The organism is Snodgrassella sp. ESL0304, from assembly GCF_013344995.1.
Lineage (GTDB): Bacteria > Pseudomonadota > Gammaproteobacteria > Burkholderiales > Neisseriaceae > Snodgrassella > Snodgrassella alvi.
Genome location: NZ_JAAEDR010000016.1, coordinates 57,672 through 115,342, shown reverse-complemented (window position 1 = coordinate 115,342; position 57,671 = coordinate 57,672). Strand labels below are relative to the sequence as shown.

Annotated in this window: 43 protein-coding genes and 2 tRNA genes (2 of these 45 cut by a window edge); 22 read left to right on the top strand and 23 right to left on the bottom strand. The window is 41.4% G+C overall.

What is annotated here, in order from left to right; genetic code table 11:
• From GYX91_RS09585 to GYX91_RS09560, 6 genes are all read right to left on the bottom strand, one after another.
• Positions 1-293, bottom strand: partial view of an isochorismate synthase MenF gene (locus GYX91_RS09585; RefSeq protein WP_174830690.1) — the 5' end (the start) only. Its footprint begins 871 nt before the window's first position; only the first 293 of its 1,164 coding nucleotides appear in the window; it begins with the start codon at positions 291-293; its stop codon lies off the left edge, out of view.
• A gap of 158 nt (positions 294-451) precedes the next feature.
• Positions 452-1,240: a 4'-phosphopantetheinyl transferase gene (locus GYX91_RS09580; protein WP_174830689.1), complete on the bottom strand. Its 789-nt coding sequence runs from the start codon at positions 1,238-1,240 to the stop codon at positions 452-454.
• Between the two features lie 63 nt (positions 1,241-1,303).
• A complete protein-coding gene (locus GYX91_RS09575) occupies positions 1,304-2,896 on the bottom strand; it encodes an ABC transporter ATP-binding protein (protein ID WP_174830688.1) in 1,593 nt (530 codons plus the stop codon).
• Positions 2,893-4,494, bottom strand: a complete 1,602-nt coding sequence (locus tag GYX91_RS09570; protein ID WP_174830687.1) for an ABC transporter ATP-binding protein — start codon at positions 4,492-4,494, stop codon at positions 2,893-2,895. The genes GYX91_RS09575 and GYX91_RS09570 overlap by 4 nt, the downstream gene beginning before the upstream one ends.
• 54 nt (positions 4,495-4,548) lie before the next feature.
• Positions 4,549-5,424 carry an isochorismatase family protein gene (locus GYX91_RS09565; protein WP_174830686.1) on the bottom strand — a complete coding sequence of 292 codons (876 nt, stop codon included), beginning with the start codon at positions 5,422-5,424 and terminating at the stop codon, positions 4,549-4,551.
• Positions 5,425-5,456: 32 nt separating this feature from the next.
• Positions 5,457-7,070 carry a (2,3-dihydroxybenzoyl)adenylate synthase gene (locus GYX91_RS09560; RefSeq protein ID WP_174830685.1) on the bottom strand — a complete coding sequence of 538 codons (1,614 nt, stop codon included), beginning with the start codon at positions 7,068-7,070 and terminating at the stop codon, positions 5,457-5,459.
• Positions 7,071-7,291: 221 nt separating this feature from the next.
• On the opposite strand from GYX91_RS09560, the gene GYX91_RS09555 reads away from it, so the two are divergent.
• The gene (locus GYX91_RS09555) at positions 7,292-10,156 is read left to right on the top strand and encodes a condensation domain-containing protein (protein WP_174830684.1); all 2,865 of its coding nucleotides are present in this window, start codon (positions 7,292-7,294) and stop codon (positions 10,154-10,156) included.
• Between the two features lie 61 nt (positions 10,157-10,217).
• Positions 10,218-11,534 (top strand): putative histamine N-monooxygenase, encoded by a 1,317-nt coding sequence (gene basC, locus GYX91_RS09550; RefSeq protein WP_078474420.1) that lies wholly within the window; start codon positions 10,218-10,220, stop codon positions 11,532-11,534.
• Between the two features lie 57 nt (positions 11,535-11,591).
• Here basC and GYX91_RS09545 read toward each other — a convergent pair whose 3' ends face one another.
• The 5 genes from GYX91_RS09545 to GYX91_RS09525 all read right to left on the bottom strand — a co-directional run bounded on the left by GYX91_RS09545 (position 11,592) and on the right by GYX91_RS09525 (position 17,610).
• Positions 11,592-13,856: a TonB-dependent siderophore receptor gene (locus tag GYX91_RS09545; protein ID WP_174830683.1), complete on the bottom strand. Its 2,265-nt coding sequence runs from the start codon at positions 13,854-13,856 to the stop codon at positions 11,592-11,594.
• Between the two features lie 112 nt (positions 13,857-13,968).
• Positions 13,969-14,955 carry a siderophore ABC transporter substrate-binding protein gene (locus GYX91_RS09540; RefSeq protein ID WP_174830682.1) on the bottom strand — a complete coding sequence of 329 codons (987 nt, stop codon included), beginning with the start codon at positions 14,953-14,955 and terminating at the stop codon, positions 13,969-13,971.
• Entirely contained in the window at positions 14,952-15,728 is a 777-nt protein-coding gene (locus GYX91_RS09535) for an ABC transporter ATP-binding protein (protein WP_174830681.1), read from the bottom strand. The genes GYX91_RS09540 and GYX91_RS09535 overlap by 4 nt, the downstream gene beginning before the upstream one ends.
• The gene (locus GYX91_RS09530) at positions 15,725-16,672 is read right to left on the bottom strand and encodes an iron chelate uptake ABC transporter family permease subunit (RefSeq protein ID WP_202983738.1); all 948 of its coding nucleotides are present in this window, start codon (positions 16,670-16,672) and stop codon (positions 15,725-15,727) included. The genes GYX91_RS09535 and GYX91_RS09530 overlap by 4 nt, the downstream gene beginning before the upstream one ends.
• A complete protein-coding gene (locus tag GYX91_RS09525) occupies positions 16,669-17,610 on the bottom strand; it encodes an ABC transporter permease (protein WP_174830680.1) in 942 nt (313 codons plus the stop codon). The genes GYX91_RS09530 and GYX91_RS09525 overlap by 4 nt, the downstream gene beginning before the upstream one ends.
• Positions 17,611-18,041: 431 nt before the next feature.
• Here GYX91_RS09525 and GYX91_RS09520 point away from each other — a divergent pair, with 431 nt between their 5' ends.
• Positions 18,042-20,141 carry a condensation domain-containing protein gene (locus tag GYX91_RS09520; RefSeq protein WP_202983737.1) on the top strand — a complete coding sequence of 700 codons (2,100 nt, stop codon included), beginning with the start codon at positions 18,042-18,044 and terminating at the stop codon, positions 20,139-20,141.
• 63 nt (positions 20,142-20,204) lie between these two features.
• Here the strand turns inward: GYX91_RS09520 and GYX91_RS09515 are convergent, their stop codons facing one another.
• Complete coding sequence (locus GYX91_RS09515) at positions 20,205-22,082, bottom strand: AMP-binding protein (RefSeq protein ID WP_174830679.1); 1,878 nt, start codon at positions 22,080-22,082, stop codon at positions 20,205-20,207.
• A gap of 533 nt (positions 22,083-22,615) precedes the next feature.
• On the opposite strand from GYX91_RS09515, the gene GYX91_RS09510 reads away from it, so the two are divergent.
• The 3 genes from GYX91_RS09510 to GYX91_RS09500 all read left to right on the top strand — a co-directional run bounded on the left by GYX91_RS09510 (position 22,616) and on the right by GYX91_RS09500 (position 25,392).
• Positions 22,616-23,443 (top strand): hypothetical protein, encoded by an 828-nt coding sequence (locus GYX91_RS09510; RefSeq protein WP_144363181.1) that lies wholly within the window; start codon positions 22,616-22,618, stop codon positions 23,441-23,443.
• A 350-nt stretch (positions 23,444-23,793) separates the two neighbouring features.
• Entirely contained in the window at positions 23,794-24,420 is a 627-nt protein-coding gene (locus tag GYX91_RS09505; RefSeq protein ID WP_084550672.1) for a hypothetical protein, read from the top strand.
• Between the two features lie 3 nt (positions 24,421-24,423).
• Positions 24,424-25,392 carry a hypothetical protein gene (locus GYX91_RS09500; RefSeq protein WP_078474961.1) on the top strand — a complete coding sequence of 323 codons (969 nt, stop codon included), beginning with the start codon at positions 24,424-24,426 and terminating at the stop codon, positions 25,390-25,392.
• A 979-nt stretch (positions 25,393-26,371) separates the two neighbouring features.
• Here GYX91_RS09500 and GYX91_RS09495 read toward each other — a convergent pair.
• From GYX91_RS09495 to GYX91_RS09480, 4 genes are all read right to left on the bottom strand, one after another.
• Positions 26,372-27,925 carry a hypothetical protein gene (locus tag GYX91_RS09495; RefSeq protein WP_174830678.1) on the bottom strand — a complete coding sequence of 518 codons (1,554 nt, stop codon included), beginning with the start codon at positions 27,923-27,925 and terminating at the stop codon, positions 26,372-26,374.
• Between the two features lie 382 nt (positions 27,926-28,307).
• Entirely contained in the window at positions 28,308-29,780 is a 1,473-nt protein-coding gene (locus GYX91_RS09490; protein ID WP_174830677.1) for a hypothetical protein, read from the bottom strand.
• 1,116 nt (positions 29,781-30,896) lie between these two features.
• Complete coding sequence (locus GYX91_RS09485) at positions 30,897-31,478, bottom strand: hypothetical protein (protein ID WP_174830676.1); 582 nt, start codon at positions 31,476-31,478, stop codon at positions 30,897-30,899.
• Positions 31,479-31,744: 266 nt separating this feature from the next.
• Positions 31,745-31,820, bottom strand: a tRNA-Phe gene (locus tag GYX91_RS09480).
• A 285-nt stretch (positions 31,821-32,105) separates the two neighbouring features.
• Here GYX91_RS09480 and ampD point away from each other — a divergent pair.
• From ampD to galU, 4 genes are all read left to right on the top strand, one after another.
• Positions 32,106-32,690 carry a 1,6-anhydro-N-acetylmuramyl-L-alanine amidase AmpD gene (ampD, locus tag GYX91_RS09475; RefSeq protein WP_100124987.1) on the top strand — a complete coding sequence of 195 codons (585 nt, stop codon included), beginning with the start codon at positions 32,106-32,108 and terminating at the stop codon, positions 32,688-32,690.
• Between the two features lie 106 nt (positions 32,691-32,796).
• On the top strand, positions 32,797-34,047 hold the full coding sequence (locus tag GYX91_RS09470; RefSeq protein WP_174830696.1) for a cell division protein ZipA C-terminal FtsZ-binding domain-containing protein: 1,251 nt from the start codon (positions 32,797-32,799) through the stop codon (positions 34,045-34,047).
• A 91-nt stretch (positions 34,048-34,138) separates the two neighbouring features.
• On the top strand, positions 34,139-36,565 hold the full coding sequence (gene ligA, locus GYX91_RS09465) for an NAD-dependent DNA ligase LigA (RefSeq protein WP_174830675.1): 2,427 nt from the start codon (positions 34,139-34,141) through the stop codon (positions 36,563-36,565).
• A 6-nt stretch (positions 36,566-36,571) separates the two neighbouring features.
• Positions 36,572-37,444: a UTP--glucose-1-phosphate uridylyltransferase GalU gene (gene galU / locus GYX91_RS09460; RefSeq protein ID WP_174830674.1), complete on the top strand. Its 873-nt coding sequence runs from the start codon at positions 36,572-36,574 to the stop codon at positions 37,442-37,444.
• Positions 37,445-37,539: 95 nt separating this feature from the next.
• On the opposite strand, the gene GYX91_RS09455 is transcribed toward galU, so the two are convergent.
• Positions 37,540-37,944: an EthD domain-containing protein gene (locus GYX91_RS09455; protein WP_084547365.1), complete on the bottom strand. Its 405-nt coding sequence runs from the start codon at positions 37,942-37,944 to the stop codon at positions 37,540-37,542.
• Positions 37,945-38,019: 75 nt separating this feature from the next.
• On the opposite strand from GYX91_RS09455, the gene GYX91_RS09450 reads away from it, so the two are divergent.
• A complete protein-coding gene (locus GYX91_RS09450; RefSeq protein WP_174830673.1) occupies positions 38,020-38,361 on the top strand; it encodes a MerR family transcriptional regulator in 342 nt (113 codons plus the stop codon).
• A 79-nt stretch (positions 38,362-38,440) separates the two neighbouring features.
• Here GYX91_RS09450 and rtcR read toward each other — a convergent pair whose 3' ends face one another.
• Entirely contained in the window at positions 38,441-40,072 is a 1,632-nt protein-coding gene (gene rtcR, locus GYX91_RS09445) for an RNA repair transcriptional activator RtcR (protein WP_174830672.1), read from the bottom strand.
• Positions 40,073-40,391: 319 nt separating this feature from the next.
• Here rtcR and GYX91_RS09440 point away from each other — a divergent pair.
• From GYX91_RS09440 to GYX91_RS09430, 3 genes are all read left to right on the top strand, one after another.
• Positions 40,392-40,466, top strand: a tRNA-Trp gene (locus GYX91_RS09440).
• Positions 40,467-40,741: 275 nt separating this feature from the next.
• Complete coding sequence (locus GYX91_RS11105) at positions 40,742-42,316, top strand: slipin family protein (protein WP_232335738.1); 1,575 nt, start codon at positions 40,742-40,744, stop codon at positions 42,314-42,316.
• A 45-nt stretch (positions 42,317-42,361) separates the two neighbouring features.
• Positions 42,362-43,594, top strand: coding sequence for an RtcB family protein (locus tag GYX91_RS09430; protein ID WP_084549919.1), 1,233 nt, complete (start codon positions 42,362-42,364; stop codon positions 43,592-43,594).
• Between the two features lie 86 nt (positions 43,595-43,680).
• Here GYX91_RS09430 and gyrB read toward each other — a convergent pair whose 3' ends face one another.
• The 3 genes from gyrB to dnaA form a co-directional block, all read right to left on the bottom strand.
• Positions 43,681-46,071, bottom strand: coding sequence for a DNA topoisomerase (ATP-hydrolyzing) subunit B (gyrB, locus tag GYX91_RS09425; RefSeq protein ID WP_174830671.1), 2,391 nt, complete (start codon positions 46,069-46,071; stop codon positions 43,681-43,683).
• A 309-nt stretch (positions 46,072-46,380) separates the two neighbouring features.
• On the bottom strand, positions 46,381-47,484 hold the full coding sequence (gene dnaN, locus GYX91_RS09420) for a DNA polymerase III subunit beta (protein WP_025331544.1): 1,104 nt from the start codon (positions 47,482-47,484) through the stop codon (positions 46,381-46,383).
• 15 nt (positions 47,485-47,499) lie between these two features.
• Positions 47,500-49,122, bottom strand: coding sequence for a chromosomal replication initiator protein DnaA (dnaA, locus tag GYX91_RS09415; protein ID WP_078474975.1), 1,623 nt, complete (start codon positions 49,120-49,122; stop codon positions 47,500-47,502).
• 222 nt (positions 49,123-49,344) lie between these two features.
• Between dnaA and rpmH the strand changes: the two genes are divergently transcribed.
• The 4 genes from rpmH to yidC are packed head-to-tail and all read left to right on the top strand — an operon-like array spanning position 49,345 to position 51,728.
• Positions 49,345-49,479, top strand: coding sequence for a 50S ribosomal protein L34 (rpmH, locus tag GYX91_RS09410; protein WP_004283944.1), 135 nt, complete (start codon positions 49,345-49,347; stop codon positions 49,477-49,479).
• A gap of 8 nt (positions 49,480-49,487) precedes the next feature.
• Entirely contained in the window at positions 49,488-49,847 is a 360-nt protein-coding gene (gene rnpA, locus GYX91_RS09405) for a ribonuclease P protein component (RefSeq protein ID WP_174830670.1), read from the top strand.
• Positions 49,844-50,053, top strand: coding sequence for a membrane protein insertion efficiency factor YidD (gene yidD, locus GYX91_RS09400; RefSeq protein ID WP_084547360.1), 210 nt, complete (start codon positions 49,844-49,846; stop codon positions 50,051-50,053). The genes rnpA and yidD overlap by 4 nt, the downstream gene beginning before the upstream one ends.
• A 19-nt stretch (positions 50,054-50,072) precedes the next feature.
• On the top strand, positions 50,073-51,728 hold the full coding sequence (yidC, locus tag GYX91_RS09395) for a membrane protein insertase YidC (RefSeq protein ID WP_174830669.1): 1,656 nt from the start codon (positions 50,073-50,075) through the stop codon (positions 51,726-51,728).
• A 130-nt stretch (positions 51,729-51,858) separates the two neighbouring features.
• On the opposite strand, the gene GYX91_RS09390 is transcribed toward yidC, so the two are convergent.
• Positions 51,859-52,554 carry an OmpA family protein gene (locus GYX91_RS09390; RefSeq protein ID WP_078474978.1) on the bottom strand — a complete coding sequence of 232 codons (696 nt, stop codon included), beginning with the start codon at positions 52,552-52,554 and terminating at the stop codon, positions 51,859-51,861.
• A 317-nt stretch (positions 52,555-52,871) separates the two neighbouring features.
• On the opposite strand from GYX91_RS09390, the gene cysS reads away from it, so the two are divergent.
• Together cysS and rpmE are read left to right on the top strand one after the other, a co-directional pair.
• Positions 52,872-54,281 carry a cysteine--tRNA ligase gene (gene cysS / locus GYX91_RS09385; RefSeq protein WP_174830668.1) on the top strand — a complete coding sequence of 470 codons (1,410 nt, stop codon included), beginning with the start codon at positions 52,872-52,874 and terminating at the stop codon, positions 54,279-54,281.
• Positions 54,282-54,540: 259 nt separating this feature from the next.
• Positions 54,541-54,756: a 50S ribosomal protein L31 gene (gene rpmE / locus GYX91_RS09380; RefSeq protein ID WP_037394224.1), complete on the top strand. Its 216-nt coding sequence runs from the start codon at positions 54,541-54,543 to the stop codon at positions 54,754-54,756.
• Positions 54,757-55,109: 353 nt separating this feature from the next.
• On the opposite strand, the gene GYX91_RS09375 is transcribed toward rpmE, so the two are convergent.
• The gene (locus tag GYX91_RS09375; protein WP_084564859.1) at positions 55,110-56,072 is read right to left on the bottom strand and encodes an urea transporter; all 963 of its coding nucleotides are present in this window, start codon (positions 56,070-56,072) and stop codon (positions 55,110-55,112) included.
• Between the two features lie 450 nt (positions 56,073-56,522).
• Between GYX91_RS09375 and GYX91_RS09370 the strand changes: the two genes are divergently transcribed.
• Positions 56,523-57,014 carry a hypothetical protein gene (locus GYX91_RS09370; RefSeq protein ID WP_037394230.1) on the top strand — a complete coding sequence of 164 codons (492 nt, stop codon included), beginning with the start codon at positions 56,523-56,525 and terminating at the stop codon, positions 57,012-57,014.
• 498 nt (positions 57,015-57,512) lie between these two features.
• Positions 57,513-57,671 carry the start of a TerC family protein gene (locus GYX91_RS09365; protein WP_084552827.1) on the top strand. Its footprint extends 819 nt past the window's final position, so only the first 159 of its 978 coding nucleotides appear in the window; its start codon is at positions 57,513-57,515; its stop codon lies off the right edge, out of view.

Sequence of the window (57,671 nt, the reverse complement as noted above, 5' to 3'; positions counted from 1 at the left end):
AAGTGAGCTGGTGAGGTTTGATTAAATTCACTGTAAAAATTTAAGGTACCGTTTTTTCTGGTATCAAATGGAATAGCAGCAATAAGAATGGGATTGGTATATCCCTGCGCTTTGATGTGATTAAAACAGTCGGCAATCTGCTGATTGCAGGATTCGGACTGATTAACCGGCATGTGTATTTTATGGATAAGATGTCTGGCACTGATGTGATGCTGTCTGGTTGCAAAACAGGCAAACTGATCCTGAGATTGAATAGGAGAGTGGGAAACAACGCTTGACTCTGTAATCGTCATTTTATTACCTGTAGACAGATGCGGGTTATATGTAATGAAAAATCTAGATAAATCAGGCTATGTAAGTTTATATTAATGCAAATAGTAATCATTATCAATAATTATAATAAAAATACAGAAAATTTTCTGTTCTGGGCAAAATTCAGCCACAAGCTGTTTCAGATATATGCAATGGTTATTATTTTTTCTTTTGTGCAATGGAAACAAACTTCTGCTGTTTGCGGATTTGCATGGGTAAGCGGTGAATCAATCAGGAAATTCAGGTATGAATGACGATACGACTGGAAAGCTATATCAGTAAAATTAATCAGTTTCTGATATTGATGAAACCATGCTTTGATAATGCTCTCTTTTGCTGAAAAAAGCAGCAGCGCCATCAACGGCAGGTCAGTACTGTGTTCGGTTATATAGCGTAATTCGGCCGCCCGGAGAAACAGGCTCAGAGTGGATTTATGCTCATTCATAATACTCTGGTGCTGCCGGTATTCAATATCGATACCCAGATAGCGGTGTGTCGGTTGTTTTTTCTGTACGCAGGCAATAGCCAGACATTGGCGCTGATTGCTGGTGTGGCTCAGACTTCCCTGTAAGGATTCAGGAAAAAGTGGCTGTCCCTGTGAGCCTGTTTTCAGATTAAAGTTGCTGTAATCATACTGTAATAATGCATATTTTGCCGCCAGCCGGCCGGCTATAAATTCTGTCTGGCGTTTGTGCCGGCTTTGTCTGATGTTGTCCGGCAGAAAGATGTTATGTATCTGACCAATTTTATGCAAAACCGCTGTGTCGGCTAATGGCATGCATATCTGGTGAATGGTGTTATCGCCGATGCTGATTGTGTGATGACTGAATAATGCAGGCGAATCATTCACCGGCAATAGCAATTTTCTGCTGCCGGCAGAAGTGTTTTGCCGGCAGTCTGTTCTGCCCGGGTCTGATATAAATGACATGCATAGCCTGTATTTTAAGATATGGCGCTAATCAGTAGTATTTGCCTGAATCATATCTGGTGTTTATGTAATATTCGGCGATAAATCCAGAGTCAGGGTAGGCTGCCACGGAGCCGCACTGCGATGCGACACAAAAATCAGGGTGCAGGACTGGCTGAGTATAGTATCAATCAGTTGTTGTTCCGTACTTTCATCCAGTGCTGATGTGGCTTCATCCAGAATCAGTATCGGCGCATGCTTGATAAGAGCACGGGCAATGGCTACGCGCTGCTGTTCGCCGCCGGATAGGGCAGAGCCCTGCTGGCCGACATGTTGGTGAATGCCTTCATCCGTCCGGTCGATAACTGTTCCCAGCATACATTGTCTGGCAATAGCTTCGATTTCAGCGTCACTGGCGTCAAAACGGCCGATGCGGATATTGTCTGCCAGAGTGCCGGTAAAAATAATCGGGTTCTGAGCGACATAAGCCATATTGTCTGTCAGTGTCTGATAAGACAGTTGAGGCAGAGGAATGCCGTCTAATCTGATTTCACCCATAGCCGGATCATCAAAGCGCAGGCATAGTTGCAGCAAGGTACTTTTGCCACTGCCGCTAACGCCGGCGACGTGTAAGCGCGCACCTTCGGGAATATCCTGATTAATGGTTGTCGAGCCGGTGATACAGTTCAGATTATGCAGAGATAACTGTGCATGCTTCGGGGTGCGCGTTTCTTCTGTTTCAGGCAGTACCGGCGGATGGGTAAGTTGCTGAAAGTGGCGCAGTGAGCTGATTAAGTCATTGATGCTCAGACCGGCAGTAGCCAGTGCGCTTAATGGTGCGCCGGCGCGCCCCATCAGTAATAATACAGCCAGTATCAGGTATTCATCGTTCTGAGCGGACAAAATACAATAAACCGCCATACCTGCCATGGGCAGCACATTAGCTAAAGTAGCTATCAGCGTTGCACTGGCTGCACTACAGTTAATTTTGCTTAGCAGGTTTTCCTGAGTGCTCCAGCGCTGCCGGATAGTATCCAGCGCATGAGCCGATCCTGCGGCTGTACGCAGCAGAGTAAGGTGTTCAACCAGTTCAATGGTTGCCGTGGTGCTGTCCAGTTCGGTCTGATGGCGTTGTGCATCAGTTTTATTTAAAGCATATTGTGCCCATACTTGTAATAGTAAGGACAGCAATATCATCGCCAGTGCAGCTAACATGATGCCTGTACCGGCAACAAAGGCCAGCCCGATACAGATAAACAGGGGCAGACAGGGCGCATGTAAAAACGTCTGCAACTGATGCGCCGGAATGCTCATGAAATTCGGAATTTCCTGTCCGGCAGTTTTACTGATAACCGCACGGCGCTGGTCATTAAACCAGGATAATTTAGCACTGGACAGAGAACGCCCCAGTGCGGCAAATAAATCTCCGGCCAGACGTACGCCGGTAAGAAAGCCGTTACGGGTAACCAGTACCGTAATCACTATGGCAATAGCAGCACTAATCACTACCCACAGTGGCGACTGCTGATTTACTATAGCCAGAGCCAGTATGGTGTAAGCACATGCTTCCAGTACAGCAACCAGTATCCAGCCGATGCTGACAGCAATCAGGCGGGGTCTGGTGGCGGCCGGTATGGTTTCAAAAAGGGAGTGTTTGTTGCCGGCTGCTGTATTCATGCCTCGCTCCTTAATGCTTCCAGTACCAGTTTTGCATCGGCTTTATCGGCCAGAGCCGGCTGGTGAGTAACAATGATAATGGTTTTATGCGCAGTATGAGCCAGTTTCTGCAAAGCCTGAAATATTTCCCGGGCATTCTGATCATCCAGCGCACTGGTAGGCTCATCCATTAAGATAATTTCTGCCTGAGTGAGAAAAGCCCGTGCAATGCAGATACGCTGTTTTTCTCCGCCGGACAGGGTACGGGCAGGTGTTGATAAATCCAGATTCAGATTGGCTCTGGCCAGAGCCTGCTGCATGACTTCATCGCTGGCATCAGGAGCAGTTAAGGCCAGATTGGCACGAATCGTATTGTCTAAAACATCATATCCTTGCGGAATAAACAGAATCAGCCGGTGGCGGGTATCATCATGTAATGCAGACAGATCGGTCTTACCCAGTTGAACAGTTCCGGATGTCAATGGTATGTATCCGGCTAATGCATTGAGTAAAGTAGTTTTACCTGCTCCGCTGGGGCCGGTAATAGCGGTAATGGCGCCGGCGGGAAATGTGAAGCTGAGTTTGCGTAAAACCGGATGTTCTTCCTGAGAAAAAACTGCATCATGCATAGATAATACTGCCGGCTCCGGCAGATGATTTATGGTTCCGGCCGGTAATAAAGGCTGATGTAAAAATTCGGTCAGACGTTTGGCAGCAGCGCGTCCGGCTCTGATGTAATCAATACCATGCCCGAGACGTAATGCCGGTGTCACAATGGCCAGACTGAATAACAGAGTGGCAGCCAGAGTAGTGGTGTCCTGTGTATAACTGACCCAGTAGCCAATGGCAAATGTCGCTACTGCCTGTAACATAGCAGTGGCTATGGCTGCCGGCGTGGCCGCCTTGGCTACCCAGTGCACCATATTGCGGGTAAATTTTTCAGTTGCTTCTGTATAGGCAGTTAATGCGCTGGAATGCTGCCCGTAAATACGATAAACCGGAATCCCGCGTACATATTCATCGGCCTTATTAATGATATCCAGCATTACCTGCATACGTGCGGTACCGTCACGCCGGGTCATGCGCGGTATGATGATGAGATAATAAACCGAAGCAATCAGTCCGGGTAATAATACCCATATTGCCGATATGCCGATAAAATAAATAAGGATGCCGATGGATAAAAGCGGAATAACCGTAAATACGGCAATCTCACCGGGTAAATGCGCCAGCATATGATGCAAACTGGCAACATCATCGGTTAGCAGCTGTTTAAGTGTCTGCTCATTCTGTTTAGCCAGTATATTGGACGGCATACGGATTAAATGCTGTGCCACTGTCCGGCGTAAAGCCGCCGCAAAGCGGCTTTCTGCCTGATGTGCCAGCCATGAGGACAAGGCCGTAAACAAAGCGGCCAGCAGCCAGCTGACCAGTGCATAATTCAGCCAGCGCCAGCTCATGTTATCGATAAATTTAATGATAAACCACAGCCCTGCCAGCATAGCGATACCGGCAATTACGGCGGCAAGTGTACCGCTTATCAGCCCGGGCAGGGCTACCCGCCACTGATGTGCCAGACCGGACGGTATGCTCTTGCCGGATAGATTTAAGTCAGTCATGTTTTATGTTCCTAAAGCTGTATGCAGCGTCCGGCTAATTATTTGCAGCCAATTCTAGGCTGAAACAGTTTTATTTTGTTTTTCAATGAGCTGCCACCAGTTGTTTAGCGAAGGCTGCTGACCTAGTACATCATAGCCAATATTGATGTCATACTGTTTCAGTTCTGCGGCAAATTGCATAATGCGTAAAGAATCCAGGCCGTAGAGAATCAGGTTTTCTTCGGGGTTAATGGTTTCTTCCGGTATTTCCAGGAATGTCTGAACTTTATGTGTCAGCCATGCACGAGTAAGACTATTTGTTGACGGCAACAGTGCCTCTGTAGTGGTCACTTGTCCGCAACAGCCGGCAACATAATTTAACGCTTGCTGGTGTTGCTCCGCTGAGAAGTCAGCCAGTGCATCAGCTACAAAAAATACCTGAATATCCTGCATAAATGCTTCTGCAGCGGTAAGCATACAGCCGATATGCGCATAAACACCACCGATAATCAGCTGATCACGCTGCCAGTTATGCATGTGTGCCAGTAAATCTGAACGCTGAAAAGCGCTATAACGCCATTTGGTCAGTATGGTATCTTCCGGACGTGGTGTCAGGGCATTAACTATTTTCTGCTCTTCAACAGGTGCGGTAGTAATACCCGCACCCCACATATCATTCAGCAGCGCCCGTTGCTGAGGACGCTGCTGATGCGGCTGGGCGGTATACACCACGGGAATCTGTTGCTGAGCCGCCCGGCTGCGCAAACTTTGCAGATTCTTTATCATTGTCCGGATGAGTGTGCTGTCCTGCTGATAAAAATTCAGAAAATAATTCTGCATGTCATGAATTAATAATACAGAGCGCGCAGCATCAGCTTCCCAGTTGGTTTTATTTTGCGGGATTTGTGCCAGAGCAGGCATCGGATAATCAGCGATTTGTTTGATAGTCATGCTGTCTCTCGTTTCTCATTCTGATAATTATTTCAGGCAGGATTTTGCTGAAAGGTTTCACGTAAGCGTTTTTTGTCGGTTTTGCCGACGGCAGTAAGCGGCAGGCTATCAACAATGCATACCTGATCAGGCAGTTTGTAATGAGCAATACCCAGATTGAGCAGATGGCGTTTCAGGCTCAGAGCAGTTAAGTGCTGATTCTGTGACACAATAAATGCACAGCTTTTTTCACCAAAACGTTCATCCGTAATAGCCACCAGTGCGGCTTCGGTAACATCAGGATGGGTAATCATCAGTTTTTCAATTTCTTCAGCAGCAATTTTTTCGCCACCGCGGTTAATCTGATCTTTAACCCGTCCCACCACTTTCAGGTATCCGTTGCTGTTACGCTGTACCAAATCACCTGAATAATAAAAACCTTCTGTATCGAAAGCCTGGGCATTGTGTTCAGGGCTCTGGTAGTAACCGCGAAAGGTATAGGGACCGCGTGTTTTCAGCATACCTGTTTCTCCGGCAGGCACTTCGTCACCGTTTTCATCCACCACTTTTACTTCATCATCCGGGCTGATAGGACGTCCCTGAGTGGTGACAATAAGCTCTTCGCTGTCATCCAGCCGCGTATAGTTCACCAGTCCTTCCGCCATCCCGAATACTTGCTGCAACTGACAGCCGAAAACATTTAATACCTGTCGTGCCACTGATTCCGGGAAACTGGCACCGCCTACCTGAATTAATTGTAGTGAGTGCAGCTTTTCCAGTTGCTCAGGTGCCTGCTGTAACCACATAGATACGGCACTGGGTACAAGCGAAGCCATGGTCACCTGATGCTGTTCAATCAGGCTGAAACAACTCAGCGGTTCAGGGCTTGCCGCCATTACCACACAACCGCCGGCATGAAATACACCCAGAGCGCCGGGTGAGCTCAGCATATAATTATGTGCTGCCGGCATGGCACAGAGTAATCGGGTATGCTGATTCAGAGCGCAGATTTCGGCACTGGCACGCACGCTGTAATCATAATCATTGTGCGTACGCGGAATGAGTTTCGGCGTACCGGTACTGCCGCCGGAAAGCTGGAAAAAAGCCACTTCATCTGCCGGTGTGGCAGCATAATGGCTGATAGCAGAATGCGCAGTGGTATACCAGTCCGGCAGACTTTCATCATCAGCAAAGGCATTGAGCATTAGAGTTAAAGCCGGCGCCAGCTGTAAAGTAGTCAGTTCAGTCAGAAAATCATTTCCGCTGAATACTTCATGATGGCGTGAAGCCACCAGCAGCCGGGGTTTAATCTGGCTGAAAAAACTCTTTAATTCATGCTGACGATGATTAAACAGTGCATTCAAAGGCACAATACCGGCTTTCAGCAGAGCAAAAAAGACAATATAAAATTCGGCAATATTAGGTAGCTGCACCAGTGCAGTATCACCTATGCCAAAGCCCTGTGCGCTCAGTCGGGCTGCCAGATTATCAGAAAGCTGATTTAACTGCGCATAACTGAAATGCCGTTCACCACAGATAATCGCAGTTGACTGCGGAAATTGTCTGGCTGTTTGTGTCAGCACGCGGGTTAACGGCTGATCCAGCCAGTAACCTTTCTGGCGGTATTTCCGGGCTAAATCTTCAGGCCAGTGTGTATAGCTAATCATCTTATCAGCCTTTTTTCTATCTGTTAAACCAGCTGAATCAGACAAAAATATTGATTAATCAAAACAAATTGAATCATCCAACATTTTTCTGGTGGTCTGTTCAGGGTTGCTAATTACGGTTTGCTGTAGTGATAAATTTTAGTTAAATGAAACTAGTAATCATTTTCATTTAACTGTATCATCGTCAAAAATCGTAAATTTGTCAACAGAGTAAAGAAATAATGTGTGAACTTACTCCAATGCAGTCTGCATGCTGGTTTGGGCGTGTGCATGACGCCATGCTCGGTGGTGTGGCTGCGCATCTGTATACCGAATTCAATGGCACTCAGCTGGATTTAGACAAACTCAGACAGGCAATTGAATGTCTGTACCGGCGGCATGAACTGTTACGTTTGCAACTGAATGCCGAAGGTGAAGTAAGGATCAGAGATACGCTGCCGCAAAATGTATTGGAAATAGATAATTTTTTACATTTATCCGAGGCGCAGCAGCAACAGAAACTTGAAGACAAACGCCGGCAATGGACACATCAGCAACTCAGTCTGGATGAAGGACAGACAGTACGTTTTTCTGTCAGCCTTCTGGGTAATCAGGTTTTTCGCCTGCATATAGATGCCGATATGATTGCCGTTGATCCTTCCAGCTTCCGGATTCTGATGGAGGATCTGGCTCAGTTTTACGCAGACAGTACCGTCTGTCTGCCTTCACCGCCATCTTTTTATGACTGGCGCAACAGGATTCAGCAGGATCTGTACCAACGCCAGCAGCAACAGCGTGCTCGTCAGTGGTGGCTGTCACGCATGGATATTATCGCACCTGCGCCTGCTTTACCTTTAAAGCAACCAACCCCGGCCGGAGCACAAAGCACACGCTTAAGTGCAATTATCGGTGCAGAGCAGGCATTACTGTTACGCCGGTTTGCCCGTCAGCAGCGGTTAACCTTTTCTGCTCTGATACTGGGGTTGTTTGCCTATACATTGGGCAAAGTCACCCATGATCGTACTTACCGGCTTAATGTGCCGTTTTTCTGGCGGGAACCGCTTTTGCCTCATATTGACCGAACCATTGGTGATTTTGCCGATCTGGTGCTGTTAAATGTTGATATGACTGAAACGCCTGATCTGGAAACTTTTTGCCGGCGTCTGGCGACTGAATGGCGGCAATGTCTGGATCACCGGCAATTCAGTGGTGTTAATGTAATGCGGCGTTTGTCACGTCATCATGCTACGCCGCAAATCGCACCAGTAGTATTTACTGCCGCAGTCGATTTACCTGAAAAAAATCTGTTCTCATCCAGGGTACATGAATATTTTGGCAGTATGGACTGGTGTATTTCACAGGGGCCACAGGTGGCACTGGATGCACAGTTTGTGCAGCTAAATAATGATTTACTCATTAACTGGGATATTCGTCTGGATGCATTAGCCGATACATGGGTAAACGGACTGTTTGAACGTTTTCTGACTCTGCTGAATACATTGATTACGAAGCCGGAATATTTTTCACGCCCGTTAACTGAATTGAATCAGTACCTGAATATTACGGAACCTGATGAAAAAGCCACCCCTTTAAACTCTCTGCAAAAATCCTATTTGTCCGGCCGAAGTACTGCTTTTGCGCTTGGCGGTGTGGCGATGCAGGAATTTCGCGAATATGCCGGAACCCTGGATTTACCCGCATTCAGGCAGCGTCTGGCTGATATGGTACAGCATCATGCCAGCTTAAGAACCTATATTGATGTCAGGCGTTGTGTACAGTGGGTAAATCCGCAGGTAATTATTAATTTAACTGAAATCAATCTGTGTGGAGAAGAGCCGGCAGCAGCTACCGAAAAAATTGACAGTTTTCGCCGGCGTTATCAGCAGGAAATATTTGATTTACAGGAATCGCCGTGGGATATCACACTTTTTCAGTTATCCGCACAACAGTTTATTGTCTTTGCACGCTTTGATGCGCTGATTCTCGACGGACGGTCTATTGCAGCGCTGATGTGTGAGTTATTCACAGATACGGAGCTGAAAGAGGCGCCACTGCTGTCTGAAAACAGGCAGCAACCGGATAGTCAGACTTATAACACAGCACTTGCCTACTGGCAGGCACAGTTGCAGCCTGTTACGAGCATTCCGCAATTACCCTGGAAACAACCTTTAGCGACACTGGAAACTTCACCCTATCAGCGACAAAGTGCCGTATTGCCTGCACAGATATTCGATAAATTATGTCAGTCAGGTTTACGGCAGGGACTCTTTAAAAATTCCTTATTGATGGCGTTGATTCTGGCGGTATTAAATCGCTGGCAGCAGACATCCGGCCTGCTGTCGGCAGCGGTACCGGTTTTGCCGCTGTATGAGGGCGAATTATCCAATCAATCCACTTTTGTTGTGGTCTGCTGGTCATCCGCAACCGGATTTATCGAACAGGCGGCTAAATTACAAAAGAATATGCTGGACGGTTTGCAGCATCTGGCCTTTTCCGGTGTGGACTTGGCAAGATTACTATTTGAGCAGCATGGCGAGGCACCGGTTTTACCAATCGTTATTACTAATGGATTATCGTGGCCGGTGTTACCGGCAGGCAGTGCAGTTCATTATGTTAACGGGTTAACTCAGACACCACAGGTAGCGATAGATATTCGCTTCATGCTCAGTGATGACGGCGCATTGCTGTTTAATATTGATTTTGCACAGGCTGCCATTGATGCGGCCATCATTCAAGATTTTCTCGCAGTTCTGGTCAGCGTCTGTCAGCAACTGGCTGATCAGGGTCTGGAAAGTATTGATTCCGTATTAAATCAGACATTATCCGGTATCACAATCAATCCGAATAGGCAGTGTGCTGATGCAGTTATCCTTCAAAGAGAACAATTAGAACATATTTACCGCGATACGCTGAATATCGAACAAACCATAGTTATTGAACATACCCGGCCATTCAGCCAGCTCGGATTACGCCCTGCGCATGTAAAAAAAATTACCAGCCGGATAAATCACAGTTTCAGACTGACTCTGAATCCGCGCCAGTTAATCGGCTGCCGCAATATGAAGGAAGTAGAACAACTGATCCGGGCAGAAATGGATTCAGTATAAAAGCATGACATGTTGTAAATATTTAAATGTTTAACTTTTTGTACATAGGGACGGAATAAACATGGATATAAAGCAAACGGATTTGGCAGGTATTGGGATTGGTCCTTTTAATCTGGGGCTGGCGGCATTATTATCTGGTCATTCAGAAGTCAATGCTGTATTTCTGGATAAAACGCCTACTTTTCACTGGCATGCCGGCTTATTATTGCCTGGTACCACATTGCAGGTACCTTTTCTGGCTGATCTGGTTACCATGGCTGATCCGTGTCATCCCTTAAGTTATCTTAATTACCTGTGTCAGCAGGGGCGTCTGTATCAGTTTTATTACTATGACCGTTTTCTGATTCCGCGTCAGGAATATGATGATTATTGCCGCTGGGCAGTACGCCAGTTGCCATCCTGTCATTTCGATGCCTGTGTCAAGGCAGTAAGTTATGATTATCGTCAGGAAAGATTTATTCTCGAAAGTGAATCTGCAGCCGGAGACAGACAGATTTTTTCCAGTAAAGATATTGCTGTCGGTGTGGGTACCCAACCTTACCATCCTGAGTGGCTGAAAAACACCAGCCACCCGCTGATACAGCATTCAGCGCAATTTACCTATATGCAGAAACAATTGCAGGAATGTAAACAGGTTACCGTGGTCGGGGCAGGGCAAAGTGCTGCTGAATGTGTGCTGGCTCTTTATCGCGCATTGCAGCCGGAACAAATCCGGGCAGGCGCGTCAATCCGCTGGATTACCCGTTCTGCCGGTTTTCATCCGATGGAGTTTTCCAAACTGGGGCAGGAGTGCTTTACTCCGGTATATATGCGTTATTTCCAGACACTGACACCGCAGAAACGGCGTGAAGTCAGTGCCGGTCAGGGGCAGCTTTATAAAGGGATCAGCTTTGCCACCATTGGCGATATTTATGATTTATTGTACGAGCGAACCATTGCCGGTGCACCGGCAGGGCTGACACTGTTTTCTAATTGTGACGTACAGTCGGTTGAAATACTGCCTTCCGGCGTAATTAATATGACCTGTCTGCATACCCAGCTTAATCAGCAACAAACCATTCAGACAGATGCAATTGTGGCAGCCACCGGCTACCATCATCAGTGGCCGCAATGGTTTGAAGAGCTGAAAGGCAGTGTTCTGCAAACAGATGAGCACAATGACTATCTGGTTAATGAAGACTTTACCGCTGTACGCTGCGATAGCGGTAAAGGGCGGATTTTTATTCAGAATGCCGAAATCGCCAAGCAGGGAGTTGGTTCCCCCGATCTGGGTATGGGCGCAACCAGAAATGGTGTGATTATTAATCAGCTTCTGGGCAGGCAATATTACCGGGTACCGGAATACTCGGCCTTTCAGCAATATGGGTTACCGCAATAAACTGCCGCTTATAAAAAATCGCCCGAAAGGGCGATTTTTTAACAGGCCGGAAATTTTTTAAAAATCATACGAACCGGATAAAAGGAAAGTTCTCGGTGCACCTAAAGACAGATTGGACAGGCGCGGCATGCCCCAATATGCTTTGTTGGTTACGTTCTTCACTTCCGCGCGCAACGTAAACGGATGGCCGGATACTTTGGCATTATAGCGGGCACCAATATCAAATACAGTATGGCCGGGTACCGATAAACTGTTTTCCTGATTCAGATATTGTTTGGATACAGCCGTAGCATTGGCAGAAAGAGTAACAATGCCGGCTGCGGCTTTAATATCCCACTCCGCACCCAGCTTACCCTGTACTTTAGCCACACCCGTAGCGATATTTCCTTCATTGGCATGATTTGCCAGTTTAGTCAGCTCCGGTTTAATGTAGCTGGCACCGCCTATCAGACGTACTGTTTCAATCGGCGATGCTATAAACGTCCATTCAATACCGCGGTTGCGCTGCTGACCGCCGGATGTAAACTCATTGGTTCTCAGATCAGTATAACTATTGGGTTTTTTAATTTCAAATATGCTTAAAGAATTAACCAGATTGCCGTAATCCCATTTTACTCCCAGCTCAGTCTGCTTGGTTTTATACGGAGCAAACACCTTGGGATAATTAGCTGCTGTAACGGGGGCTGAATTACCCTTGGTCAAACCCTCAATATAATTGCCGTAAAGTGATACATGATCTGTGGCTTTAAACAGAATAGCCACGCCCGGAGTCAATGCGTGTTTTTTGTATTCAGTTAAAACAGGTTTACCCATCAGGCTCAGATTATCACTTTTGACTTCCTGATAGCGCAGACCTAAAGTCAGCTGCAGTTTATCATCCATGAACGACATAATATCGGCCATCCCATAGCTTCTGAGCTGCAGTGAGCTTCTGGAAATTGGCGGAACATCAAAGGGTACAGACTTACCCCATGTCGGATCATACATATTGGTTATCCATGTAGCCCATGGAATACTTCTGACACCAAAATCATGCTGATTATGCTTGTAGTAAGTAGTATTAACTACCCATTGATGATTTACCGGACCAGTATCAAACTGACCTTTAAAGCCCACATCTGCTGATTTCTTGTCCAGATCAAATGCCAGCTGCGCCATTATGGTCTGAATGGTGCCTTTGTTATCCAGTAAATTGGCTGAAGTAGCACCATTGTATTTATAATTGGTTTTACTGCGCCCGAAAGCCGCATAAGCAGTAATATTGTTTGTAATATCAAATTCACCGCGCACCATGGCTCCGCGGTCTTTATTGCTGACATAAGACCAGTCGGGGTTAATCAGCGTTTTCGGATTTGGCGGTGAGGGTACTTTCATATTTTTACCCAGATTGATACCACGTACCACTCCATCCACCTTGTCATTGGCCATATAGATATCGGCAGAAACCCGTGCACGGTCGCCGCGCCAGTCCAACCCGACTGAACCGAGCTGGGTTTTCAAGTCCTGTTTTCTTACAGGGCCGGAGCCATCCTGATAAACCCCGTTAACCCGGATCCCGAACTGTTTGTTCTGTCCGAACCGGCGGCTGGCATCAATGGTGCCGCCCCATTGTGAATCAGACATATAGGTAGGCGTTATCCGCAGCAATGGTTCATTACCTGCGCGCTTGGATACCAGATTAACTGTGCCGGCAACAGAACCGGCAGGCGGCATACCGTTTAACAGTGCGGACGGTCCTTTCAATACCTCAATGCGTGAAAACATGGCCGGCGGTGTACGGTAATAGGGGGCAATACCAAATAAACCATTCATCGACATATCGTTGGTGTCGGACTGAAAGCCGCGGATATAGTAATTTTCACTCCAGCCGCCGATAGCGCCATTGGTAAATACCGAAGGGTCAGTAGCAGCAATGACATCAGTGACATTTCTTGCCTGAGAATCCTCAACGAATTTATTGGTATAGCTAACGGTATTAAATGGCGTTTCCATCGCAGTTTTATTGCCAAGAAAACCAAGACGGCTGTCTTTAGCCACAAAACCGCCGGAGTAAGTTGTTTTTCCGCCTGCTTCCACCACCACATCAGCCAGAACAGCTTCACCAGTGGATTGAGTATTCTCGGTAGCTGTTTTTTTCACTGCAGGTTTGGCTTTATCATCAGCCGGTTTCGCATATATAACCGGAGTGTAAAGCAGCATGGCGCTGGCAATACTCAATATCAGCGCTTTGGGTGAGGAAGTGAACGGATGCAGAAAATTTTTGCTTCGGTGTCTGACCGCAGGCAAAGCCTCTTGCCTGCGGTGATGTGCGTGTTTACCCATAGATTTCTCCTTGTTAACTAAACTCACGCAATACATTTAACGGATGGATTTATTGGTAGGGTCTGGTTTTCTTATTTATACAGCTTATTATTCTGCTGTAATTAAAACAAAGTTATTGATAGCCTTTCATCACATCCTGCATAAGCAGTCGCATCGAAGTAGGGCTGGCTCCGGTGGTATACCATGCATCGGCATCCACAAAGACTACCCGGTTGTTTTTCCATGCTTTGGTAGCGCGTAATAACGGATTAGTTACCTGTGCAGCGCTAATCACCGGCTGATGCTCCATAACTGAGGTACGGTCAATAATGTACAGAATGTCCGGATCAGCCCGTTTAATAAATTCACTGGAAATCGGCTGTCCGTGCAGGCTGGTGCTGAGATCATTACTGGCCGGTTTGACACCCAGATCACTGAAAACGAAGCCGTAGCGTGAATCCACCCCATAATTACTGAAAGAGCCATTGTTATAGAGTACTACCAGCGCTTTTTCCGGCCGGTCTTTAGTCACGGCACGAACTTTACTGACTTCCGTATCCAGCTCAGCAACCTTGGTGCGGGCTAAATCTTCACGGTTAAAAATCTTACCCAGAGTCAGCAGATGATTTTTAATGGTGTCCAGATGCCCGTGTTCGCTGTTATTGAAATTGATCTCATAATAGAGCGTAGGTGCAATCTGCGTCAGTTCCTGATAATGGTCTTTCTGAATCGGAGTCATTAAAATCAAATCAGGTTTCAGAGTATGGATACGTTCCATATTCGGCTGCACAATGCCGCCTAAATCGGCAATATCATCATGATTCTGTTTGTATTTATCCAGAAAATGCGGAATAAAATCCTTGGGCATTCCGGCAACAGGCACATTTAACTGATCCAGAAAGTCCACTTCATTCATATCCATTGCGGCTACACGCTGTGGAGTGTGATCAATTGTAGTCGTACCAAGCTGATGCTTGATAATAAGCGGCTCACTACGCTTCTGTACCGCAGGCGAAGACGCAGAAACCGGCTTTTTATCACAGCCGGATATGGTCACCATTGTTGCTACTGCAATCAGCCCCAGCAGACTGACAGCACATTTTTTGAGTTTCCCGTTCATATTTTACCTTTCGACTTTTGAAAATACTGACAGACATAACCATGTTTATTGTGACTAATTTCAAAATCCAGCTCATACAGTTCACTCAGACGTTCTTCAGTAATGACTTCCTGAGCAGGACCGCTGAAACTTAACTGTCCCTGTTTTAATGCGACAATATAATCTGAATAATTTGCAGTAAAATTAATATCATGCACCACCATAATGACAGTTTTCCGCTGCTCTTCACTCAAACGCCGGATTGCTGCCATGATTTGTACTGCATGATTCATATCCAGATTGTTTAAAGGTTCATCCAGCAGCAAAATCTTGGTTTCCTGAGCAATAGTCATCGCCAGAAAAGCCATTTGCCGCAGCCCGCCGCTTAATTCATCTATATACACATCACGCAGGGCACTGAGTCCCAGAAAATCGATTGCCTCGTCCATAACCTGATGGTCTCTGGCTGAGAGTACCCCGTGCCCGTAGGGAAAACGGCCGAACGACACCAGCTCCTTAACCGTCAGCCGCAAACCGAAATAAGGAGATTGCCGTAGCGTTGCGACCAGACGGGCATAATCAGCAATGCGGATGCCGGCAATATTCTGCTTATCAAACAGAATATTGCCTTTAGTCGGCGAAAGCAGCCGTGCCAGAATCATCAGCAGAGTGGATTTCCCTGCACCATTGGGGCCAATCAATGCAATTACCTGCTGCATCGGCAGCTCCAGATTAATATTGTTCAGCACCGGCCGATGACCATATACTTTGGAAATATTCTGAATAGAAATCATGCCATTCCTCGATGACGGACAATAAGCAGCAGAAAATACACCCCGCAAATCAGATTAATTAAGATACTGACTGTCGTTTTATAATTAAACACATGCTCCACCAGAATCTGAGCAATCAGAAACACCGCAATAGCTACCGCACTGGCAAATAACAGAATCCGTTTATGCTGATAATGGCCGGCGAAGGCATAAGCCATATTGGCAATAAATACCCCCATAAAGGCAGTCGGACCAACCAGACTGGTCGACACAGCGACCAGTACAGCAATCAGACCGAATCCCCAGCGCACATAACGGGCATAATCAACACCAAGCGAAACAGACTGTTCCTCTCCCAGAGCCATCACATCCAGAGTAGTCAGATACGGATATCCCACCAGTCCTACAGCCAGAATGGCGACAAAAGCATATAAAAGCGTCTGCGTTTCGGAATGATTAAAAGATGCATAATTAATTCCCTGAAAAACAGAAAATTCGCCCGGGCTGATTTTGAGCACAATAAACTGCGTTAATGTGGTGATAACCATGGTCAGCACCATACCGAATAAAAGCAATAACCACAGACTGTGGCGTGCACGCGGTAGCAGATAATGATGAATAAGCCACGAATAAAACAGCATTAATCCGACTGAAGCAAAAAAATTCCCGTTCAGACCCAGCAGCCCCAGACTGCTTTGTCCCAGAAAGAACAGCAGCAAGACCTGCCAGAACAGATATACTGCCTCATAACCCATAATTGCCGGAGTCAGAATCCGGTTAGTTACCAGCGTCTGGAACACCACAGACGAAACCGCAATACAAATACCTGCCAGCAAAATAGTAGCCAGACGCAGTAATCGCTTAGGCAGCACATATTCAAAATCAAGACCGGAATCAAACAGCATAAAAAATACCGCCAGTCCGGCAATACAGGCGCAAAGCAGCCAGAATTTGCGATTCATCATCGTAGACCCCGTAAAATCAGCAGCAAAAAGACAATGCCGCCAACTGCACCGGCAGTAAGGCCAATAGGTATTTCAAAGGGGTAGATCAGCAAACGGCCGGTAATATCACATCCCAGCAGTAGGCATGCCCCGCCCAGCGCGACAACGGGTAAAGTTCTGGCTAAATGTTCACCGTATTTAATCGCTACCAGATTCGGAATCACCAGACCAATAAAAGGAATAGAACCAACCGTAATCACCGTAGCCGCAACAGTAACTGATACCAGCATCAATCCAATAGCCACAGTTGTTTTATAGCTTACGCCCAGACTGGCAGCCATCTGCTGCCCCATACCCACTACAGTAAACCGGTTGGCAAATACATAACTCAGAATAATTACTGGTACAAGCACATACAGCAATTCATAATGCCCCTGCACCACACGGGAGAAATCACCCAGCAGCCAGCCCTGAACATTTTGTAAAAGATTATTTTTATAGGCATAAAACTCAGCCGCAGCACTTAAAACACAGCCATACATCAGCCCGATTACCGGAATCAGCATAATCTGCTGATAGCGGATTCTGGCAATAATCCAGATGTAAATCAGTCCGGCAACAAAGCAGAACAGCAGAGCTGCCAGCATCTTACTCAGCACACCGGCAGAGGGAAGCAGTACCAGCGAAACCAGAATGCCGAGTTTGGCTGCATCCAGCCCGCCAGCTGTTTCCGGCTCCACAAATTTATTGCGGACAATATGTTGCAGAATCACACCACCGATAGAAAGTCCCATACCTGTGAGCACAATCGCAATCAGACGGGGAAAGCGGCTGGCTTTGACAGTTAACCAATCAGCATCAGAACCGGACAGCAGACCTGTCCATGAAACCGGATCAGTGCCTACCAGCAAAGACACAATACATAAAACAATAAATACACTGATCAGAATACGGTACATCAGTGGTATATCCTGCTACAGCAATGACTGATTACAGCCGTTGTCACAAAGTCATCACCATATAAAACCGTAAGCCGGTAAGTTAAATTTTGCTCCGGCATCAGCTGATACAGACTCAGCATTGATTCTCCTCAGGAAAGTGCTCTTTATGTCGATCCGCTGCTTATGCTGCTGTTTTACGGCATAAATCAAAACATTAAATAAAATTAGAAACAATTAAAGTTGATGAAAATGAAAATCAATTGTATTATCATTTTAAATGTATTGTAAAGTATTATTAATAAAAATAAAAATTCTGACTCTGATAAACAGAGCAGACAGATAGCACAAATCTCTTCCGATGTTAATTTAAGTTAACTGGTTAAATAATTATTACCAGAATGAGTACAGACAGTCATGAATAACTGATACGGCAAGAGAGGATTAATAATATGTTAACGTTAAATACAGATTCTGCTCCTTCTATCGCAAATGAGCACGAAGAATTTATCTGGATGCAGCAATTGCAGGAACCGGAGCAGGTGAAATATCAACTGGCAGTGTGGCAGGTAAACCCATATCCGGATTTAACCATACTGCATAAAAGCATTGTGCATTTGCTGGAAATCCATTCAGACTTAAATGTTCGCTATCACTTTACCGATGACGGAGATTTATATAAATATCCCGATACTGATTTCTCAGCTTGTATCCAAACAGAGCAAATACAGGAAAAACAGCTTATTACCCTTCTGGCGCAACTAATGCAGCAGTCATGGCAGCCGGAAACAACATCCCCCTTTCTGGTTACAGTAATCAGCACAGAAAACAAAGTTTTTCTGGCTTTGCGTTTACATCCAATACTGGCTCAGCAATTTACTCTGGATGATTTAATTCAGGAAATTCAAGCCACTTACACCAGCAGTACCGGAGCACCGCATCAGCTCGAATTATTGCCTTTAGATTTAACTGTACTGAATATACCGGCAACACCGGCTCAGCCTGCAAATACAGAATCGCTGCCAGACATCATACTGGCAGAATTCAGAAATACACTGGCAGAGCCCGATATGACTGCTGACGATGATTTTTTTGATTTTGGCGGACATTCACTACTGGCAACACGGGTGATTGGTAATTTACAAAAAAATCATGGTATTAAATTGAATTTTAATGATTTTTTTAAATCGCCTACGGCAGGCGCACTGGCAAAAATTGCCCGTCAGCAGCAGCCGGCAGTATCCGCAGCCGAAGTACAGCCGGATCAGAGTGCGCCATTAACACTGGCACAGGATTTTCTATGGCAGGCATACAGTTCCTTTGATTTCAGCCCTATTTACAATTTACCGTTTGCCATCGAATTTCAGCAGCCAGTCAATGAAGAAATCCTGCATCAGGCATTTAATGATTTAATCATACGCCATATCGGCTTGCGTACCCTGTTTAAAACCGATAAACAGCAAACCAGACAATATACAGTTCCCGTAGCCGAACTTAACCAATATAAATGGTTCTGGCCGGTCAGCGACAGCCATGGAGTAACACTGTCCGGTGAAGCGGCGTATAAATTTGATCTTACTCGTGAACTGCCTCTCAGAATCCGGCTGTTAACAGCAGATAACGGCAACACAGTTTTATCGTTTCTGGTACATCACATGGTAATAGATGAATGGTCTTTAAATACTATCATGACTGATCTGAGCCATGCTTATGCCGCACGGCTGCAAGGACAGGCACCGGTATGGGCAAATACCGTACCCGCTATTCATGAATTTGCACGCAGACAGCAGCAAAACGGTATTAACCGTCAGCATCTTGACTACTGGCGCAGCCGCTTACAAGGAGCAAAAAAAGGCTTAACCCTGAACACAGATACCATCACCTTGCCGGAAAATACTGCTCCGCAGGTGAAATGGCTGGAAATCAGATTTGATTCTGCTTTTCATCAGCATATTTCCGCATTTGCCAAACTTCATCATGCTTCAATATTCAGCGTGTTCTATACCGCTATTGCAACCATACTGCAAAAAGAGGGTAATTTAGACGAAATCGTCATCGGCACCTCAGCATCCGGCCGTACTGATCCCAATTATTTTGATACCGTTGGCTACTTCACAACCATGGTTGCCCATCGTACCCGTTTTACCCCACAGCAATCATTTACCGCATTGCTGGCAGACACCAGTGAACAAATCAACGAATCCATGGATTATGCTGATATTCCGATTAACTATATTCAGCAGGCTTTAGGTATTCCTGATAACGAAGGATTAATGTTTGATGTTTATATTCACATTCATTCAAACAATGCATTAAATGGTCAGCTAAGCACAGCCCGGGGTGCCATACCTTACCGGCAGATATTACCGGAGCGCAATGAATCCATGTTCGGGCTGCACTTTGAAATTATGGAGAATCAGATTAACAATCAGTACAGCCTGAGCATGATTATTACCTATCAGGCACATCGTTATCCGACTGTACTGGTCGAAAGAATAGCCACAGAAGTGCAGCAGCTGTTAAATGATCTGGCTAAACAGGCATCGGTATAAAGATTCAGATAAACAAAGTACTTAAAAAATTTAAGTACTTTGTTTAATGATTTCCGGCAGATATTATTCAGGCATTTTCCTGCTTATCTCATTCACCACATCCTGTATTGTTTTACAGCGTAGCAAAACAGCCGTATCCAGCCGAATACCAAACTGTTGTGTAAGCTTGTCTGAGAGCATAATTAACTGTTTCAGACGCATACCAGTATTCAGAATTTCAGTTTGGGCAGAAATATTCACGGCATTTTCTGCTGTCTGGGGCAGGCATTCACGAAAAATAGCCAGAATATCATCAGTTACAGCCAGTTCTTGTGTCGCTGTCACTTTGACCTGTGGCGGCGTAGCCTGATACAGGCGTTCCTGTGCCATCTGCTGTATCAGCTTACGGTCTACTTTAACATTACAGGTTAGCGGAATTTCTTCAATCATCAGCCATCTGGTCGGAATATGTGATTTCGGTAAATCAGCCATTAAGCACGTTTTCAAAGCATTAATATCCGCATCGGACTGATTAGCCGGCAACGTATACACCGCCACCAGTTCATGCATTTGTGTTACCGGGTGAGTACAGCACACCACCAGACTATCCTGAAAATAGCCGGATTTAGCCAGCGCAGCTTCAACCTCGGCCGCAGAAATCCTCACACCTTTTATTTTCAGATAACCTTCAGTACGTCCTGCAAAAATAATATTGCCATCATCTCGCATATACCCCAAATCACTCATGCGAAAAGCAATTTTTTCTTCATCACATCCCAGAGACACAAAATCCCCGGTTTGCAACTGACCATTGAGCAAATAACCGTTAGACAGATTCACGCCCGACATATACATTCGCCCCACCTCACCAATAGCACATGGTTGTAACTGCTCATCCAGAATATAATATCGGTTATGTGCCAGTGCTTTACCATAAGGAATCACATCAATATCTTCAGCGGTGATTTCATGCCATATACTCCAGATTGTTGTTTCCGTCGGACCGCCTAACGAAAACAAACGCGCCTGTGGCAGTTGCCGGCGCAAAAACTGAATCAGACCCGGCTTAATATAATCACCACCTTGTGCAATCAGGCGCAAAGACTGCAATTGTTCTTTACTGGCAACGCTGCACAGCATATCCACAATAGCCGGAACACTTACCCAGATACTAATATTATAAGCTGTCAGTAATTCAGCCCATGACATTGCATCCTTAGCCTGTGCCGCAGTAGGAATAACCAGAGAAGCACCAAGAGCCATTGCCCCAAAAACATCAAAAACCGACATATCATGATGAAAGGGCGTTACAGCCATCAATACATCATCCTGATCAGCCTGCCACCGGCTGATGGTTTGTCCGAGTACATTGGCAGTAGCCAGATTATTCAGTACCACACATTTCGGCGTTCCCGTACTGCCGGAAGTATATAAATAATAGGCTGCTTCAGTATTCAGCTGATAGCTGCATTCCGGATGATTGAAACCCTGTGCAGTCAGAGCATCATCAATAAGTACATATTGCCGGCCGGTTACCGGCGTTTTGCTAATTACCAGATCCGTCAGACTATTAGACAGTAAATAATCTCGTCTGGCTTCTGGTGCATCCATATCAACCGGTAACCAGATAATACCCGTCAGAGCACAGGCCAGAACCGCATAAACATGCTCAGCACTTTTAGGCAGACAAACTGCCACTACCGCACCGGCACGTAATTTTTTTTGTTGCAGTGCAGCCATTACCTGAGCCACATTTTTACCCAGCTGAACGTAACTGATTGCTTCACCATCATAGAACAAAGCAGTTTTATCTGGCGGATAATCAAACAGATTATGCCGGATAGAATCAAGAAAGCAGAATGCATCTGCCGCTATCTCATCGTATTTCCCGCGATACTGAAAACTATCCCGATTAGATTCAAAGTTATCCTGTTGCTGTAATTCAGAGCTGTCAGATTGCATATAAACTTTCTCCCGTTTATTGTTGTCGGCTGCTACTCAAATAAGTAATGACAAAAATAGAATTTCAAATAAATTATTTCACCGCAGAGCATTTTATACAGAGTTAACCTTTTTTAAAAGATAATAATAATTATTTTCATTTATAAGAAAAATTTTAATTTCAATTATTTATTCAGATTATCGATAGCAACTTTCAGGCAAATAATCATTCATCAAACTCAGTAGCTCAGCAATTGAACCGGGCACAGCCGGTAATGTTTATATAAAAAGTAATGCCATACGAAAAATAGCACCGGCAGGCACACATTCATCGATTAAATTAAATCATAATAAGAAAGATTTATTAATTAAATTGAATGACAAAATCTGGTTCAGGTATAATGATTTATCGTATTTTTCATAATAGGAAAATCGAAAAACATACCTAAAGTTATATAAAGAGTTATGAGAAGAAATATAAATATGTTTATCATAAAGCAAAGGATAATAAACATATAATTTATATAATGATATTGTTAAGAAAAAATTTCAATATGAAAAAATTTATTTTAAAAATTTCACTAATCATTTTATTATCTGTTAGTACTAATTATGCATATAGTTTTAATAATAGTTATTATAGGTTAATAGAAGACAGATTAACAGAACAGACAACTGAAAAGGAACGTATAGTAAGAGTTTTCAGTAATTCAAATTTAATAATGAGTGAAGAAGAAAAAATCTATTTTTTAGGATGTGATTTCGAACATTCAGAAGAAAATAAACAAGAGATCAATAATCGATTAAATAAAAGTGATTTTTTTAGGAACTATAAAAATGAATTAAAAAAATATCATTTGACAGCAAATAACTTTAGTAAACTTTATTATAGAAATAATAATGACTCATTAGAAAATAATAGTGATTCATCAGACCTATGTAACGAATACAGTAATATTAATATTATACTGCTTGATAATAATGAATTGATGATACCTTATAAAAATCAATTGGTTTTCTTGCATCGTTTATCTAATGAGGATGAAAAAAAACTCAATGATTTTTATAACAATGAGAAATGCCTAGACATGCAAGAGAAAGAAGGAATGGTATTTATTAATGTTTGCTATTATCAAAACATGTCAATTTTAGATGTATATAATGCAATGAGTACAGATCCAGCATATATTTTTAGGGAGAAAATTGGAATAGGTGAAAATCGATCGGTAACTTATGAAGATAAGGCAGTTGATGTTGAGTATAAATGGAAAGGAAAGAATAAGTTAGAAATAATACAGCATTTTGAAGGCGGAGAGGCGTCTTACATTTTTAAACACAAAAAAAATGGGACAAAATTGACAACTATTGATTGTCCTGATTAATAAATAGATCATATCCGAGTCGTAACTATCTCCTGAAATAGTACAGTATAAAAGTAGAAAATTCTCTATGATATTTTTAAGAAAAATTTCAATATAAAAAAATTATCAATATATTGAGTTTTATTAAGTTTAAAAATCAGAAACGGGAACTTAGGTTAAAAGACTTGGCTGTCGTAAAATGTATACAAATGTATATTTTTAATAAATGGCTGGACAATTATACAGAGATAGAGCTATGTGATTAAATACATAGTACGATGTTTTAGCCAAATTTCAATTGATGCTAACTATTATCCACATCGCTCATATTTTCAATACCATGCTATAAAGAAAGTTGAGAAAATTAACGCATGAAATACTTAATTTATCCAATTATTATCTGTTTTATCGTATTTGGGAATGTTAGCAATGCAATTGCAAATATTTCTAATGAAATTGCAAATACTAAAGAAATCGAACTCAAGCATTATAAAAAAATAAATTTACCTTATTCCTCTGCTGAATTAGAAAAATACTATTATTGGGGAGAAAATGGATTGCAATTGTCTCCTGATATGCCGTTTCCCCTCAGGTTCACTAACAAGGAGTTTTCATATAAACCTAAATTATTTGATTATCTCGCTAAAACGACATTCTATTTTCCTCTTTGTTATTTTTATTATAAAAATATTTTATATAAAGGCGTTATACAGATGGCGATAAGTGATAATGATGAAAAAATTTTTACTTTTCAAGTATATAGTTATAATGATCAAGGGGGGGTTATTGATGCAATATTACTTTATAAAGTTCAGAGAGGTGAAATATCATACTGGAATGACTTTATAATAAACCCAAATGGAAAAATTTTGATAACACAATATCAGCAAGTAAACCTTTTTGAAGATGATGAAGAGCCAAAAGATAATCAAATCGAGACCAAAATTGTAGAATTTCAAATGACGCCTTCTGGTATTTTTAACTCAGTAGAGAAGTAGATCATGAAAAAAACAATATATATAGCTGTAATAATAAATTTGTTTATTTATAATAGCTACGCAGAGCAATTTAATGTGGCAGAAAATTATAAAGGTAAATCTGATATTCAGTCATTAGATCTAATTCAACTAGAAAAAGATTGCACTGAACAAATTGATTTTTGGCAAATGACCAATTCTGAACGTGAAAAGATAAGAAAAAATTGTCCAATTAATCAAATTGCTTTCTACTTTCAGAATTTATATGAAACCATTAACAATAAAAAAAATATTTATAATTCTGAGAAGTTAAATCTTATTATTGAAAAAAACATTTCTACCAAAATAATTAATAATACTAAATACCCCGTAAAAGCGCTCAATTTATCCATGTTTAATAAAACAAAATTTATGGATAAAATTAATTTAGCCAAGAGTTATTATGATGTGGATGGTTATTATTGGTTAATCAATCAATATTATTACATTAGTGATGACGGAGATATTTATACATCATTATTAAAAGATATAGATGTTGATGTGAAGCCTATATTTTGGAAACATTATCAAATAGACAAAAAAAATTTTCATTTTAATCTTATAGATCTGCTGATCGATGATGGATATAAATATGAAATTATTTATCCAGATCATTTCAGAATTCTTGAGGGCTCATTAAAAGAAACACCTTATGAAATTGATAAAGTAAAAACATGCTATCAAAAAGAATATACGACAGGATGTAGTATTGATTCGTATCGGTTTTACCATAATATTTTATCTGAAAAAATTGAGATGTTGAAAGAAAAAGATACAAATAATAAAGAATCAATAGAAATAATCGATAAGCAAATTAATAAAAAGTGTTTATCAATATCAGAACCAAATGATCATTTTGAAGCAGAAAAATTTACTTACAACATAACAAAATGTTTAACCAGGCAATTAAAGAAAAAAATTAAAAAAATCGATCAAAGATTAGAGGTTTTATGATCTGAATTTTATGCATACTCAAAAGTTAATTATTAACTACAATAATTGAATAAAAAATCATTACTGGTTTTCGTACCCAAAAATAATAGAAAATATATGATGAATTTTTACAATTTAGTCATTTAATTATTGCAATTAATAAAAAATACAGAACAGGGACTATTCTTACTATTTGCGAAGGGTTAATAATTTAAATAAATAAATTATTTATATCTATTCCTATCCATGATAATTCCTCTGGATCTACATATCTATTCTGAGGATCAGAACATCATTGCGGTAGTAACCACTTATCAGCGTAATAATATAAGACAGATATAATCTGTTTTTGTATTTCTTTTAATGCTTTTTTATTTTTACAATCGTTAATTTTATAAATATCCGATCACTACAATTCAATAAAACATAATTTATACATGACTCATAAATCATTAACCCATCCTCAGAGATATCAGCATCGAACTTATTTACAGTCACTGATGGGTTTTTATGTTTGAATAAATACATTATTATCTTTTATCAAGTATTCGTTACCATTAAAATTGGCAATGATTTATAAATTCTCTTTAAGTCTAAATATTTTGTATTTATTAGATTTTCCGTTTAATGCAGAAGAGGCAATAGTATTAATTGCCATAAACCAGAAAAAATGCGTTAGTGACAATACTGCTAACTTCGTTTTCATTAATTAACGGGACAATTTCATTTTTTGGTGTCGTCATATAAGGATTTAGGTATTAAATAGTATTTTGTATTAGATACACTAACTTGCTACCAGCATCAGAAATAACCCTCATGCCTATTTATCGTAATCTGTACAGAAACCGATTTGCAGTATAAATATTTTTTAGCATAATTTAGTCACACCTAAAAATATCAGGCTTTAGTATAGTTCCGGGCAGTGAACAGAAACGATATTTGCCAGACATTAAATCGTTCATATACCTATGCGCTAAGTACAGAAAAACTGTAGCATTAGCTAGTGGAGATTAACGCCGTCAGATATGTTCAATAATTTTTTTAATGTATCGTAATCGTTGATCTTGAGGTTTTGAGGAGAAACGTTATCCAGCACTTTTGGTTTTTTTGGTTTTTGATTTTTTTCTGGGTTAATGTAAGCATAAACTTTTTTACCATCTGTAAAAAAGTAAAAGTAATCTATCTCTGCAAGGGGACCGTTGGTATCACAATCATGTATAATATCGACGATTGATCCTAGAAAAATCGGAATATCTTGAAATTTATCGGTATCGAGTTGTCGCTCGTTAATAAAAATCTGCTTCTCTTTGATTTTAATATAATCTGTTGTAGTAAGTCGGGAATAATCATGAGGGGCTATTTTTTCAAGTCTGAGAGGATCTTCTTTAAGACTGTATTGTTGCTGATTGTCAAAGAAGACTGAAAATAAAGGCCGGTGTAGTTCTCTTGGATTTTTAACATTCGATAGATCAATTGATTTATCTTTGTATAAACTATCTCCGTAGCACGGATCAGGAGGAGCTGTTTCATGGCGTATAAAATCATAAAGATCACCATTGTCAGCATAAACTTTATTATGATATACATATAAATCTTTGTACGCATTCAGGTAGGTCGCTTTGACTGGTGTAAAAGAATCTCCTATTCTAAGCCATATCAGCCCATCCTTTGTATACATAGAATCACCTGACTGACTAGGATGCATTTCTGCTTTAGTAAATCCATCATATTTATTTTGCAGATTGAATTTTTCGGTAATATCTTTGTATCTTAAACCTGGATCAAATTTAGTCAGATAAAATGTATCATCATCATATAAGTAATGCTCTCTCTCATCATAAGATGACTGAAAAAAATGTGTTTGTGAGGGTGTGAGATGCGGAATTTTTTCTAATTTATCCCTTCGATTATCAAAGATATACACAGCATTATCATCTTTTAATAATACTTCATCACGAAAGTTGGTAATGATTTCCCAATTTCCTTGATGCGAAATTTTTTCTAGTTTATTATCCCTACTATAGTATACATACACATAATTATCATTTTCTAACAAATATTTATAGCCACCAAAGTCGAAAATGATTTCCATATTTCCTTTGAGCTCAGGTATTTTTTGTTTATAAGTTTCTTCCCATACTGCATAATAAGACGCATAATACCAATTGTCAGAAACCAGGAAAAAATGGTTAGCGACTGCTTTGCTAACCTCGTTTTCACTAAATAATGGCGTAAATTTATTTTCTTCGGCGTACTTTAAGGATTTAGGTATAAAATAATAATTTCCACTGGATAATATAAGTATATTTTTATTATCATCAGAAATAACTCGCATGCCTTTATCTGTAATATCCTTCAGGCGTACTTTTGATTGGGATACATAACTAATCTCGTTGCGATCCTTAACTGTTTCTTGCAGATATATACCGTCTTCTTCAACCAATAAATTGTAATGAGAAGAGTTTGTATCTGTATAACAATAACTTGCTTTTGCAAAGTCAATGAATACCAGATAGAAAATGAGTAGTATAATCTGCTGAATAAGATGTTTCATTGTCAATAATTTTTAAAATTATTAATATTAAATTAAATCATAACAAAATAAGATAAGAATATAAAGGACTGTTTTTATCTTAGCTTTAAAATATACAAAATTGCTTTATGTTCTACCGATAATTTGCTTTTATTCAAGATAGATAGCTTTATAGTTAAACTATAGTTCTAAATGTTCTGCGCAGGGCGGAAAACTGATTTCCGGTATAATTATTTATTGATTTAACAAAACTTAGTCGTTTCTTAAAATATCAGGCTTTGGTGCAGTTCCGGCCAATGAACAGAAACGATATTTGCTATATATTAAATCGTTCATATCATGTTTGTCGAGATATAGAAAAACTGTGTCATCAGCCAGTGTGGATTGGTGCTTTCGGATCTTTTTAAAACGAATCGTTTTCCTTTGCTGGAGGTACCAATATGTTCAATAATTTTTTTAATGTATTGTAATCGTTTACCTTGAGATTTCGAGGAGAAACGTTATGCAACACTTTTGGTTTTTGATTTTCTCTAGGATTGATATAAGCATAAACTTTTTTACCATCTGTAAAAAAGTAATAATAGTCCTCTTTAGAATGGGATCGGATGCCTTCATCAATATCACCACCTACAGTAACATAACATGGAATTATAATATCGACAATTGAACCCAGAAAAATCGGAGCATCTTGAAATTTATCGGTATTGAGTTGTTGCCCGTCAATAAAAATTCGCTTCTCTCTGATTTCAATATCATCTTTTGTAGTAAGTAGTTTGAGATAGGCAGAAGGCTCTTTTTTTTCTAGTCTTCGTGAATTTTCTTCAAGACTATAGTATTGTTGATTGTCAAAGTACTCTGAAGATGAAATTTTGTGTAGTTCACCAGGATTTTTGACATTTGATATATCAATTGATCTATCTCTGTAGCTTGGATAAGAAGGATCAGCTTCATGGCGTATAAACCAATTAAGATAATCATTGTCATCAAATACTTTGTCATGATACACATATAAATCTTTGTACGCATTCAGATAGGTCGCTTTAACTGGTTTAAAAGAATTAAATATTTTAATCCATATCAGTCCATCCTTTGTATCCATAGAATCAACTGACCAATTAGTGTGCATCTCCGCTTTAGTAAACCCATTATACTTACCTTGCTGATTGAACTTTTTGGTAATGTCTGTGTATTTAAAATCCCTATCAAACAGATAAAATGTATCATCGTCATACAAGTAGTATGGCGTATTACGGGACTGAATAAGATGTGTTTGCGAAGGTGTGAGATGAGGAATTTTTTCAAGTTTATTCTTATTTATATCGTAGACATACACAGCATTACCATCTTTTAATAAAACTGCATTATTATCTAAGTAATTATTACTATCAGAATCGGCAATGATTTCTAAATTTCCTTTGAGTTCAGGTATTTTGTGTTTATCGGATTCCCCCTTAGACGTATAAGAGACATAATACCAATGGTCAGAAATTAGAAAGAATTTGTTAGAAACAATTTTACTAACTTCATTTTCATTAAATAATGGGGTAATTTCATATTTGTTGATGTCTCTTCTATATAAGGGTTTAGGTATAAAATAGTATTTTGAATCAGATAATACAAGTATCTTGTTACCATCATCAGAAATAATCCGAGCGCCTTTATCTGTAATCTCCTTTAAGCGTATTTTTGATTGTGATATGTAACTAATTTTGTTCTCAGCTTTCACTGTTTCTTGCAGATATATGCCGTCCTTTTCAACCAACAAATCATAATAAGGAGAGTCGATGCGACAAACACTTGTTTGACTTGCTTGTACAAAGTCAATGAATACCAGGTAGCAAATAAGTAATATAATCTGCTGAATAAAATGTTTCATTGTCAATAATTTTTAAAATTATTAATATTAAATTAGATCATAGCAAAATAAGATAAAAATATGAAGGATTATTCAATCTTAGCTGTAAACATATATAAAACATATTTATGCTATATTGATAATTTTTTTTGTATTCAAGATAGATGGCTTTATAGGTAAGCTATAGTTCGAATTGTCCTACGCTTGGCGGAAACCGGTTTTCGGTATAAGTATTTATTTAATATAATTTAGTCACACCTAAAAATATCAGGATTTGGTATAGTTCCGGTCAGTGAACAGAGACGGTATTTGCTATACAAAAGCCATTCATATACATGTGCGTCTAAGCATTCTGTTATTTTGCAAAGATGGATTGAAGCTCTGGCAATATCTAACTTTATCTTATAATCAATCAAATAATTATTTATTTTGAATGATGAGTTTTGATCATATTCATCTGAAGCCTGCCGATAAATATCAGTTATATATTTTTGCCAGTTTGATTAAGCCATAATAATGTTTGCTGGTAATTTGATTGTGCAATTTGAATAATAAAAAAAACTAAGTTAAATTGAACAAAAGTATTATTTTTTCTGTTATTGTTTAATGCTAATAAAACTATTTTTATAGTTTTCTAATTCTGGATCCAACTCATTATTCGTTAAGTAAAAATTACCTGATTCAACTTGGGCAGGTATATCAGTTTGTTCAGTCTTTTTTTAGAAAATATAATGTTTTTGAACAGTCTGTTTCAGTACCAATTTAAAATCAATAAATTATGCCAGAATTGTATTGAGATTTTATATAATTTTGTTTTGCTGTTTTTTCTAACTAAATAATTGATTGTTGATAGATGCTGAGGCTTCCGGTAAATAACTGATTAAGCAAATTCAGCATCTACATATCTTTGTTCTGCAGGTTGTTGATACTAATAAAACTTTATCATTATAATTTTCATTAATGTTTTCGATAAAAAACAAATTAGCTAAATGATACTGAGCAACTTTATCTCCATTTTATACTTTAATAATTAGATTATTTTGTTATTTATTTCAATCTTTGCAAAGCTTATTGCCTGAAAAATACAAGTTAATGCTTGCTGTTGAGATAAGTTTTTTATTGGGGTGTTTCGTGAAGTTACTCTAGTTTTAAGTTATCTATTAATTCAAATTTTCCGGTTCTGGGATTAATCTTATATTTATTCCAATCAAAAGCCGTTGTTGATTCTAAATCATAAATAAAAATTAATGTCCATAAATAATAGTCTTTCAGATAGTATAATTTTTCTGAAGCTGTACTATAATTCGGATCGTTTTTGGATTCATAACATATTATAGAGTCTACCTTTTTATTATTTTTGTATGAAATTAATTTAATTAACATGGAAAATTCGTTTTGATTTTTTTTTCTTTTTTCTTTTTTCAATTTTAATACAATATTATCTTTTAGTTTCGATATAATTATTTCATCATTATTCAGATTACTGAATTTACTAAAATAATCTTTTTTTATTTTCCCGACTGTACATAATTTAGATTCTGTATTATCACAAGTTCTATTTACAGATAATACAAATTCTTTATTTGATAACAATTTTTCTCCATTAAAAGAATTATTTATTAAATTTTGTTTATTACTAGTCTGTGCTTTTGCAGTTTGAGTGCTGCAGGCAGACAGTATCATTAGTAAAATAATCAGGATATACATAAAATTTTTCATATTATTATTTTCCTTATGGAAATTTCATTAAATTCTTTAGGAATACTATAAATTTATCTCATTGTGTTCTGATCTGGAAAATTATTTCCTTCAATATTATATATAACTTTTTCCAGTGTGTTTTTGTTAAAGCTGTTTGTATGATACATTAATTTAGTATAGATAATTTGGGTTAGTGTTGAGTAATGGTAAACCCAAATTTAAATTGAGTATTTATGAAATGGTTTATTGCAGGCAAAAAAATAACCGCATTCAGCGGTTATTAATGGTGGCCAGAGGCAGGATCGAACTGCCGACACACGGATTTTCAGTCCGTTGCTCTACCGACTGAGCTATCTGGCCGTCGGGGAAGAGTGCGCATTAAACCAGATATATGCCGGCTTGGCAAGTGTTTTCTGTGTTCTCTTATCTATGTCGCTGTTTATTTGTTGGAAAAATTAGTTATTTTCTAGTTGCACAAGTGTGATTTTGAAATTCTGTATGTTTAATAAGGTCGTTTTTTTCTTTTTTCAGAATACACACAGGAAACGATTGCTTATCTTGGATTTCTGTCTGATTCTTCACAAAAAGTAGACGCCGGATAAGAGCTGTATTAAGGTAAACACTTTTATTACAAGGGTGAAGAGGATGCAGGGCGAACAAAAGCCGGTATGGAAAGATGGCTGGTTACAGCAATGTATTCATGTACCGTCACCGAATTTCAGCCGGCGTCCGGCACAGACTAAGGTATCGCTGGTGGTATTGCATAATATTTCTTTACCGCCGTTTGAATACGGGCAGCAGGCAGTACAGCGTTTGTTCACTAATCAGATTGATGCTGCTGAACCGGATGATTTTATGCGTTCATTAACCGGATTGCGGGTATCCAGCCATTTTCTGCTGGATAGGGACGGAACGATAATTCAGTTTGTTTCCTGTGATGACGCGGCTTTTCATGCCGGAATATCACGTTTTAACAGCAGGGATGGCTGTAATGCGTTTTCGATCGGAATTGAGCTTGAAGGCTGTGATTTCGAACCGTTTACGTCATCTCAGTATACGCAGTTGTATGCGTTATTGCAGAAGCTGTGTGCGCATTATCCGATTCAGGCGATTACCGGCCATCAGCATGTGGCACCGGGGCGAAAGTCGGATCCGGGGCATTTTTTTGAATGGGATATGCTGCGCAGTAATGGTTTGCCGATAATGACAGAATATCAGTGGCTTTTGTAGTTTATGGCTGCCGGCAGGGGTATTTTTAGTTATAATTCCATTCAACTGTTAATTAAGTTGCGGTTTTCGCAAATTGTCTGGTAGGAATGTAATGAGTGATTCTGTAATGATTGTGCTGGTGATAGGTGCTGCGATTATTTTGTTGGTACTGGCCTATAATATTTATCAGGAAAGCCAATACCGCAAACAATTGCGCGAACAGTTCGGGCATGCTAATAAAGATGCTTTACTGGACAGTCAGGTAAATTCAGTACGGGATGGTGCGGAGGCTCAGTCTGTAATGAATACTAAAACTGTGCCGCCGGCTGAGGAAGTAAATAAAACTGATGATTCATCCGCCGAACAATCTGAGACTTCGGCCACTGATGAAAAAATTATTGATGACACAGTTTCTGAAGAAGAGAATGTGTCTGCTGCGCAAGCGGCATCTTCTGCTCCTGATAACGTTGCAGCACCGGAAAATTCAGCAGCACATATTGATATGGCGCCATTATCACGCACGGTTCCGGTAAAGGGGCGTAAAGCTTTGCTGGATGTGCGGGACATGTCTAAACAGCCGCTACCGTGGTTTGATGTACGTTTTGATTATCTGGCCTATATTGCGTTGTATCAGCCGAAAGAATTACATGCAATGCCTCGGTTGAGCAGCCGTTCCCGTTTCCGGCTGGTGGGCTGTACGATGGATGACCGTTACCAGATAGCTGAACCGATTCCCAGTGTTTATTATCAGGGTTTTGTGGTTGGTCTGCAGGCAATCAGCCGCAGTGGTCTGCTTACTCATGAAGAGCTGGCGCATTTTGGCGAACAGGCCAATCGTTTCGCCGAGCAGATGGATGGTCAGCTGCTGTTAACGGATATTAATACTTTTCTGGATGTGGCGCGTCCACTGGATGATTTGTGCGCAAGGGTTGACCAGACAATTGCGATTCATCTGGTATCACGTACAAATGTCAGCGGAACGGAGCTGCGTTCTGCGGTTGAGAAACAGGGCTTTGAGCTGGGGCATGATGGTGCATTTTTTTATGCTGATACTGATGGCGAGCCTTTGTTTAATATTGTTACGCTGGATAACACACCTTTTACCTCTACTTTGTTAGCAAATCAAAATTATCGCGGATTCAGTATGTTGTTTGATATAGTACATATACCAAACGGCGAGAAATGTTTTGATCAGTTTATGGATATGGCTGTGAAATTATCCAGTCAGCTGGGTCTGGATCTGGTTAATGATAAAGTGGAAGAGTTATCCACAGAGTGGTTGCGTGAGGTACGCCGCTATGTAGTTGACCGGCAAAAGGAAATGAAGCAGGTTGATCTGGAGCCGGGAAGTGAACTGGCCAAAAGACTGTTTTCCTGATATTGCCTGAATATTTTAATTTTATAAAGAGATGGCAAGCCGCAGAACGGGGTTTGCCATTTCTTTTTCCTTTTCCTGAAGGATAGCTGTAATGGATTCAGTAAGCGAACAGCAAATTATTGATTTAACCGCTCTGCTCAATCGTTATGCGCATGAGTATTATGATCTGGATGCACCTACTGTGCCGGATGCGGAATATGACCGGTTGTTCCGCCAGTTGCAGGCTCTGGAAGAGCAATATCCGCAATGGCGGCAGCCGGACAGCCCGAGTATCCGTGTAGGCGGGCAGGCACAGCAAAAATTTGCTGCTGTGGTGCACCAGATTCCGATGCTGTCACTGAACAATGCATTTTCACCGCTGAATGATAATAATCAGTTCGACCATAGTGAGATGTATGCTTTTGATAAACGGGTACGTGATGGTCTTGGTGCTGAGCCTGAATATATTGTTGAACCAAAGTTTGACGGTCTGGCAATCAGTTTGTTGTATCGTGACGGTCTGCTGGTACAGGCATCTACGCGCGGAGACGGATATACCGGCGAGGATGTTACTCAGAACGCGCGCACTATTGTCAATATTCCATTGCGTTTGCTGGGTGATCAGGTACCGGATGTGCTGGAGGTACGCGGTGAAGTACTGATGCTTAAAGCGGATTTTGACCGGCTTAATGCACATCAGCAGGCAGAAAATCAGAAAACTTTTGCCAATCCGCGTAATGCAGCGGCTGGCAGTTTACGCCAGCTGGATCCGAAAATAACGGCACGCCGGCGCTTGCATTTCTATGCCTACGGAATTGCCAGACTGGATGAGCGTTTTGCGGTAAACAGCCACAGCGAAGAGCTGGCATTGCTGGCTCGTTTGGGGCTGACTGTACCGCCACAGGATAATTTGTGCTATCAGGCTGATATCGGGAAGGTGCTGGCTTTTTATGAGCATATTTTTCAGATACGTGCGGATTTGCCGTTTGGCATCGATGGTGTAGTCATTAAGGTAGATAATCTGGCTCAGCAGGAGCAGCTTGGCTATGTAGCCCGTGCCCCGCGCTTTGCTATTGCTCAAAAATTTCCGGCAGAGGAAATGCTGACTACGGTAGAGGCTATTGATGTACAGGTGGGACGTACCGGTGCAGTAACACCAGTAGCGCGGCTGACACCGGTATTTGTAGGTGGTGTTACAGTTACTAATGCAACTTTGCATAATGAAGGTGAAGCACAGCGCAAGGATGTACGTGAGGGTGACACGGTTATTGTGCGCCGTGCCGGAGATGTTATTCCTGAAATTGTATCTGTGGTGCTGGCACAGCGTCCGATGGTGGAAAAACCGGCGGCAGATTTGCTTACTCCGCCTGAAGCTGTGCCCAAATATCCGCCGTTCCGTATGCCAGAAAACTGTCCGGTTTGCGGTCATGAAATTGTCCGTGAAGAGGGTGAAGCAGTGGCTCGTTGCAGTGGCGGAATGCTGTGTCATGCTCAGCGGGTGCAGTCGCTAATTCACTTTGCTTCACGTCGCGCCATGGATATCGAAAATCTCGGTGACCGGCAGATTGAACAGTTAGTAACACAGGGCAGAGTTCGTCATTTTGCTGATGTTTATCATTTGCAATTGGCCGATTTGCTGGCAATGAAACAGCAGGCTAAGCAGGAAGCAGGAGAAAGCTCAGCAGAGTCGGTGACAAATGAACTGGAATTATCTGCAACTGATAAAGCAGGCAAACAGCAGCCATCCAGATGGGCTGAAAATATTCTCGCCGGTATTCAGGACAGCCGGCAGCGTCCTCTGGCTAATTTAATTTATGCTTTGGGTATTTTTCATGTTGGTGAGCGTACAGCAAAACAGCTGGCACAGGCTTTCGGTGATTTGGCTACGCTTATTCAGGCTACTGAGCCGTTACTGGCCTGTTTGCCGGATATCGGTAAGGTGGTAGCACATTCGGTAGCCTATTTTTTCAGTCAGGAAGATCAGACCAGTCAATTGCAGGAATTACTTGATGCCGGTGTGCAACCGCAGACAGAAACACGTCGCACACCACTGGGTAAATACTTTACTCCTGAGCGGATACTGGCTCGTTTACCCAGTGCCGGTTTAACGGAAGCGCGGGCACAGAAGCTGTGGCAATTGGCGGGTAAGGACTGGTCACAACTGTTAACTGATAAAGCCTTGCCGGAAAGCTGGCAGAAATGGTGCAGCCAGCCTGAAAATCATGAATTACTGCAAAAGACGATTGAGTTATGTGAGCAGCTGCTTAGCGGAGAGACGGAGGAAATCACGTCATCGGTTAATGAAGCTGTAGCCGGCAAAACTTTTGTGTTAACCGGTACTTTACCAGACTGGTCACGTGATGTGGCACAGCAGCATATTGAAGAAGCCGGTGGTAAAGTGAGTGGCAGTGTATCGAAAAAAACTGATTTTGTGGTGGCCGGGTCAGAAGCAGGCAGTAAACTGTCCAAAGCTGAGGCACTTGGTGTTACTATACTGGATCAGGCTGCATTAATGACTATGCTGGGAATTAAAGAGTAAATTTGAATGAAAGCTGAACCAATCCGTAAGTGTGTTTTTCCGGTGGCCGGTATGGGCACACGGTTTTTACCCGCTACTAAAGCCAGCCCGAAAGAAATGTTGCCGATAGTGGATAAACCACTGATTCAGTATGCGGTAGAAGAAGCTGTTGCTGCCGGCTGTACTGAACTGGTATTTATTACCGGCAGGAATAAGCGCTGTATTGAAGATCATTTTGATAAGGCTTATGAACTGGAAACAGAGCTGGCTTACCGCAATCAGAATAAATTACTTGATTTTGTGCAGGATATTCTCCCGCCTAATGTGACTTGTCTGTATATTCGCCAGCCGGCTGCATTGGGGTTGGGGCATGCGGTTTTATGCAGCCGGGCTGCAGTGGGTAAAGAAACCTTTGCTGTGGTACTGGCAGATGATTTGATTGATGCACAACCCGGTGCATTGAGCCAGATGATGAATGCGTATTACCGTACGGGTTGTAATGTCATTGGTGTGGAAAATGTTGATCCGCTGCAGACGGGTGCTTACGGTATTGTCGAGATTAATCATCAGAATGATTTTGATTATGTAAAGAGTATTGTCGAAAAACCTCATCCGGATGAAGCACCCTCACATCTGGGAGTAGTCGGGCGCTATATTTTGTCTGCACGAATTTTTGATTTTCTGACTAATTTACCGCTGGGTGCTGGTGGAGAAATTCAGCTGACTGATGCTATTGCACGGCTGCTGACTGAACAGAAAATGATTGCGTATGCTTTTGCCGGCAGACGTTATGATTGCGGTGATAAGCTTGGTTATCTGGAAGCAACTGTGGCCTATGGTATGAAACATCCTCTGGTAGGAGAAGATTTTAAAAAATTATTGCAGCGCATGGTGTGTTAACGCAATACCGGAATTCATACGTAAATGTATCCAGTTTTGTTATTTGCCTGCCTGCTGTTTCGCCGGCAGGCAAGTTTTTTGCCTGGCGTCCTGCTTCAGCGCAATGGCATTGTCTGATAATTAGTGTTGCTAATAATCAGGCGTTCTGTTGCATACCAGACAACTGATTGTGTGTGATTAACAAAGCGCTTTTCATCTTCCATTAATGCGTTTAATGCCTTTACAGCTTCTGGTGAAGACCGGTTTTTCTGCATGCTTTCCAGATTCTGCCACCATATTTCAGCCATACCGTCAAAAACAAAATTCTGAGACTGACGCCCGTTTTGTATTATTTTATCCAGCTCGGGATAACGGTGCGGAATGGTTTGTACATAGCGGGTAATGTTTAAAACGTTTTGCACAGAAGCCACTAGCGGAGCATGATGCTCAATCCAGTATTGGTCAAATTCTTCATAAGTAATATCGGGCAGGCGTTTTACTAACATGGTTAACTTAATCATTTTCTTTCTTTCAGTTTGTGGGTTGTGCGAATAATGATAAAGTTTCACAGTAGTGTTAAAGTCAACAGAGTAAAAATGAAAATCAGTGAATTAGCCAGAAAAAGCGCAATCAGTCCCAGAATGCTGCGCTATTATGAACAGGAAAAATTGCTGACACCTGCCCGTACACAATCCGGATACCGTGAATACCAGCAGGCAGATGTAGAAAGAGTAAAATTGATTCAGCAGCTCAATAATGCCGGTTTTTCGTTAAAAATTATCCGGCAAATACTGCCTTGCTGGCATGAGCAAAACAGTAAATTTGAGCCTTGTGAAATTTACCTGAAAAATATTAATCTGACGTTAGAAAAGATTGAACAACAAATAGCTATATTAATACAAACACGAACCCGTCTGCTTAATATGATAAATAAATAATGTATTTTTGTGTATTTTATTTTGCATAATAGCTGCTGAAACTCAAATAAGAAATAATGATCACAGGCAGGAGATAGCGTTAATTGCCTTTACTGGTGCTGTATTTTATCTGCTCCCAGCTTAAATCAAATTTGGCCAGATATTTTTTCAGTCTGTCTGCATCATTGGCGCGCTGTTTTTGTGCTCTGGACACAGCAAACAAATACCGGCCGGCTTCGGATAAAGTTCGGCTTTTCCGGCATACTTCAATGACCTTTTCCAGCTGATACCGGTCAAATTCATCAATTTCAGCCGGAATCAGCGCATCAGAAAAAGTTACTTGCTGCCAGTGTATCTGTAAACGCCGGATTTCATTTTCAACTTGTTCCAGAGTGATATTTCCTTGTATGGATAAAGTAGCCATACGGGTAATGGAAGCAGTGAGCTCACGGAAATTACCCGGCCATGTTGCCATGGCCGATGTGGCAAACTGAATATAACGGTCTCTGGATTGCTGATTAAAACGCGGCATGGTACCGTACTCCTGCGCAAATCGTGCCAGCTCAAAATCAATATTCGGTTCGATATCTTCTTTACGTTCGGCAAGTCCCGGTAGCTGGTAACTCCATAAATTGATACGTGCGTATAAATCCTCTCTAAAAGTACCGCGGATAATTGCCTGTTTTAAATCTTTGTTGGTTCCGGCAATCAGCTGAAAGTTACTGGATACCAGTTTGTCTGCACCTAGCGGATAAAATTGTTTTTCCTCAATCGCCTTTAAGAGAATAGCCTGTTCATCCAGCCCCAGTTCTCCGATTTCATCCAGAAACAAAACACCGTTATCCGCCTGTCTGAGTAAGCCGTTTCTGCCCAGACTGGCACCGGTATATGCACCTTTGATGTGACCGAACAGTGTAGACATGGCATTATCGCTACTCAGGGTAGCGCAGTTAATTTCTACGAATTGTCCGGTAATCTGATGCTGGTTCAGTTTAAGCCGGTAAATTTGCCGGGCAAGAAAAGATTTACCGGCACCAGTGGGGCCGCATAGCAAAATAGGCGCATGAGAGCGGCTGGCAACCTGTTCTATTTCGCTGATTAGCTGATTGTAATGCCGGTTTTTTGTCGCTATACCTGATTTGAGCAGTTCTGTTGCCTGATTAGCATATTGCTGGAAGCGGGTCAGAATCTGATCGTAACGGTTCAGATTCAGGTCGATTATATTTATTTGTCCGCTGGGGCACGGTGGCGGGTTTGCTATAGGTTCTGCGGCAAGGTTTTCTGGCGATGCAGACGGTCTGGCCGGCGGCGATGATTGTAAAAGTCTGGCAGGATAAAAACGTGATTCTGCCAGTAAGAACCAGCAGATCTGCATTACATGGGTGCCGGTGGTAATATTCAGATAATAATTTTTTTGTTCATTATTAAAAGTATAGTTTTTGGCGATATCCAGTAAACAGGTATACACCTCTTCAAAATCCCATGGATCCTGTATCTGAACCGGAATCGGATTAACCTGGGTATCCGGGGCAATGGTTTTAATATCCAGAATAATTTCTTCGAGTAGTTTTCTGTCCTGAGTGTGATAAATCAGTTCCAGACGATAGATCGGCCATTCCGGATGATTACAGATATCAATAGTAGGGCGCCAGCGTGTCCAGCGTTTTTTTCCTTTGCCCCGCTGGTCAAGTACATTGCCTAAAAAACTGAATACGATATTTTTCTTGTCCATTATTTATTATTAGTTATATAAAATTAAATAAAATTATATAATATTTTATAAAAAATTACGAAAACAAAACTAAAAGTAATTTATTGAAAATAAAATTATCTATTTATTTTTATACTAAAAACAATATTTTAATTATTTTATTTTAGAAATTTACGGACTTGGTACGGTAATTGCAATAAGGATATTGTCTGAAATACATACTGTTTTTTACGGCAGCAGGGTACATAGCGAATGGAATTAAATTAATCGAAAGACTGATTTATTCGCATTATCAACATGTATTCCCCGGTATGAAAGACGTTTCCTTCCGATGAAAAATTTTTGAATAGCTCAGAGGTAGAGCAATTGGTACCAAACCAATCTGTCACGGGTTCGACTCCTGTTTCAAAAGCCATATTGTAATAATTTGTTGTTTGAGCAATACCAGCCAGTAAAGGGAAATAAGCAAAGCAGTAAAGCTAAGACATGAAAAAAACCGGTTAACCGCACAGAATAAACGGATTAATGATTCTGTCCGGGTAAAAAAACCGGATAGCAGGCAAAAAATTGATGAGCCATAAGCAGTTAGTTGAATGTTTAAAGATATCAGTTTTTCCCCTGTTATTTCGTTACTTAATCCGTTTGATTGTGTCTCTTCTCCTTGCTGGCTGCCATAAAAGGAGATTTAATATGTTGAATATAATTAATGTGAAAAAAGGTGAGCTGGCCGTTGTCACCAAACGCGGTGAAATTAATACTATTGTTACCGCAGGCCGGCATATTTTCTGGAATCCTTTTGTCAACATTACTCATTATCTGGTGGATTTAGCTGATACTAAGATTGAACCGGCTATCGCCGAAAAACTGCTCAATTTTTATCCGCAGCTGGTAGAAAAATATTGTCATTATGTCAATGTGGCTGATAATGAGATTGTACTGCGTTATGAAGAACAAATGCTGGTAGAGATTATTCAACCCTCTACTAAAGCATTGTACTGGAAGAGTTATAAAGAACAGGCAATTAAAAAAGTAACTTTGGAGCAAGGGTACCGGTTGTCTGATGAAGTTGCTATGGAAATTATTCAGGCAAAAAATACCGGCAGATTAATTGAAGGTATCGATCACATCAAACTGCATTATTTTATCGATGAGCAAATTGGTACGCTGTTTGTTGATAATCAGTTTGTACAGATTATTCCACCTAAATCCGTAATTGGTTTGTGTGAATTCAAACATAAGCTGGTTCTGGGTAAATTCAAACTACAGGATAACCGTATTGATGATTTGCTGGCGGCAACAATTGAACAAAATGCCCCGCAGCAGATGGCACAATTCTGTATTCAGATGCAGGTAGGTGCTAATCAGACCGGTTTACGTTTTGAAGATGATTTACTGGTAGAAATTCTGCCTCCGGGAACCAAACGATTGTACTGGCAGAATAACTGCAAGCAGCATATGCAGCTTATTGAGCTGACTGACGATTTTCAGCTTTCTGAGCAAATGGTACAGCAGCTGTTACAGCCAAAATTACGTAAAAAAGAAGTGACTGGCGATAGTAGTGTATTGATTGCACAGGTACCGGCATATCATGTTGGCGTATTAAAAGTTAATGGTAAAGTAGAACAGCTGCTTAATGCAGGTATTACTGCTTACTGGCGTTTTAATCGTGAAATCAGTGTCGAAATTGTCGATACACGTTTGCAGACAGTGGAAATATCCGGTCAGGAAATTTTAACCCGGGATAAAGTCAATCTGCGTATTAATCTGGTAGCCAGCTGGTGTTACACCGATGTGTTAAAGGCGTTTGCCAGAATTGCGCAGCCAATGGAGTTATTGTACCGGCAATTACAATTTGCATTACGGGAAGCGATTGGTACTCGCAGTCTGGATGAGTTGCTGGAAAACAAAAATTTAATCGACGAGGTGGTGAATGCTCATATGCAGATGCATATGACGGGTTATGGAATTGAAACGGTCAGTGTTGGCGTAAAAGATATTATTTTACCGGGAGACATGAAAACCATTCTGGCACAAGTAGTAGAAGCAGAAAAATCTGCACAGGCGAATGTTATCCGCCGGCGGGAAGAAACTTCTGCTACCCGTTCCTTACTGAATACAGCCCGGGTAATGGAAAATAATCCGGTTGCTTTACGCTTAAAAGAAATGGAAACACTGGAAAGAATTGCTGAACGAATCGATAAGATTTCAGTTGTAGGCGGTTTGGATCAGTTATTGCATGGTTTGATTAATATTCAGGCGCAATAGCATACATCCGCTAATTAATTTGCTAGAAAATAATGGAAGTTAAAAATGCAAAAGCAAGAATTTGAAGTATTAAAAGAAAATAAAACACGTCCGGTAAAAATGTGGACAAAAGGTGTGCCGGTAGAAGATGTGGCTAAAAAACAATTGCTCGAAACTGCACAATTACCTTTTATTTTTAAGCATATTGCGGTTATGCCAGATGTGCATCTGGGAAAAGGTTCTACTATCGGGAGTGTGATTCCGACTGCTGGTGCGATTATTCCGGCTGCTGTCGGCGTGGATATTGGTTGTGGAATGATGGCGGTACAGCTGTCACTTACCGCTCAGGATCTGCCGGAAGATTTAATGCCATTACGTCTGGCTATAGAAAAGGCGGTACCGCATGGTTCCACACTCAATAATGTAAAGTACGATAAAGGAAGCTGGCAAAATCCGCCACCGATTGTACAGGAGTACTGGCAGCAGCTTTTGCCCGGATTTGAAAAACTGACCAGTAAATATCCGTGTTTTTTAAAAGCGAATAGTTATAGTCATTTGGGAACCTTGGGCGGCGGTAATCATTTTATTGAAGTTTGTCTGGATGAGTGTGATCGCGTATGGATAATGCTGCATAGTGGTTCACGCGGTATTGGTCGTGCAATAGGTAAATATTTCAGTGAGCTGGCTAAAAAGCAAATGAAAAAATATTTCATTGATACCTATTTACCTAATAATGATCTGGCGTTTTTAGTAGAAGGAACCGAATACTGTAATGATTATCTGAAAGCAGTGCACTGGGCACAGGAATTTGCCCGTTTAAATCGTGAAGTGATGATGCACAATACTATCGCTGCTATACGCAAAGTAATCAATGTGCCGTTTACCACGCATTTACAAACTGTAAACTGTCACCATAATTATGTACAGAAAGAGCACCATTTTGGTAAGAATGTTTTTGTTACGCGTAAAGGAGCTGTTTCTGCACGAGAAGGTGAACTGGGAATTATTCCGGGTTCTATGGGAACAAAAAGTTATATTGTGCAGGGGCGGGGGAATGCAGAAAGTTTTCATTCCTGTTCTCACGGTGCAGGCAGAGTTATGAGTCGTGGTGAAGCTAAACGGAAATTTACTGTTGCTGACCAGATGCAGGCTACGGCTCATGTAGAGTGCCGTAAAGATGCTGAGGTTATTGATGAAATTCCTATGGCGTATAAGGATATTGACGCAGTAATGCAGGCGCAACAGGAATTGGTGGAAATCAAGCACCAGTTACGTCAGGTTATCTGTGTTAAGGGCTGATATTATCCGGATAATCAACTGCAGAATATTTTTATATAGAAAAAAAGGATGGCAGACAATGCCATCCTTTTTCAGGTATTTAAAAACTAAATATCAACCTGAGCATTTAGAGCGTTGTTTTCGATAAATGCACGACGAGGTTCAACTTCGTCACCCATCAGGGTAACAAATACATCATCTGCTGCCATCGCATCTTCGATTCTGACTTTCAGCAAACGGCGTACTGAAGGATCCATCGTGGTTTCCCATAATTGTTCGGGATTCATTTCACCCAGACCTTTATAACGCTGAATGTTAATTTTTTCCTGTGCTAAATCCATCAGTAATTCCAGTGCCTGGGCAAAGCCGGTTACAGTGGTAGTCATATTACCTTTGATGACTTCAATTGGTACGTCAGCAATACCGCTTAAAGTGGCCGCTGTCTGCCGAATAATTTGATAGGCGCGGCTTTCAACAAATTTTTGATCCAGATAGCTGACCATATGATTCCCATGCAATTGACGGGTAATTTTAATCATTTGTACTTCATCATCTGCACCGATGCGTTCCAGTTTGAGGTTGTCGTCATTAACCAGAGCGGTTAATGTTTGCACAGCTTTTTCTGCACTGCTTACAGTGCTTAAATCCAGATTCTCATTCCAGAGAAGCAGGGAATTAAGTACATTGTTGTCAATGATACGGCTTTCACGCGCAATCATACTTTGTGCCAGGATCAATTGTTTGGCGATTTCGGACAGAGCATTACCTTCCAGAGTATTTTCGCCAATAATTAATTGAGCATTATTCAGTGCCAGACTGAGCATGAACTGATCTTTTTCAAACTCGTCTTTCAGGTAGTTATCTTTTTTGCCATATTCCACTTTATACAATGGTGGCTGAGCAATATACACATAACCGCGTTCAACCAGTTCAGGCATTTGCCGGTAGAAGAAGGTAAGCAACAGGGTACGGATATGCGCGCCGTCTACATCCGCATCGGTCATGATAATTATGCGGTGATAACGCAATTTTTCCGGGTTAAATTCTTCTTTGCCTATACCGGCACCCAGTGCAGTGATTAAAGTACCAACTTCCTGACTGGCAAGCATTTTTTCAAAACGGGCTTTTTCTACATTCAGGATTTTACCTTTTAAGGGCAAAATGGCCTGAAATTTACGATCACGGCCTTGCTTGGCAGAACCGCCTGCCGAGTCACCTTCGACCAGATACAATTCTGATAAAGCAGGATCCTTTTCCTGACAGTCTGCCAGTTTGCCCGGCAGCCCCAGACCATCCATTACCCCTTTTCTGCGGGTAATTTCGCGTGCTTTGCGCGCTGCTTCACGTGCACGCGCGGCATCAACAATTTTGCTTGTAATGATTTTGGCCTCTGCAGGATTTTCTTCCAGAAATTCAGACAAGGCTTTACCAAGCACTTCATTCACTACGGGACCTATTTCACTGGAAACCAGTTTGTCTTTGGTTTGTGAAGAAAATTTCGGGTCAGGCAGTTTAACAGACAATACGCAGGTTAAACCTTCACGCATATCATCGCCATTAGTATCTACTTTGGCTTTTTTGGCAACTTCATTGGCTTCAATGTAGTTGTTGATGGTTCGGGTCATAACCTGACGCAGGGCGGTTAAATGGGAGCCGCCATCACGTTGCGGAATATTATTGGTGAAACACTGCACGTTTTCCTGATAGCTGTCGTTCCATTGCATGGCACATTCCACGCTCATGCCATCTTTTTCACCATTGGCATAGAAAACTTTATTGTGCAGAGCCGTTTTATTCCGGTTCATGTATTGTACAAAGCCGGCTACACCACCGCTGAATGCGAAGTTTTCGTGTTTGCCATCACGTTTATCAAAGAGTTCAATACTGACGCCGTTGTTCAGGAAAGATAACTCGCGGATGCGTTTGGCCAGAATATCAAAATGGTAATCGATATTTCCAAAGGTTTCGGTACTGGCCAGAAACTGGACGCGTGTACCCTGTTTGTCGGTATCACCGACAACAGCCAGCGGAGCAACAGCATCCCCGTGACGAAATTCTACAAAATGTTCTTTGTGATTTCGGTAGATGGTCAGACGGAGCCAGTCAGAAAGTGCATTAACTACAGAGACCCCTACACCATGCAGACCACCGGAAATTTTATAGCTGTTGTTATCAAACTTACCGCCGGCATGCAGAATGGTCATGATTACTTCAGCTGCTGAACGATGTTCTTCCGGATGCATATCGGTAGGAATGCCACGGCCATTGTCTTCAATAGTAATGGAGTTGTCGGCATTAACTGCTACGGTAATATGATCACAGTATCCGGCCAGTGCTTCATCAATGGCATTATCCAGAACTTCGAATACCATATGATGTAAACCCGTGCCATCCTGAGTATCACCAATGTACATACCGGGACGTTTGCGAACAGCATCCAAACCTTTTAATACTTTGATACTGTCGGCACTGTAATCTTCAGGGTGTTGATCTATCATAAGAATTCTTTACTAAACTTGGCAGCGGTTATGCTGTTAAAGGTCATTTATAACTGTTATTAATTATAAAAAACGTTAGTGGTATAACTGTATAACAGGCCTGTTTGAGGGCAATAAACCAAAAACTTATTATAGCATAAAATCGGTTTTTTTTCAGCCCTGTGCTATATTTAAGATGATGTTTTATCTGATGTTTATTGGAAGATAAGAATGCTGATTGTAAATAATAAACTGCCGTAAACCAGACTGAGCTATTAAAAACAGAAAGCTGGCGTACGGCAGTAACCGGATTTAAGAGTGCATGGATGTTTAAATCCGCATAGGCATAACTATATACTTAAAATTGGGATTGTTCGGGATGGTAAACAGTGTTGAACGGTTTGCATCACCAAAAGCAAGTTGTAAATCTTCTGCATGTAAATTACGCAATACATCCATCAGATAGTTGATATTAAAACCGACTTCCAGTGTATCTCCCTGATAAGCAATTTCCAGCTCTTCACGAGCTTCTTCCTGTTCGTTATTGTTACAGGTCACGCTCAGTAATCCGGGCTGGATTTGCAGGCGGGCACCGCGAAATTTTTCATTGGCGAGAATGGCTGCGCGTTCCAGTGCACCCAGCAGCTCGGTACGGTTGGCCAGAAAGATTTTATCGTTATCCAGTGGAATAACCCGGTTGTAATCCGGAAATTTACCATCCACGACTTTAGAAACAATAATGGTGTCATTACAACGGAAACGTACCTGATTGTTCAGCAGTTCAATAGTGATCGGCTGTTCGGGAAAGGTAAGAAGTTTAAAGAGTTCCAGCACAGTTTTACGCGGCAGAATAACTTCTGCTTTGGGTAAATCGGCTTCTATATTGCAGGCTGCATAGGCCAGACGATGTCCGTCTGTAGCAACCAGACGCAGCTGATTGCCTTCTGTCTGCATCAGCAGACCATTCAGATAATAGCGGATATCCTGAATGGCCATGCTGTACTGCACCTGAGACAGCATTTCACGAAATGTTTCCTGTGGCAGGCTGAAGCTGGCATCAATATTTTCGCCCACACTCATTAATGGAAAATCTTCTGCCGGCAGGGTTTGCAGATTAAAACGGCTTTTGCCTGCTTTCAGCACCAGACGGTTGTTATTCCAGTCCAGAGAAACGATTGCGCCGGCCGGTAAAGCCCGCAGGATATCCTGCAGTTTTTTGGCATTGGTGGTAATGCGAAAATCTTCTGCTTCGCTTTTGGGGCCGATGGTATCAATCTGAATTTCCAGATCGGTTGCCAGAATCTTGATTTGCCCCTGATGGTTTTCCAGTAATACATTAGATAATATCGGTAATGTATGACGACGCTCTACAATACCGGTTACTGCCTGCAGCGGTTTGAGTAAACTGTCACGTTCTGCTTGTAATATCAGCATATTTTGTTCCTTGGTTTAATCTCGCAAAATCATCATTAAGGTTTCATACGCTTTGGTTGTTTCAGCATCATCCTTGCGGAGTTTGGAGATACTTTTTACCGCATGCATGACTGTGGTATGGTCGCGGCCACCAAATCCGCTGCCAATAGCGGGTAAACTAAGCGGAGTAAGTTCTTTTGCCAGGGTCATGGCCATCTGGCGCGGTCGGGCCAGATTCCGGGTACGTTTTTTCCCTACCATATCACTAATGGTAATCCCATAAAATTTTGCTACCGTATTCTGAATGTGTTCCAGGGTCATGGGTTTATGGTTAACAGCCAGAATATCCTGTAATGCTTCAGTAGCCAGCCCTACATCAATCGGGCGGCTGGCAAAACGGCTTTGTGCTACTACTCGCTTGAATGCACCTTCCAGTTCACGCACGTTACTACGGATATGTTTGGCAATAAAAAATGCAGCTTCGTCCTCAAGCTTCACCTGAGCCATCTCAGCTTTTTTCTGCAAAATGGCTACGCGCATTTCCAGCTCCGGCGGTTCCAGTTCCAGACTCAGCCCCCATGAGAAGCGGGATTTCAGGCGATCGTCCATGCCGTCTATATGAGTAGGCAGCGTATCACAGGTAAGGATAACTTGTTTTTTTTCGTCAATTAAATGGTTATAGACGTAAAAAAACTCTTCCATGGTACGGTCTTTACCGGCAATAAACTGTACGTCATCCATAATCAGTAAGTCTACCTGCTGATATTGCTGGCGCATGGCATCAAAAGATTTGGCGTGGAATGCATTCATGATGCCGCGAATGAATTCATCAGCATGAATATAGCGTATTTTTACTTTGTTGTCGGTGGCAAACAGCTGGTTGCCAATAGCCTGTACCAGGTGGGTTTTACCCAGACCGGTACTGCCATAGATAAAAAACGGGTTGTACATGCTATTGCCGGGATTTTCTGCAATCGACAGCGCAGCAGCGTGAGCAAGACGGTTCCCTTTACCTTGTACCAGAGCAGCAAAAGTATGTTCAGGGTTAAGGTTGGTATCAGTATAGCGGGATTTTTTACCATTTTCATGTGCTGAATCAGAGGTGGCCACTGATTCGCCAGCCTCAGGTTTTTCTGTAGCGGTCTGTTTGCTGTTTTCTTTTGTTTCGGCAGTAGCACTTGCGCTTTTGGTCTGGGTGTTTCGCAGGCGTTTGGCAATAATGTCCTGAGCAGATTCGGTACGTTTTGCCGTTGTCTGTGGTTTGGTTGAAACTTCAGAATGAATTTTATTGGTATTAACTGAATCCGGTTTAATATCAGCCGGCTGTTCAGCGACATTTATGACTGGTTCTGCAGTCTTGACCGGTGAATTGTTTCCTGCCGGTATTGCCTCAGTGGCAGCCTGCAGAGATAGTCCCTGTCCGATTTTCAGAATTAATGGTGTGCTGCCGTCTGGCAGAACAGATTGTCTGGCACTTTCGATAGCCGGCCAGAAACGCTCGCGGATATGATTGAAGGTAAAAGTATTACGCGCAAAAATAACCCAATTGCCATTTTCTTCGCCCACAGTTAAAGGTGCAATCCACATCTGGTATTGCTGAGAAGGTAAGCTTTGTTTTAATTGCAATAGGCACTGAGGCCAAAATTCTGTCAGGGTCATTCGTGAAGCTTAAATTTATCTGTCAATCGGAGCTGGCTGAAGGCTGGAAACAATAAGTGCCTATTATGCTAATTATACGCAATAAACAAATTTCTGACCATGATTTGCACTTTATACCAGCACAGCTCCCGTAAAGCTTTGCTACAGATTATATTGATTGACAAAGTGCTGTTCTTGTTGTGTAATGCTACGTTTTATTTAAAGTTAATTCGGGAATAAATTATGAAACGCACTTATCAACCATCCGTTACCCGCCGCAAACGCACTCATGGCTTTCTGGTTCGCAGTAAAACCCGTGGCGGACGTGCTGTACTGGCTGCCCGCCGCGCCAAAGGCCGTAAACGTTTGGCTGTGTAAGAACAAGAATGGATTATCATTTTGGCAAAAAATATCGCCTATTAAAAACGGATGATTTTTCATCCGTTTTTGCATTACGTTGCCAAAAAAGCCGTGCCTGGATTCAGGTTTTTCAGGCGCGCAATAGTTTAGGTTTCCCGCGTTTGGGGCTGATAGTAGCCAAAAAAGTTGCCAGACGTGCTAACCGGCGCAATTATATGAAGCGCTTAATACGCGAATGGTTTCGCCTGCATAAGCATGAATTGCCGCCGATAGATATAATCATTCGTGTACGCCAGCCGTTCCGGCATGCTGAGTACGCTGGCGTAGTCAGGACTTTACAGCAGCTGCTTATTACAGCTGACAGGTGTAAAGCATCTTCGCAATGAGATATTTATTGCTGGGTCTGATCCGGTTCTATCAGTATGCCATCAGCCCGCTGTTACCACCGCGCTGCCGCTACAACCCGACCTGTTCGCAATATGCCGTACTGGCGCTGCAAAAATACGGGGTAATGAAAGGTAGCTGGCTGGCGATAAAGCGTATTTGCCGCTGTCATCCATGGGGTGGTTGCGGTCATGACCCTCTTCCTTAGCGAGTAGACGGAATACACTATGGATTTCAAACGATTATTGATATTTTTTGTGCTGACCATGGCGATTTTGCTGGGTTGGGAAAAATTATACCCGCAACCCGAAAAACAGCCAGCTGCACAACAAACATCATCCACCAGTAACAGCAATTCTTCTACTGGTGTTGTTGCCGAGAGTGCCCTGAGTAAAACAGAGCCGATAACAGTGACTACTGATACTGTTAAGGCTGTTATTGATGAAAAAAGCGGCGATTTACGCCAGCTAACTCTCAATAAATACAAGGCCACCAGTGATGCCAGCAAGCCTTTTGTATTGCTGGATAATGGTGCAAATGGTCATCAGTATGTTGCCCAGTCGGTATTATTAAACCGTCAGGGTGACTATCAGTTTAAAGATCTGACATTTACAGCTGCGCAAAAACAGTACACACTTAATGGTGACAAACTGGATGTGCGTCTGACTGCTGCCGAACAAAACGGCGTACAGGTTAGTAAAATTTATACATTTACTAAAGGCAGTTACTTGATCGGGCTGCGCTATGAAATTGCCAATCACAATGCTCAGCCATTACAAATGGATGTAGCTTACCGGGTACTGCGGGATGATAAGGAACCTGAAGGTACAGGCTATTTCGATCACACTTATACTGGTCCGGTACTGTATACCCCGAATGGTAAATTTGAAAAAGTAGCCTTTAAAGATCTTGACAGTGATTACACCTCTGGTCGTGATCAGGCAGATTATCAGCGTAAAACCAATACCGGCTGGATTGGCATGACCCAGCATTATTTTATGACTACCTGGATTCTGCAGCCGAAAGAAGGTAACAGTGTTTGTGGTACCAGCGACTGCCAGATAGATATCAGAAAACGCAGTGATGGTCTTTATTCTGCCGGTGTACGAGTACCGCTGAAGGATATTGGTGCTAACTCCACCGGCAGTTTCGGTATTTCCCTGTATGCCGGTCCGCAGATTTATTCTGTCATTACTAAAGTAGCTGATCATTTGCAGATGATTAAAGACTACGGCAAAGTATCGCTGTTTTCTTCTCCTTTATTCTGGTTGCTGAACTGGTGGCACAGTCTGGTACAGAACTGGGGCTGGGCGATTATCCTGCTTACTCTTACTGTCAAAGCAATTCTGTTTCCGCTGACACATGCCTCATATAAATCGATGGCTAAGATGCGTGCTGTGGCTCCGCGTTTGCAGGCATTGAAAGATCAGTACGGTGATGACCGTATGCGTATGCAGCAGGAAATGATGTCGCTGTATAAAAAGGAAAAAATTAATCCTGTTGGCGGTTGTTTGCCTATGCTGCTGCAAATTCCGGTATTTATTGGTCTGTACTGGGCATTGTTTGCTTCGGTAGAATTGCGCGGAGCTCCATGGATTGGCTGGATTACCGATTTAGGCCGTCAGGATCCTTACTTTATTCTGCCTGTGCTCATGGCACTGACTATGTATCTGCAAACATTTATGAATCCGCCGCCAACTGATCCGGTTCAGGCGAAAATGATGAAAATCATGCCAGTAGCTTTCTCTGTAATGTTTTTCTTCTTCCCGGCAGGGCTGGTTCTCTACTGGTTGACGAATAATATTCTGACTCTGGCTCAACAATGGTTTATCAATAAACGTATTGAGCGACAGGCCAAACTGCATCGTTCACTGGATATATAAAATACAGTCTGAAAAAAGCACTTCATGTTGAAGTGCTTTTTTTATTTGCAGCTTGATTGAATAAATATACCAAATTTTAATTGTCTGACCGCAGAAGCTGCTGTAGTAAACAATCAGGCATATTCAGTAATTACTGAACGTAGGTTGTAGTTTGCTGTGTGGTTGTAGTCTGAGCCTGCTGTACCGGATTTAACCGGATTTCCACACGGCGGTTTTGTGCACGTCCTTCAACAGTTGCATTGCTGGCAATAGGATTGGCAGATCCGTATCCGTTAGCACTGATACGGTTATAAGCAACGCCACGGGAAGTCAGGAAATTTGAAACTGATTGTGCACGGCGCTGTGATAACGGGATGTTAATACTGTCATTGCCTGTGCTATCAGTGTATCCGGCAATGGTGATGGTAGTGTCTACATATTTAGCCAGTACTTCAGCTACCGAAGACAGAGAAGAGGTAGCCGCGCCACTTAAATCTGAACTATTGGTTGCAAATGTCACATTTTCAGGCATAGTCAGTTTAATCTGATTACCCTCACGCTGAACTTCGACATTGGTATTAGCCAGTTTCTGGCGTAACAGTTTTTCCTGATAATCCATATAAGCGCCAATACCGGCTCCGATAGCACCGCAACCAAGTGCTGCATTACGTGCACCGCGGCTGTTATGAGTAATCGCGCCGACAATGCCGCATACGGCAGCGCCACTTAAACCATATACTGCTGTTTTACTGGCATGAGACTGACCGGTAGACGGATCGGTAACACAACCGGTTAAAGCAAGGGTGGTAGCGGCTGCAAGTGCAGCCAGTGGTTTCATAATAGTCATACTTACTCCTTCTCTTGAATATAAGCTTGATTATGCTTTTCACAGTTTCTGTTTTATGCTTTCTATAGTAGAAAAGCAAGAGTCATGCTTTTTTGGCAATATGATGTACTGAAAAGAAAAATGGTTATATCTATATGATAAAAAGATAAGTTTTTGGTTGAAAACTGCTTTAGACCATAATAATTATTGGCTATAGTACCGTTCAGGCTACTATAATTAACTTTTTAAGCTGGTTATATCTTGAAAACAACCAGTTTAACCTCATACAAACTAATTACCTTAGTACAGTGCTACCATTTTAGCCATTTGGAAACGACATGCTCAGCTTGTATAACACTTTAACCAGAAGCAAACAAGAATTTACACCGATTAATCCGCACCAGGTGCGTATGTATGTGTGTGGTATGACTGTTTATGATTATTGCCATCTTGGTCATGCCAGAGTAATGATTGTATTTGATCTGGTGGCGCGCTGGTTGCGGGAATTGGGTTATCAGCTTGATTATGTACGCAATATTACTGATATAGACGATAAAATCATTGCCCGTGCCAATGAACGCGGGATTAGTATTACTAAGCTTACCGATTATTATATTCAGGCCATGCACGAAGATGCAGCCGCTTTGGGTGTACTGCCGCCAGACCACGAACCGAGAGCCACGCAATATATCCCGCAAATGATTGCTATGATTGAAGATATCATTGCTAATAATAAGGCTTATATGGCGGATAATGGCGATGTTTTTTATGCGGTACGCGAGTATCCGCAATACGGTCAGTTAAGCGGGAAAAGTCTGGATGATTTGCGTGCCGGAGAACGGGTTGATGTTGACGGACATAAACGGGATCCGTTGGATTTTGTGTTGTGGAAATCAGCCAAGCCGCATGAGCCCGCATGGGATAGCCCGTGGGGCAGAGGACGCCCGGGATGGCATATTGAATGTTCTGCCATGAGTAAAGCACTACTGGGTAAAAATTTTGATATTCATGGAGGTGGTGCTGATTTACAGTTTCCTCATCATGAAAATGAAATTGCTCAGAGTTGCGGAGCGGAAAAAAACGGATGCTGTGAAGAGCATAATCATTTTGCCAGCCATGTTAAATATTGGTTACATAATGGATTTATTCGTGTGGATAATGAAAAAATGTCTAAATCACTTGGAAATTTCTTCACTATCCGCGAAGTGTTGCAGAAATACGATGCTGAAGTTGTGCGGTTTTTTATTTTGCGTGCACATTATCGCAGCCCTTTGAACTATTCGGATGCTCATCTGAATGATGCAAAAGGCGCATTAACCCGCTTATATACGGCACTTAAAAATACAGCTGCGGCAGAAGTGGCAGTACATGCTGACTTAAATGATTACACGCGCCGTTTTTATGCAGCCATGAATGATGACTTTGCTACCGTTGAAGCTGTAGCAGTATTGTTTGAGCTGGCTAATGAAATTAATAAAACACATGACGCCAAACTGGCAGGATGTCTGAAAGGGCTGGCAGGTTTACTGGGCTTATTACAACGTGATCCGGCTGCTTTTCTTCAGGGAGAAGTGGGGGAAACGGTTCAGGGTCTGGATAGCGCAGCTATAGAAGCGCTGATAGCTGCACGGCAGCAGGCTCGTGCAGAACGTAACTGGGCTGAATCTGACCGGATTCGTGATGAGCTTACGGCAGCCGGTATTGTATTGGAAGATGGTGCCGGCGGGACTAGCTGGCGTCGTGCCTGAATTTGTATATAGTACAGCCTTAAGTCTCAGACTGGGTGTATTCTTGTAATGCATTATGGTCTTGACAGCAATGTCAGACTTAAATAGTGGGATGTGAGGAATCTGGTCGTTTCATATCGTTTTAGCTGTGAAGAAGAGTAGCTGCTATATACTGATTCACTTGAAAATCTTACTCATGCGAGTATAATTACCCGATTCTGGACATCCGTTTCAAGAGGTACAGGCACAACCCCTGTGCCCGCCAACCAAGGACGATATTATGAATAACAGCATTCAACCGAACTACCATGATATAACCGTGACTTGCTCTTGCGGTAACACTTTTGTAACTAAATCCGCAATGGAAAAAGATACTTTCAATATCGAAGTATGTTCTGCATGTCACCCTTTCTACACAGGTAAACAGAAAATCGTTGACTCTACCGGTCGTGTGGATAAGTTCAATCAGAAATACGGCAATATGTTCAAACGTTAATTCTTATTTGCAACATGTTGCACCGAAAAAGACTGCCACCAGGGCAGTCTTTTTTATCAGATAATCTGATGTTGTGTTTAATACAGTAGCAAAAATAGCCAAAAAATTCGAATATTTTACTGGTTTGATTATTTCAAGCGGGTATACATTTACCTTTCATATTACGAAACTCTTTCTTGATAGTTCCGCGCAAAATTGTGAATTTGCATTTTCTGATTCATAGTTAGTAAAAAGCATTGATTTAATCTTGTTTTACCGGGATCGCTGTTTTCTGTTACCTATCCAATTTTAAAATCTGAAAAATACAAATTTTTCTTATTTTTCTTTTATTCAATATATAAAATCGATAAACGCTAACGCTGGCTTAAAGTTTGATTGGTTAATAACCATAACCAGCTTACTAGTACAAAAGGTAAGGTTAATACAGGTATGGCAAACGGCTTCAGTATTGTGGCTAATGCGGCCTGAGTAAGAACAGTAAAGATAATACCGAAGACAATATAAATAATGGTTTTAAAATCCTGATTATTACTGAAAGTAGCCAGTGTGATAGCTGTCAGGATTGCATTAAAAGAATAGAGGCCGAGAGAGATCATTTCTATCTGACTGCCATATAACAGTGCAATACCGATGGCCAGTAAAGAACTGGCCAGTGCATAGATAGCCATTCTGATTGAATTGACTGCCAGTCCCGCCAGAAAAATGACACCTGCCAGCGTGCTGTTAAATAAAAATACTTCGGCAATGCCCAGTATACTATCCGGTATTAGATGCAGCAGATTAAAACTTGAAATCTGTGCAGATAATTCCGTAGACGGTTCGCGTATCAGTACTGAGAATGATGGTGTAGCCAACAGATACAGCCATGTAATCAACACAAATGGTATTGTCAGACAGGGTAAGTACCATTGCTGTAATATTGAGCTGAATGCTTGTGTAATAAATACTGATAATATGGCAGCAAGTATGATACTTAGCCATAAATACAGTGAATTTTCGCAGAAAACAGATAAGGCGATACCAATCAGACAGGCATTGAAACCATAAATTCCTTGCAGCCAGGCTTTGCGGTTAAGCTGGTACAGGTAAGCTATTGCATTGGCACAGACTACAGCAAGTAAGCAGGCCAGAGCAGTTTGTGGCTTACCGGCACTGTAACTGCCAAATAGTATGCCTATTGAAAAGATTAGCCCGGAAACAGGATTGTTTTGCAACATAACCTGTCCGTAGCTGCGCAGGATAACATCAATAAACTGACAAAGATGATTGGTACTGGTTAACTGATGCCAGTACTGACGTACTGAGGCTGTGTTCATCTGATTTCTCCTTTTTATTTTTACTTTAGCTGAACAGATAAATTACTATCAGCAGCGGTAACTATGAATATTAGAATGATTATAAAAGAGAATAAGCGATAGTTGGGTTGCAGAAGTATAAAAATGTAATTATCCCGTATCTATTTAGGTGAAATACAACCTGTAAGAAGTAATAGATATATATATCAGGGAGTTTGTCTATAACAAAAATTACACGGATGTAATGCTGCTATTGAACAATCTACTGAATAATATTTCAAATATAATCCAGATTAATTAAAACGAATTTCATATGAAATTTATAAAACTAAGCAAATCAGATAAGTTTGATTTATATCTAATGAATAAAGAATAAACCTGAATATTAAGTAATAAAAAATACTAAATATTGTAAGTTAATTTATTTTTTTGTAATAATAATAATTCCCAGTATTAGATATGGAAATAAATATGAAAATTTTGAAAACAGTGTTGTTATTATCCCTGAGCATGATACTTTTTGGGTGTGGTAACTCGAAGCAGGCAGAGCCAAATAAAGCAGGTAGTGAGGCAGTACAGTCAGATGCTAGTAAGTCTGACAGCAATAAAGCAGATAACAATAAATTAGATGATGATACTATTCAGAGCTACTTTAGCGAGCTTAAACGGCAACTGCCTATGAGAGTTTCCTCAACTACCCAGCTGGTCGATCTCACTATTGGAAATAATGTAGTAGATTATAAATATGTAGTAACAGGAAATAAAAAAAATTTCTCATCATCTAATGTTCAGAAAATGACTAGTGATAACTTAAAAAATAAATATTGCGAAAATAGAGATCCTGATCTCGTGAAATTAAGAAATTCATTTCCGGATGGCATTAATCATCATTATTATTTTAAAGATGAAGATAAAGAATTATTTAGTGTACATTTAGTACCATCTGATTGTGATGCTAAATAAATTGAAACAGATAATGTGAAAGTAATCATCATAACAGGGTGTTCAGCCCTGTTTTTCTTTTATTATTCATCATTAATTATTTAAACTTTGCCGATATTATAGTTTTAAAAGGTTCAGTTCCGGAAAACAGGCCGGTTGCGAAAATCAAAAAACATAAATTGCCAGCAGACTAATTTATATCCGGATATGAAAAATAGTGAAGCTGGCTTTGTAATCTTATAACCAGACTGAATTATTATATTTAGCTATCAGAAAATCATGTACGGCATAGATTATCTATTCCGCTAAAAATAATTCTGAATATCTTCTCTTAATTCCTGGCAGAGGCGGAATGCAGAATCTGCTTAAAACAATTATCAGCAGGGGGATTATCTTTTCTGCCGAATATGCTATTGTTCGAATAGCAGCCGGTATAAAGCCATTTACCTGACTGCTGATTCTGATAACTGGTATGGTTACCAGATTTTTTATGATAAAAATATTTAGCAGGAAAAACTTATGCAGCTACAGCTGAATTCTGTCGGTACACCTTTATTCTATGGCGTATTTATCGTGATTGTCATTGTGATGATTGCAATTGATATGCTTACATTGAAAAAAGAGGGAGTGCATCGGGTTAGTACCAAAGAAGCTCTACTATGGACAACAGTCTGGATT

Coding starts and splice junctions, on each gene's coding strand:
- GYX91_RS09580 (WP_174830689.1), bottom strand. CDS start 1,240: ATGTCATTTATATCAGACCCGGGCAGAACAGACTGCCGGCAAAACACT.
- GYX91_RS09500 (WP_078474961.1), top strand. CDS start 24,424: ATGAAAAAAACAATATATATAGCTGTAATAATAAATTTGTTTATTTAT.
- galU (WP_174830674.1), top strand. CDS start 36,572: ATGAAAGCTGAACCAATCCGTAAGTGTGTTTTTCCGGTGGCCGGTATG.
- GYX91_RS09565 (WP_174830686.1), bottom strand. CDS start 5,424: ATGACTATCAAACAAATCGCTGATTATCCGATGCCTGCTCTGGCACAA.
- GYX91_RS09430 (WP_084549919.1), top strand. CDS start 42,362: ATGCAAAAGCAAGAATTTGAAGTATTAAAAGAAAATAAAACACGTCCG.
- dnaA (WP_078474975.1), bottom strand. CDS start 49,122: ATGACCCTGACAGAATTTTGGCCTCAGTGCCTATTGCAATTAAAACAA.
- GYX91_RS09375 (WP_084564859.1), bottom strand. CDS start 56,072: ATGAACACAGCCTCAGTACGTCAGTACTGGCATCAGTTAACCAGTACC.
- GYX91_RS09525 (WP_174830680.1), bottom strand. CDS start 17,610: ATGTACCGTATTCTGATCAGTGTATTTATTGTTTTATGTATTGTGTCT.
- GYX91_RS09505 (WP_084550672.1), top strand. CDS start 23,794: ATGAAATACTTAATTTATCCAATTATTATCTGTTTTATCGTATTTGGG.
- dnaN (WP_025331544.1), bottom strand. CDS start 47,484: ATGCTGATATTACAAGCAGAACGTGACAGTTTACTCAAACCGCTGCAG.
- GYX91_RS11105 (WP_232335738.1), top strand. CDS start 40,742: ATGTTGAATATAATTAATGTGAAAAAAGGTGAGCTGGCCGTTGTCACC.
- GYX91_RS09560 (WP_174830685.1), bottom strand. CDS start 7,070: ATGATTAGCTATACACACTGGCCTGAAGATTTAGCCCGGAAATACCGC.
- yidD (WP_084547360.1), top strand. CDS start 49,844: ATGAGATATTTATTGCTGGGTCTGATCCGGTTCTATCAGTATGCCATC.
- GYX91_RS09540 (WP_174830682.1), bottom strand. CDS start 14,955: ATGAACGGGAAACTCAAAAAATGTGCTGTCAGTCTGCTGGGGCTGATT.
- cysS (WP_174830668.1), top strand. CDS start 52,872: ATGCTCAGCTTGTATAACACTTTAACCAGAAGCAAACAAGAATTTACA.
- GYX91_RS09455 (WP_084547365.1), bottom strand. CDS start 37,944: ATGATTAAGTTAACCATGTTAGTAAAACGCCTGCCCGATATTACTTAT.
- GYX91_RS09510 (WP_144363181.1), top strand. CDS start 22,616: ATGAAAAAATTTATTTTAAAAATTTCACTAATCATTTTATTATCTGTT.
- GYX91_RS09470 (WP_174830696.1), top strand. CDS start 32,797: ATGATTGTGCTGGTGATAGGTGCTGCGATTATTTTGTTGGTACTGGCC.
- rtcR (WP_174830672.1), bottom strand. CDS start 40,072: ATGGACAAGAAAAATATCGTATTCAGTTTTTTAGGCAATGTACTTGAC.
- GYX91_RS09495 (WP_174830678.1), bottom strand. CDS start 27,925: ATGAAACATCTTATTCAGCAGATTATACTACTCATTTTCTATCTGGTA.
- rpmE (WP_037394224.1), top strand. CDS start 54,541: ATGAATAACAGCATTCAACCGAACTACCATGATATAACCGTGACTTGC.
- GYX91_RS09555 (WP_174830684.1), top strand. CDS start 7,292: ATGTGTGAACTTACTCCAATGCAGTCTGCATGCTGGTTTGGGCGTGTG.
- GYX91_RS09485 (WP_174830676.1), bottom strand. CDS start 31,478: ATGAAAAATTTTATGTATATCCTGATTATTTTACTAATGATACTGTCT.
- GYX91_RS09520 (WP_202983737.1), top strand. CDS start 18,042: ATGTTAACGTTAAATACAGATTCTGCTCCTTCTATCGCAAATGAGCAC.
- GYX91_RS09530 (WP_202983738.1), bottom strand. CDS start 16,672: ATGATGAATCGCAAATTCTGGCTGCTTTGCGCCTGTATTGCCGGACTG.
- GYX91_RS09515 (WP_174830679.1), bottom strand. CDS start 22,082: ATGCAATCTGACAGCTCTGAATTACAGCAACAGGATAACTTTGAATCT.
- rpmH (WP_004283944.1), top strand. CDS start 49,345: ATGAAACGCACTTATCAACCATCCGTTACCCGCCGCAAACGCACTCAT.
- gyrB (WP_174830671.1), bottom strand. CDS start 46,071: ATGATAGATCAACACCCTGAAGATTACAGTGCCGACAGTATCAAAGTA.
- rnpA (WP_174830670.1), top strand. CDS start 49,488: ATGGATTATCATTTTGGCAAAAAATATCGCCTATTAAAAACGGATGAT.
- ligA (WP_174830675.1), top strand. CDS start 34,139: ATGGATTCAGTAAGCGAACAGCAAATTATTGATTTAACCGCTCTGCTC.
- GYX91_RS09490 (WP_174830677.1), bottom strand. CDS start 29,780: ATGAAACATTTTATTCAGCAGATTATATTACTTATTTGCTACCTGGTA.
- GYX91_RS09535 (WP_174830681.1), bottom strand. CDS start 15,728: ATGATTTCTATTCAGAATATTTCCAAAGTATATGGTCATCGGCCGGTG.
- GYX91_RS09545 (WP_174830683.1), bottom strand. CDS start 13,856: ATGGGTAAACACGCACATCACCGCAGGCAAGAGGCTTTGCCTGCGGTC.
- GYX91_RS09450 (WP_174830673.1), top strand. CDS start 38,020: ATGAAAATCAGTGAATTAGCCAGAAAAAGCGCAATCAGTCCCAGAATG.
- GYX91_RS09570 (WP_174830687.1), bottom strand. CDS start 4,494: ATGACTGACTTAAATCTATCCGGCAAGAGCATACCGTCCGGTCTGGCA.
- GYX91_RS09575 (WP_174830688.1), bottom strand. CDS start 2,896: ATGAATACAGCAGCCGGCAACAAACACTCCCTTTTTGAAACCATACCG.
- GYX91_RS09390 (WP_078474978.1), bottom strand. CDS start 52,554: ATGACTATTATGAAACCACTGGCTGCACTTGCAGCCGCTACCACCCTT.
- basC (WP_078474420.1), top strand. CDS start 10,218: ATGGATATAAAGCAAACGGATTTGGCAGGTATTGGGATTGGTCCTTTT.
- yidC (WP_174830669.1), top strand. CDS start 50,073: ATGGATTTCAAACGATTATTGATATTTTTTGTGCTGACCATGGCGATT.
- ampD (WP_100124987.1), top strand. CDS start 32,106: ATGCAGGGCGAACAAAAGCCGGTATGGAAAGATGGCTGGTTACAGCAA.
- GYX91_RS09370 (WP_037394230.1), top strand. CDS start 56,523: ATGAAAATTTTGAAAACAGTGTTGTTATTATCCCTGAGCATGATACTT.